Annotated in this window: 68 protein-coding genes, 1 tRNA gene and 2 pseudogenes (1 of these 71 only partly in view); 20 read left to right on the top strand and 51 right to left on the bottom strand. The window is 54.2% G+C overall.

Annotation, left to right across the window (positions count from 1 at the left end):
* Both F7Q90_RS26560 and rpoD read left to right on the top strand, forming a co-directional pair.
* Positions 1 to 128 carry the 3' portion of a hypothetical protein gene (locus tag F7Q90_RS26560; RefSeq protein WP_006118209.1) on the top strand. The gene continues 10 nt to the left of window position 1, outside the view, so 128 of the gene's 138 nt are visible here — the last part of the coding sequence; its start codon lies off the left edge, out of view; it ends in the stop codon at positions 126 to 128.
* Between the two features lie 306 nt (positions 129 to 434).
* A complete protein-coding gene (gene rpoD, locus F7Q90_RS01415; RefSeq protein ID WP_006118210.1) occupies positions 435 to 2,264 on the top strand; it encodes an RNA polymerase sigma factor RpoD in 1,830 nt (609 codons plus the stop codon).
* 72 nt (positions 2,265 to 2,336) lie between these two features.
* Here the strand turns inward: rpoD and mug are convergent, their stop codons facing one another.
* Positions 2,337 to 2,852 carry a G/U mismatch-specific DNA glycosylase gene (mug, locus tag F7Q90_RS01410; RefSeq protein WP_006118211.1) on the bottom strand — a complete coding sequence of 172 codons (516 nt, stop codon included), beginning with the start codon at positions 2,850 to 2,852 and terminating at the stop codon, positions 2,337 to 2,339.
* A gap of 302 nt (positions 2,853 to 3,154) precedes the next feature.
* Between mug and F7Q90_RS01405 the strand changes: the two genes are divergently transcribed.
* Together F7Q90_RS01405 and F7Q90_RS01400 are read left to right on the top strand one after the other, a co-directional pair.
* Positions 3,155 to 3,230 (top strand) — tRNA-Ile (locus F7Q90_RS01405).
* 126 nt (positions 3,231 to 3,356) lie between these two features.
* Positions 3,357 to 3,731, top strand: a complete 375-nt coding sequence (locus F7Q90_RS01400; RefSeq protein ID WP_151160772.1) for a hypothetical protein — start codon at positions 3,357 to 3,359, stop codon at positions 3,729 to 3,731.
* Positions 3,732 to 3,746: 15 nt separating this feature from the next.
* Here the strand turns inward: F7Q90_RS01400 and F7Q90_RS01395 are convergent, their stop codons facing one another.
* From F7Q90_RS01395 to F7Q90_RS01275, 26 genes are all read right to left on the bottom strand, one after another.
* Positions 3,747 to 3,965 carry an ogr/Delta-like zinc finger family protein gene (locus F7Q90_RS01395; protein WP_053216766.1) on the bottom strand — a complete coding sequence of 73 codons (219 nt, stop codon included), beginning with the start codon at positions 3,963 to 3,965 and terminating at the stop codon, positions 3,747 to 3,749.
* A 49-nt stretch (positions 3,966 to 4,014) separates the two neighbouring features.
* A complete protein-coding gene (locus tag F7Q90_RS01390) occupies positions 4,015 to 5,115 on the bottom strand; it encodes a phage late control D family protein (protein WP_151160770.1) in 1,101 nt (366 codons plus the stop codon).
* Positions 5,112 to 5,597: a phage tail protein gene (locus F7Q90_RS01385; RefSeq protein ID WP_151160768.1), complete on the bottom strand. Its 486-nt coding sequence runs from the start codon at positions 5,595 to 5,597 to the stop codon at positions 5,112 to 5,114. The genes F7Q90_RS01390 and F7Q90_RS01385 overlap by 4 nt, the downstream gene beginning before the upstream one ends.
* Positions 5,598 to 5,599: 2 nt before the next feature.
* A complete protein-coding gene (locus tag F7Q90_RS27025; RefSeq protein WP_249042804.1) occupies positions 5,600 to 8,467 on the bottom strand; it encodes a phage tail tape measure protein in 2,868 nt (955 codons plus the stop codon).
* On the bottom strand, positions 8,460 to 8,579 hold the full coding sequence (locus F7Q90_RS01375; protein ID WP_007848878.1) for a GpE family phage tail protein: 120 nt from the start codon (positions 8,577 to 8,579) through the stop codon (positions 8,460 to 8,462). Before F7Q90_RS01375 ends, F7Q90_RS27025 begins: the two co-directional genes overlap by 8 nt.
* Positions 8,580 to 8,593: 14 nt before the next feature.
* Complete coding sequence (locus F7Q90_RS01370; RefSeq protein WP_151160767.1) at positions 8,594 to 8,896, bottom strand: phage tail assembly protein; 303 nt, start codon at positions 8,894 to 8,896, stop codon at positions 8,594 to 8,596.
* A 54-nt stretch (positions 8,897 to 8,950) separates the two neighbouring features.
* Positions 8,951 to 9,466, bottom strand: a complete 516-nt coding sequence (locus F7Q90_RS01365) for a phage major tail tube protein (RefSeq protein WP_151160765.1) — start codon at positions 9,464 to 9,466, stop codon at positions 8,951 to 8,953.
* A 9-nt stretch (positions 9,467 to 9,475) separates the two neighbouring features.
* Complete coding sequence (locus F7Q90_RS01360; RefSeq protein WP_151160763.1) at positions 9,476 to 10,648, bottom strand: phage tail sheath protein; 1,173 nt, start codon at positions 10,646 to 10,648, stop codon at positions 9,476 to 9,478.
* Between the two features lie 133 nt (positions 10,649 to 10,781).
* Positions 10,782 to 11,216, bottom strand: coding sequence for a tail fiber assembly protein (locus F7Q90_RS01355; RefSeq protein ID WP_151160761.1), 435 nt, complete (start codon positions 11,214 to 11,216; stop codon positions 10,782 to 10,784).
* Between the two features lies 1 nt (position 11,217).
* On the bottom strand, positions 11,218 to 12,561 hold the full coding sequence (locus tag F7Q90_RS01350; protein WP_170283802.1) for a phage tail protein: 1,344 nt from the start codon (positions 12,559 to 12,561) through the stop codon (positions 11,218 to 11,220).
* On the bottom strand, positions 12,558 to 13,163 hold the full coding sequence (locus F7Q90_RS01345; RefSeq protein ID WP_151160759.1) for a phage tail protein I: 606 nt from the start codon (positions 13,161 to 13,163) through the stop codon (positions 12,558 to 12,560). Before F7Q90_RS01345 ends, F7Q90_RS01350 begins: the two co-directional genes overlap by 4 nt.
* Positions 13,156 to 14,064: a baseplate assembly protein gene (locus F7Q90_RS01340; RefSeq protein WP_151160757.1), complete on the bottom strand. Its 909-nt coding sequence runs from the start codon at positions 14,062 to 14,064 to the stop codon at positions 13,156 to 13,158. The genes F7Q90_RS01345 and F7Q90_RS01340 overlap by 8 nt, the downstream gene beginning before the upstream one ends.
* On the bottom strand, positions 14,051 to 14,410 hold the full coding sequence (locus tag F7Q90_RS01335; protein ID WP_151160755.1) for a GPW/gp25 family protein: 360 nt from the start codon (positions 14,408 to 14,410) through the stop codon (positions 14,051 to 14,053). Before F7Q90_RS01335 ends, F7Q90_RS01340 begins: the two co-directional genes overlap by 14 nt.
* Complete coding sequence (locus F7Q90_RS01330; protein ID WP_151160753.1) at positions 14,407 to 14,985, bottom strand: phage baseplate assembly protein V; 579 nt, start codon at positions 14,983 to 14,985, stop codon at positions 14,407 to 14,409. The genes F7Q90_RS01335 and F7Q90_RS01330 overlap by 4 nt, the downstream gene beginning before the upstream one ends.
* Positions 14,986 to 15,053: 68 nt before the next feature.
* The gene (locus F7Q90_RS01325) at positions 15,054 to 15,500 is read right to left on the bottom strand and encodes a phage virion morphogenesis protein (RefSeq protein WP_151160751.1); all 447 of its coding nucleotides are present in this window, start codon (positions 15,498 to 15,500) and stop codon (positions 15,054 to 15,056) included.
* The gene (locus F7Q90_RS01320) at positions 15,493 to 15,924 is read right to left on the bottom strand and encodes a phage tail protein (RefSeq protein WP_058111945.1); all 432 of its coding nucleotides are present in this window, start codon (positions 15,922 to 15,924) and stop codon (positions 15,493 to 15,495) included. The genes F7Q90_RS01325 and F7Q90_RS01320 overlap by 8 nt, the downstream gene beginning before the upstream one ends.
* A complete protein-coding gene (gene lysC / locus F7Q90_RS27020) occupies positions 15,887 to 16,132 on the bottom strand; it encodes an Rz1-like lysis system protein LysC (protein WP_249042805.1) in 246 nt (81 codons plus the stop codon). Before lysC ends, F7Q90_RS01320 begins: the two co-directional genes overlap by 38 nt.
* Positions 16,020 to 16,448 carry an Rz-like lysis system protein LysB gene (gene lysB / locus F7Q90_RS01315; RefSeq protein ID WP_164928070.1) on the bottom strand — a complete coding sequence of 143 codons (429 nt, stop codon included), beginning with the start codon at positions 16,446 to 16,448 and terminating at the stop codon, positions 16,020 to 16,022. Before lysB ends, lysC begins: the two co-directional genes overlap by 113 nt.
* Positions 16,445 to 16,822: a DNZ54_00345 family protein gene (locus F7Q90_RS01310; RefSeq protein ID WP_126287303.1), complete on the bottom strand. Its 378-nt coding sequence runs from the start codon at positions 16,820 to 16,822 to the stop codon at positions 16,445 to 16,447. The genes lysB and F7Q90_RS01310 overlap by 4 nt, the downstream gene beginning before the upstream one ends.
* A gap of 4 nt (positions 16,823 to 16,826) precedes the next feature.
* Positions 16,827 to 17,336 (bottom strand): lysozyme, encoded by a 510-nt coding sequence (locus tag F7Q90_RS01305; RefSeq protein WP_151160749.1) that lies wholly within the window; start codon positions 17,334 to 17,336, stop codon positions 16,827 to 16,829.
* A complete protein-coding gene (locus F7Q90_RS01300; RefSeq protein ID WP_000171565.1) occupies positions 17,317 to 17,532 on the bottom strand; it encodes an HP1 family phage holin in 216 nt (71 codons plus the stop codon). Before F7Q90_RS01300 ends, F7Q90_RS01305 begins: the two co-directional genes overlap by 20 nt.
* A gap of 3 nt (positions 17,533 to 17,535) precedes the next feature.
* Entirely contained in the window at positions 17,536 to 17,739 is a 204-nt protein-coding gene (locus F7Q90_RS01295) for a tail protein X (protein ID WP_000868184.1), read from the bottom strand.
* Positions 17,739 to 18,203 carry a head completion/stabilization protein gene (locus F7Q90_RS01290; RefSeq protein WP_063144838.1) on the bottom strand — a complete coding sequence of 155 codons (465 nt, stop codon included), beginning with the start codon at positions 18,201 to 18,203 and terminating at the stop codon, positions 17,739 to 17,741. Before F7Q90_RS01290 ends, F7Q90_RS01295 begins: the two co-directional genes overlap by 1 nt.
* 93 nt (positions 18,204 to 18,296) lie before the next feature.
* Entirely contained in the window at positions 18,297 to 18,947 is a 651-nt protein-coding gene (gene gpM / locus F7Q90_RS01285) for a phage terminase small subunit (RefSeq protein WP_151160747.1), read from the bottom strand.
* A 3-nt stretch (positions 18,948 to 18,950) separates the two neighbouring features.
* Positions 18,951 to 20,012, bottom strand: a complete 1,062-nt coding sequence (locus tag F7Q90_RS01280) for a phage major capsid protein, P2 family (protein ID WP_097362815.1) — start codon at positions 20,010 to 20,012, stop codon at positions 18,951 to 18,953.
* A 16-nt stretch (positions 20,013 to 20,028) separates the two neighbouring features.
* Positions 20,029 to 20,862, bottom strand: coding sequence for a GPO family capsid scaffolding protein (locus F7Q90_RS01275; protein ID WP_151160745.1), 834 nt, complete (start codon positions 20,860 to 20,862; stop codon positions 20,029 to 20,031).
* A gap of 142 nt (positions 20,863 to 21,004) precedes the next feature.
* Between F7Q90_RS01275 and F7Q90_RS01270 the strand changes: the two genes are divergently transcribed.
* Genes F7Q90_RS01270 through F7Q90_RS01260 form a run of 3 tightly spaced genes read left to right on the top strand, consistent with a single transcriptional unit; the run spans position 21,005 to position 24,548 of the window.
* The gene (locus F7Q90_RS01270) at positions 21,005 to 22,771 is read left to right on the top strand and encodes a terminase ATPase subunit family protein (RefSeq protein WP_024552865.1); all 1,767 of its coding nucleotides are present in this window, start codon (positions 21,005 to 21,007) and stop codon (positions 22,769 to 22,771) included.
* Positions 22,771 to 23,496 (top strand): terminase large subunit domain-containing protein, encoded by a 726-nt coding sequence (locus F7Q90_RS01265; RefSeq protein WP_151160743.1) that lies wholly within the window; start codon positions 22,771 to 22,773, stop codon positions 23,494 to 23,496. The genes F7Q90_RS01270 and F7Q90_RS01265 overlap by 1 nt, the downstream gene beginning before the upstream one ends.
* Positions 23,493 to 24,548, top strand: coding sequence for a phage portal protein (locus tag F7Q90_RS01260; RefSeq protein ID WP_151160741.1), 1,056 nt, complete (start codon positions 23,493 to 23,495; stop codon positions 24,546 to 24,548). The genes F7Q90_RS01265 and F7Q90_RS01260 overlap by 4 nt, the downstream gene beginning before the upstream one ends.
* Before the next feature lie 380 nt (positions 24,549 to 24,928).
* Here F7Q90_RS01260 and F7Q90_RS01255 read toward each other — a convergent pair whose 3' ends face one another.
* The 11 genes from F7Q90_RS01255 to F7Q90_RS01205 form a co-directional block, all read right to left on the bottom strand.
* On the bottom strand, positions 24,929 to 25,162 hold the full coding sequence (locus tag F7Q90_RS01255) for a DinI family protein (RefSeq protein WP_001217561.1): 234 nt from the start codon (positions 25,160 to 25,162) through the stop codon (positions 24,929 to 24,931).
* Between the two features lie 12 nt (positions 25,163 to 25,174).
* Positions 25,175 to 25,363 carry a hypothetical protein gene (locus F7Q90_RS01250; RefSeq protein ID WP_032610566.1) on the bottom strand — a complete coding sequence of 63 codons (189 nt, stop codon included), beginning with the start codon at positions 25,361 to 25,363 and terminating at the stop codon, positions 25,175 to 25,177.
* 161 nt (positions 25,364 to 25,524) lie between these two features.
* A complete protein-coding gene (locus F7Q90_RS01245) occupies positions 25,525 to 27,933 on the bottom strand; it encodes a replication endonuclease (protein ID WP_151160739.1) in 2,409 nt (802 codons plus the stop codon).
* Positions 27,924 to 28,784, bottom strand: coding sequence for a DNA adenine methylase (locus F7Q90_RS01240; protein WP_151160737.1), 861 nt, complete (start codon positions 28,782 to 28,784; stop codon positions 27,924 to 27,926). Before F7Q90_RS01240 ends, F7Q90_RS01245 begins: the two co-directional genes overlap by 10 nt.
* Positions 28,781 to 29,629, bottom strand: coding sequence for a DNA adenine methylase (locus F7Q90_RS01235; protein WP_249042803.1), 849 nt, complete (start codon positions 29,627 to 29,629; stop codon positions 28,781 to 28,783). The genes F7Q90_RS01240 and F7Q90_RS01235 overlap by 4 nt, the downstream gene beginning before the upstream one ends.
* On the bottom strand, positions 29,626 to 29,853 hold the full coding sequence (locus tag F7Q90_RS01230; protein WP_151160736.1) for a TraR/DksA family transcriptional regulator: 228 nt from the start codon (positions 29,851 to 29,853) through the stop codon (positions 29,626 to 29,628). The genes F7Q90_RS01235 and F7Q90_RS01230 overlap by 4 nt, the downstream gene beginning before the upstream one ends.
* A complete protein-coding gene (locus tag F7Q90_RS01225) occupies positions 29,853 to 30,086 on the bottom strand; it encodes a DUF2732 family protein (RefSeq protein ID WP_001744223.1) in 234 nt (77 codons plus the stop codon). The genes F7Q90_RS01230 and F7Q90_RS01225 overlap by 1 nt, the downstream gene beginning before the upstream one ends.
* 67 nt (positions 30,087 to 30,153) lie before the next feature.
* A complete protein-coding gene (locus tag F7Q90_RS01220; protein WP_151160734.1) occupies positions 30,154 to 30,495 on the bottom strand; it encodes a DUF5347 family protein in 342 nt (113 codons plus the stop codon).
* Positions 30,459 to 30,659, bottom strand: coding sequence for a phage filamentation protein Fil family protein (locus tag F7Q90_RS01215; protein WP_151160732.1), 201 nt, complete (start codon positions 30,657 to 30,659; stop codon positions 30,459 to 30,461). Before F7Q90_RS01215 ends, F7Q90_RS01220 begins: the two co-directional genes overlap by 37 nt.
* A gap of 7 nt (positions 30,660 to 30,666) precedes the next feature.
* A complete protein-coding gene (locus F7Q90_RS01210; protein ID WP_151160730.1) occupies positions 30,667 to 31,176 on the bottom strand; it encodes a phage regulatory CII family protein in 510 nt (169 codons plus the stop codon).
* Positions 31,177 to 31,206: 30 nt separating this feature from the next.
* The gene (locus tag F7Q90_RS01205; protein WP_151160728.1) at positions 31,207 to 31,470 is read right to left on the bottom strand and encodes a hypothetical protein; all 264 of its coding nucleotides are present in this window, start codon (positions 31,468 to 31,470) and stop codon (positions 31,207 to 31,209) included.
* Between the two features lie 129 nt (positions 31,471 to 31,599).
* On the opposite strand from F7Q90_RS01205, the gene F7Q90_RS01200 reads away from it, so the two are divergent.
* The 5 genes from F7Q90_RS01200 to F7Q90_RS01175 all read left to right on the top strand — a co-directional run bounded on the left by F7Q90_RS01200 (position 31,600) and on the right by F7Q90_RS01175 (position 35,001).
* Positions 31,600 to 32,178, top strand: coding sequence for a phage repressor protein CI (locus F7Q90_RS01200; RefSeq protein WP_151160726.1), 579 nt, complete (start codon positions 31,600 to 31,602; stop codon positions 32,176 to 32,178).
* Entirely contained in the window at positions 32,178 to 33,212 is a 1,035-nt protein-coding gene (locus F7Q90_RS01195) for a phage integrase (RefSeq protein WP_151160725.1), read from the top strand. Before F7Q90_RS01200 ends, F7Q90_RS01195 begins: the two co-directional genes overlap by 1 nt.
* A 608-nt stretch (positions 33,213 to 33,820) precedes the next feature.
* The gene (locus F7Q90_RS01185; protein WP_080577322.1) at positions 33,821 to 34,270 is read left to right on the top strand and encodes a DUF3828 domain-containing protein; all 450 of its coding nucleotides are present in this window, start codon (positions 33,821 to 33,823) and stop codon (positions 34,268 to 34,270) included.
* Positions 34,271 to 34,408: 138 nt separating this feature from the next.
* Positions 34,409 to 34,657: an AbrB/MazE/SpoVT family DNA-binding domain-containing protein gene (locus F7Q90_RS01180; protein ID WP_044241473.1), complete on the top strand. Its 249-nt coding sequence runs from the start codon at positions 34,409 to 34,411 to the stop codon at positions 34,655 to 34,657.
* Positions 34,657 to 35,001 carry a type II toxin-antitoxin system PemK/MazF family toxin gene (locus F7Q90_RS01175; RefSeq protein WP_044241475.1) on the top strand — a complete coding sequence of 115 codons (345 nt, stop codon included), beginning with the start codon at positions 34,657 to 34,659 and terminating at the stop codon, positions 34,999 to 35,001. The genes F7Q90_RS01180 and F7Q90_RS01175 overlap by 1 nt, the downstream gene beginning before the upstream one ends.
* Before the next feature lie 19 nt (positions 35,002 to 35,020).
* Here the strand turns inward: F7Q90_RS01175 and F7Q90_RS27780 are convergent, their stop codons facing one another.
* The 4 genes from F7Q90_RS27780 to F7Q90_RS01155 form a co-directional block, all read right to left on the bottom strand.
* Entirely contained in the window at positions 35,021 to 35,236 is a 216-nt protein-coding gene (locus F7Q90_RS27780; RefSeq protein WP_071988733.1) for an ogr/Delta-like zinc finger family protein, read from the bottom strand.
* 116 nt (positions 35,237 to 35,352) lie between these two features.
* On the bottom strand, positions 35,353 to 36,402 hold the full coding sequence (locus F7Q90_RS01165; protein ID WP_006118214.1) for a phage major capsid protein, P2 family: 1,050 nt from the start codon (positions 36,400 to 36,402) through the stop codon (positions 35,353 to 35,355).
* Between the two features lie 8 nt (positions 36,403 to 36,410).
* Positions 36,411 to 36,650 carry a hypothetical protein gene (locus F7Q90_RS01160; RefSeq protein ID WP_044241477.1) on the bottom strand — a complete coding sequence of 80 codons (240 nt, stop codon included), beginning with the start codon at positions 36,648 to 36,650 and terminating at the stop codon, positions 36,411 to 36,413.
* A gap of 25 nt (positions 36,651 to 36,675) precedes the next feature.
* Entirely contained in the window at positions 36,676 to 37,335 is a 660-nt protein-coding gene (locus F7Q90_RS01155; RefSeq protein ID WP_006118216.1) for a hypothetical protein, read from the bottom strand.
* Positions 37,336 to 37,500: 165 nt separating this feature from the next.
* Between F7Q90_RS01155 and F7Q90_RS26555 the strand changes: the two genes are divergently transcribed.
* Positions 37,501 to 37,674, top strand: coding sequence for a hypothetical protein (locus tag F7Q90_RS26555; RefSeq protein WP_156879145.1), 174 nt, complete (start codon positions 37,501 to 37,503; stop codon positions 37,672 to 37,674).
* A 322-nt stretch (positions 37,675 to 37,996) separates the two neighbouring features.
* On the opposite strand, the gene F7Q90_RS01150 is transcribed toward F7Q90_RS26555, so the two are convergent.
* From F7Q90_RS01150 to F7Q90_RS01125, 7 genes and pseudogenes are all read right to left on the bottom strand, one after another.
* Positions 37,997 to 38,299, bottom strand: a complete 303-nt coding sequence (locus F7Q90_RS01150; RefSeq protein ID WP_006118217.1) for a hypothetical protein — start codon at positions 38,297 to 38,299, stop codon at positions 37,997 to 37,999.
* Positions 38,296 to 39,276, bottom strand: coding sequence for a phage integrase (locus F7Q90_RS01145; RefSeq protein WP_006118218.1), 981 nt, complete (start codon positions 39,274 to 39,276; stop codon positions 38,296 to 38,298). Before F7Q90_RS01145 ends, F7Q90_RS01150 begins: the two co-directional genes overlap by 4 nt.
* 37 nt (positions 39,277 to 39,313) lie before the next feature.
* A complete protein-coding gene (locus tag F7Q90_RS26550) occupies positions 39,314 to 39,667 on the bottom strand; it encodes a hypothetical protein (RefSeq protein ID WP_006118219.1) in 354 nt (117 codons plus the stop codon).
* A 90-nt stretch (positions 39,668 to 39,757) separates the two neighbouring features.
* Positions 39,758 to 41,614: pseudogene (locus F7Q90_RS01140) on the bottom strand (replication endonuclease); the annotation flags it as partial.
* Complete coding sequence (locus F7Q90_RS01135) at positions 41,611 to 41,838, bottom strand: TraR/DksA C4-type zinc finger protein (RefSeq protein WP_006118222.1); 228 nt, start codon at positions 41,836 to 41,838, stop codon at positions 41,611 to 41,613. The pseudogene F7Q90_RS01140 and the gene F7Q90_RS01135, both read right to left, overlap by 4 nt.
* The gene (locus tag F7Q90_RS01130; protein ID WP_006118223.1) at positions 41,838 to 42,056 is read right to left on the bottom strand and encodes a DUF2732 family protein; all 219 of its coding nucleotides are present in this window, start codon (positions 42,054 to 42,056) and stop codon (positions 41,838 to 41,840) included. Before F7Q90_RS01130 ends, F7Q90_RS01135 begins: the two co-directional genes overlap by 1 nt.
* Positions 42,057 to 42,122: 66 nt before the next feature.
* A complete protein-coding gene (locus F7Q90_RS01125) occupies positions 42,123 to 42,491 on the bottom strand; it encodes a hypothetical protein (RefSeq protein ID WP_006118224.1) in 369 nt (122 codons plus the stop codon).
* A gap of 426 nt (positions 42,492 to 42,917) precedes the next feature.
* Between F7Q90_RS01125 and F7Q90_RS01120 the strand changes: the two genes are divergently transcribed.
* Positions 42,918 to 43,502, top strand: coding sequence for a phage repressor protein CI (locus tag F7Q90_RS01120; protein ID WP_006118225.1), 585 nt, complete (start codon positions 42,918 to 42,920; stop codon positions 43,500 to 43,502).
* A 90-nt stretch (positions 43,503 to 43,592) separates the two neighbouring features.
* On the opposite strand, the gene F7Q90_RS01115 is transcribed toward F7Q90_RS01120, so the two are convergent.
* Positions 43,593 to 45,137, bottom strand: coding sequence for a methyl-accepting chemotaxis protein (locus F7Q90_RS01115; RefSeq protein ID WP_006118226.1), 1,545 nt, complete (start codon positions 45,135 to 45,137; stop codon positions 43,593 to 43,595).
* A 311-nt stretch (positions 45,138 to 45,448) separates the two neighbouring features.
* On the opposite strand from F7Q90_RS01115, the gene F7Q90_RS01110 reads away from it, so the two are divergent.
* The 4 genes from F7Q90_RS01110 to F7Q90_RS01095 all read left to right on the top strand — a co-directional run bounded on the left by F7Q90_RS01110 (position 45,449) and on the right by F7Q90_RS01095 (position 50,628).
* Positions 45,449 to 46,258, top strand: coding sequence for a 5'-nucleotidase, lipoprotein e(P4) family (locus F7Q90_RS01110; protein WP_006118227.1), 810 nt, complete (start codon positions 45,449 to 45,451; stop codon positions 46,256 to 46,258).
* A 571-nt stretch (positions 46,259 to 46,829) separates the two neighbouring features.
* Entirely contained in the window at positions 46,830 to 47,462 is a 633-nt protein-coding gene (locus F7Q90_RS01105; RefSeq protein ID WP_006118228.1) for a carbonic anhydrase, read from the top strand.
* Entirely contained in the window at positions 47,459 to 48,934 is a 1,476-nt protein-coding gene (locus F7Q90_RS01100) for a SulP family inorganic anion transporter (protein ID WP_006118229.1), read from the top strand. The genes F7Q90_RS01105 and F7Q90_RS01100 overlap by 4 nt, the downstream gene beginning before the upstream one ends.
* A gap of 263 nt (positions 48,935 to 49,197) precedes the next feature.
* A complete protein-coding gene (locus F7Q90_RS01095; protein ID WP_006118230.1) occupies positions 49,198 to 50,628 on the top strand; it encodes a GGDEF domain-containing protein in 1,431 nt (476 codons plus the stop codon).
* Between the two features lie 19 nt (positions 50,629 to 50,647).
* On the opposite strand, the gene ddlA is transcribed toward F7Q90_RS01095, so the two are convergent.
* Positions 50,648 to 51,745, bottom strand: a complete 1,098-nt coding sequence (gene ddlA / locus F7Q90_RS01090; RefSeq protein ID WP_044241568.1) for a D-alanine--D-alanine ligase — start codon at positions 51,743 to 51,745, stop codon at positions 50,648 to 50,650.
* A gap of 523 nt (positions 51,746 to 52,268) precedes the next feature.
* Between ddlA and F7Q90_RS01085 the strand changes: the two are divergent.
* Both F7Q90_RS01085 and tnpA read left to right on the top strand, forming a co-directional pair.
* Positions 52,269 to 53,153, top strand: a pseudogene (locus F7Q90_RS01085) (cache domain-containing protein); the annotation flags it as partial.
* Positions 53,154 to 53,231: 78 nt separating this feature from the next.
* Positions 53,232 to 53,861 (top strand): IS66-like element accessory protein TnpA, encoded by a 630-nt coding sequence (gene tnpA / locus F7Q90_RS01080; RefSeq protein ID WP_044241253.1) that lies wholly within the window; start codon positions 53,232 to 53,234, stop codon positions 53,859 to 53,861.
* Positions 53,862 to 53,871: the final 10 nt, after the last annotated feature.

Raw genomic sequence — 53,871 nt, 5'->3', positions numbered from 1 at the left:
CCGCCAGTGGCAAAAATGTTGTGAAAGCCAGCTTCCGCCCTCGGGCTATTGGCGTCGAAGCAGGTTTTGTCGCTGAAAGCGCGCAGTCACCGGAGCGTACTGACGTACGTGAGGATGACGAGCACTGACAGAGGCAAAAATGGCGAGTAAGCCAGCTTCCGTCCTCGGGCTATTGGCGTCGAAGCAGGTTTTGTCGCTGAAAGCGCGCAGTCACCGGAGCGTACTGATGTACGTGAGGATGACGAGCACTGTCAGAGGCAAAAATGGCGAGTAAGCCAGGCCCGACATAAAATTTGCGGCTTAAGTGCCGATTACTAATGGGCAAAGCCCAGGCCGCGACGAAGGCAGCGGCGAGAACGAAATGCCTTCAATGTTATTGTTGGCTCGCTGCCGACCGACACCAATCTAATTAACAGAAGTGTGGATACCGTCTTATGGAGCAAAACCCGCAGTCACAGCTCAAGCTTCTTGTCACCCGTGGTAAGGAGCAAGGCTATCTGACCTATGCTGAGGTCAATGACCATCTGCCGGAAGATATCGTCGACTCCGATCAGATCGAAGACATCATCCAGATGATTAACGACATGGGCATCCAGGTGGTTGAAGAAGCCCCGGACGCCGACGATCTGATGCTGAATGAAAACAGCTCCGATACTGACGAAGATGCCGCGGAAGCTGCCGCTCAGGTATTATCCAGCGTTGAATCTGAAATTGGCCGCACCACCGACCCGGTTCGCATGTACATGCGTGAAATGGGTACCGTTGAACTGCTGACCCGCGAAGGCGAAATCGACATCGCGAAGCGTATTGAAGACGGTATCAACCAGGTTCAGTGTTCCGTTGCTGAATATCCGGAAGCCATTACCTACCTGCTGGATCAGTACGATCGTGTTGAAGCCGGTGAGTCGCGTCTGTCAGACCTTATCACTGGCTTTGTCGATCCTAACGCAGAAGAAGACCTGGCACCGACCGCCACCCACGTCGGTTCTGAGTTGTCCGAAGAAGATCGTAATGACGACGACGATGACGACGAAGAGAGCGACGACGACTGCTCTATCGACCCGGAACTGGCGCGCGAGAAGTTCTCTGACCTGCGTACGCAATACGAAACGACGCGCGATGTGATCAAGAGCAAAGGACGCAGCCATGCGGCCTCTGTCGCTGAGATCCAGAACCTGTCTGACGTCTTCAAACAGTTCCGCCTGGTACCGAAGCAGTTCGACTATCTGGTGAACAATATGCGCGAAATGATGGAACGTGTCCGTACCCAGGAGCGTTTGATCATGAAGCTCTGTATTGAAGTGTGCAAAATGCCGAAGAAAAACTTCATTACGCTGTTCACCGGTAACGAGACCAACGAGAGCTGGTTCAAAGCCGCACTGGCGATGAACAAGCCATGGTCTGAAAAACTGCTGGACGTGCAGGATGACGTGATGCGTTCGCTGCAGAAGCTGGCACAGATTGAAGAAGAAACCGGCCTGACCATCGAGCAGGTGAAAGACATCAACCGTCGGATGTCGATCGGTGAAGCGAAAGCCCGCCGCGCGAAGAAAGAGATGGTTGAAGCTAACCTGCGTCTGGTGATTTCCATCGCCAAGAAATACACCAACCGTGGTCTGCAGTTCCTGGATCTGATTCAGGAAGGTAACATCGGTCTGATGAAAGCGGTTGATAAGTTTGAATACCGTCGCGGCTACAAGTTCTCGACCTACGCCACATGGTGGATTCGTCAGGCGATTACCCGTTCTATCGCTGACCAGGCGCGTACCATCCGTATTCCGGTGCATATGATTGAGACCATCAACAAACTCAACCGTATTTCGCGCCAGATGCTGCAGGAGATGGGCCGTGAGCCGACGCCAGAAGAACTGGCTGAGCGTATGCTGATGCCAGAAGATAAGATCCGCAAAGTGCTGAAGATTGCCAAAGAGCCTATCTCTATGGAGACGCCGATTGGTGATGATGAAGATTCACATCTGGGTGATTTTATCGAAGACACCACGCTGGAGCTGCCGCTGGACTCTGCGACCTCTGAGAGCCTGCGTTCTGCGACCCACGACGTGCTGGCTGGCCTGACCGCGCGTGAAGCCAAAGTGCTGCGCATGCGTTTCGGTATCGATATGAACACCGACCACACGTTAGAAGAAGTGGGCAAACAGTTTGACGTTACCCGTGAGCGTATTCGTCAGATTGAAGCGAAAGCCCTGCGTAAACTGCGCCACCCGAGCCGCTCGGAAGTGCTGCGTAGCTTCCTCGACGACTAAGTCCCTTAAAACCCCGGTTCGCCGGGGTTTTTTATGTCTGCTGCTCTGCCCTTTTCCCGCAAACCGCCACCATTAACGCCGCAGCTGTAACGCCTCGTACATCTGGCGATATAGCGCCACCATCTCTTCCAGTGAGGCCCGGTTTAATCCGCTGGGATTCGGCAACACCCACACCTGGGTTTTCCCCATGTAGATCGGCTGCTCGCCCCATTCCACTTTGCTCTGACGAAACGCGCGTTTAAAGGCATCTTTGCCCAGGATAGCCAGCGCGGCAGGCTGATAGCATAGAACCTTGTCCATCAGCCGCTGACCGCCATCACGTAGCTCATCACTGGCCAGTTCATTTGCCTGAATGGTCGGACGCTCGACCAGCATTGTAATACCACAGCCGGTCTCCAGTAAGCGCTGCTCCTCTTCCGGCTTCAGTTGCTGCACCGTAAACCCTGCCAGGTGAATCACCTTCCAGAAGCGATTGCCGGGATGGGCAAAATGATAGCCGGTGTGCGCGGTCGACTGACCGGGATTAATGCCGCAGAAGAGGACGTTCAGGTCCGGTGCAATGATATCGGTGATGTTGTGTTCGCTCATGAGGCCTCCTGGCTTTGCGCTGCGTCCTGGCCGCTCACGCAAAGAATCCGTATTCGTCATAATCTTGCCAGTGGTTAACGCTTATTTGCGGAGCAATGTCGTGATCGCGGCTGTCTTTCCTACTGTTAAGCCCGATAAGACAATAGCGCTTCACCGCGCATGCGACGACGCTGCGTATCAGCGTAGCGTTTTTGGCGGTTTTATCATAGTTATCAGCAAGTAAAACATTGCTGCTTATTTCAGCAACCAGCCGAACAACGCTGGATTGCCCCGAACAGATACTTTATAATCCCCGCTCCATTGGCCCCTTAGCTCAGTGGTTAGAGCAGGCGACTCATAATCGCTTGGTCGCTGGTTCAAACCCAGCAGGGGCCACCAAATTTTAGCTTTAAAATCATATGATTAAGCCACTCGAAAGAGTGGCTTTTTTGTTGATTAATTTTTTAGTGGCGATGAAATGGCGGTAGTTTTTCACGTACTTTTACTTTTAAAGGGCGATCTCTCATGAAAAAACCTTTATTAGCTCTGTTACTAATCACATCTCAGAGCGCATTCGCGGACAAAATACCCAACTCTATCGACAATCTGATAGCAGGTTATGATACTAGGACTCATGTACTGGAAGATGGTGAGCTGACCGTCAGATACAACAAGCAAGCACTAATGATAGATGCTGCAAAATCCATGTTCAGTGCGATATGTGATGACTACTTTATGAACAAGTGGAATCCTGAGAAAATCAAAAAAATCACTCTATGGAATGTCACGTCCGATCAGGGTTATAAAATCGATGGCGGTGGGATTGAGTGTAAAAAAACTGGTTCCATGGACTTCAAGCAAGCTGAAGAATACAGAACCAGTTTAATCGAAAAAATGTAAACCTAATCAGTGGTTTTAAAAGTTCATATGGCCCTGCCCTCCCGTTGATGGGTGTGGTGGGGCATGATCAATTAGGTTGGGAGTAGTAATGTATCTCACAACGGTTTCATGAGTAACAAAAGTAGCACCACAGTTAATATTTTGGCACTGGCAATAACGTTCTTTTGTCTGGTCCGATACCCTAAAGCTGCTTCTTGTATGCGCTGCATGTCCACATTTAGGGCAATTCATCATAATCAGAACCTCATTTGACGTTTCTTAATTCACTTTGGTGAATTTACTACTATTCGAGTTCTAAATCATCAATTTTAACCTCAAGCTCCAGACTGGTAGTAAAACCATTATCCGGGCTGACCGTATGCGTCAACATTGTTATGGTCCATTCGGCATCGTCGATAGGCTGCTTAAAGCCGCTCATCTTTACCGGCATTTCGGTGTAGAGATCTGCCCGGCCCTCAGCGAGCTGCAGGGAAAATGACGCAACACCACGCTGCAGCCGTTCCCAGACAATTTTGGCCTGACGCTCTGCGTTCGCACGGTTAGCGTAGGTGTGGTTTAGCACCAGGACATTTTCATCTGTCCCCACCAGATAGTCCCCTTCCTTTGCTTCCGGCGTCTTTGTTGAGGTTTGTTTTTTTCTGCGCCGTCTGACTTGTGTGGCTTCTTTTTTCTTTGGCTCCCTTGTGTTTAACCAGTGCGCAGTCACTCCGGTATAAGCACCACGATCTGCCAGGGTAAAACTGTGACCATCGCCAGCCTTGCGCGTGATGATGATTACCGGCAACGGTTTTCCGCTTGCCGTTCTTCCCTGTCCCTGCCGGATAAACAGCAGGTGTCCATCCTTAACGGAAGCTATCGCCCCATACTGCCGCGCCAGCCTCATCAGGAAACTGGCATCGCTTTCATTTGTCTGGTCTATATGCTCCAGCACTCTGTCTGCCATACCCTTGTCCAGCGCTGACTTAAGATTTTGGCGGGTCGCTATTTCCTTTACCACCGCTCCCACGGTTGTCTGATGCCATGACTTTTCACGCCGGATATTGAGGGTTTCACGAAAATCAGCGCTACGGGCACGAATCGTCAGCTTATCAGGCGTACCGCTGTGCTCAATCTCATCTACGGTGAATGCTCCTTTTGGGAAAAGCGGCTGGCCCTTCCAGCCCAGCGCCAGCTGAATAACGGCACCACGTCGGGGCATGACGATTTGCCCGTCGGCGTCGTCCAACTCCAGATCAAGCTGGTCAGCCTCAAAACCCCGGTTATCCGTGAGCGTCAGACTCATCAGGCGCGCATCCAGCGCGGTAGTCACATCCTTACCTTCAATTGTGATATTGATAGCCGGGCTTTTGCTGTTCAAGTCAAAAAGATCAGAACTAAAATTCACTGCAGCCCCCCTCCAACCGTATTTTTAATATTACCTATCGCAGTCGCTGCAGAGTCCTGCAGATTGCTTAGCTGATCGCTGAGGCTGCCGAACATGTCAGACAGCGACTCATCAACCCGTTTCAGGGTCAGCGTAAATTCAATACGTCGAGGCATTCCGCTTTCAAAAAATTCCGTTTTTGTCTGGCTCAGGCTCTCGATCACAAACATGCCGTAAATGGTCCCGCTTCCCTCAATCAAAGGCCATGCCTTGCCCAGCTCTGCCATTTGCTCCAGCGCGAGTAATGACAGCCTGCCGCCGGTGACTTCCGGCAGCAGTACGCCAGATAGCGTCAGCGAGTCGCTATCCGGGCCAAGAAACTGCGTTGACGGGCGGCGGTTCACCCGGCTGTTAGCGGCGTGTCGCCAGCTGCGCTGGTACTGCAGCTCCTGATACGGCACTGTACGCAGCATAAAAACATATAAACCCAGCACCATCATCATGATTAATATCCCCCTTGATCGCTGAAATTACTGCGCGCTTTAGCTCTGGCTCTCCGCTCCCGCTCATCAAGCTGCCGCGCAACTTCGCGGGCAATATCCTGCGCACTCTGTCCTGGCTGGGCAGTGATCTGAATGGGCGCGTTAATCTCATAATGGATCACCGGTGGCACGCTGGCAGATTTCGCAGGCTGGCGTTGGTTATATGCCGTAGTCGGCAGACTGTACGGATGTAATGGCGCGGCCTCTGCTGGCGCTGCTGCTACACCCATGACGCCCGCAACGACAGAAGCCAGCGCGGCAGTACGCCGTCTGCTGGTCACATTTGCCGGACCGTTCACTATTTCTGGGCCGTTCTCCCCAACGATGCCAAACTGACCTCGCGGGATAGCGCCACCACTGTCATACATTCCGGCAAACGGGACTGCAGCCGCCGCAGCGCCACCAACCACCTGCACCTTAGCCTTGTATTGTGTTTTATTATTTCCGGTCATCCAGTCAGGCAGATAATCGGTGACAGAGGAAAGCTTGTTTTTCAATGCCTCCCATTTTGAATTAATCCCGTTGAGTATGCTGTCAATAATGGCACTGCCCATGTCCTGGAATTTCGCAGGAAGCGCGGCAACATCATCCAGAATAGAATTCCATTTATCACTAATAGATTGCCTGATACTCGCCCACGCCTCAGAAACGCCCGTTTTTATTGCATCCCAATTTTTAGCTATTAATCCCGGAAGAGTATAATTAAAGAACAGAGACTTAATCCCTTCCCATGCCGTACTTGCTGTGTTTTTAATCCACTCCCACGCTGCAGACGCTGCATTACATACAGCATCCCACATGGATTTAAACTTCGGCCCCAACGTATCCCAGTTTCGCCAGATATAAATAGCACCAGCGGCGATCAACCCTATAATCGCCAGTATGGGGTTTGCCAGCATTGCGCGCCCCAATATCAAAACCGCGTTACCCGCCATACGGAAAGCGGCAGCTAAAACACCTCCAAACTTCATCACCGCCGCGCCAATCCCCGGCAGTTTTACATTAAATACACCGAGAGACAGACGTAACAGCGCCATTGGCCCCATTACCGAAGTCGCCGCTAACGCCAGTGCGCCCACACCTGTAGTCAGCAATGCAAACCCGGTAAGACTCAGCGTAATTGCCTTTGCCGCACTGGCATGTTCACGCATGAAAGCCGTGACACGCGACAGTACCGAAGACACTTTCTCCAGCGCGGAAACGTACAGCGGCAGCACGTCCTGCCCCATCTGCAGATAGAGGTCCCGTTTTTTGGCCTCCAGATCAATCCCCTGCCCCTGAGCCGTGTTTTTCCCGGTGCTGACAAGCTGATCAACGCTGTAGGCTTCCTGACCCGCCTTAATCTGCTTACCAATATTGGCGCGCTCACGGAACATGGTGACAAACAAATCACCGGCGGTACGGTTTGAAAACAGTTTTGCAATGGCTGTTTCCATCCCGCGCTCATCAAGTTTTGGATGTTTTTTCTGAATACGTGGAACAATTTCCTGCATCAGATAACTAAACGGGTCATTTAAATAAAGCTCATTATTTGTCAGTGCCCCCGGCTTGATTTTTTTAATATGACCCGTTTTGCCGTATTCCACTGCACCTTTATCTAATAACCCTAAATCCATTAATTCAGTCGCAGCCCCCTGAGTTGTTCTCCCCATCATCAGGTTTTGATAAGCGCTGGATAACTGCGTACCCGCCCGATTACCGCCTATCTGCTGGATAATATGCGACATGCCAAAATAGAAAGATTTATTATCAAGCTGCTTGGCGGCAATTCCCCCGGTTTTCATCATCGCCAGATAATCCTCCGGCAGAACCATCCCGCCGCTGGCAGCCATCGCCTGGGCGGACATATTCACTGATTTTTTGAAATCTTCCGGGTTATTTATCTGGTTACGCAATTCAGCAATTTTCAGCACCGCCGGAGCCTGGTCCCGTAAATGCTCAGCGGCATCATCTGACACACCATGAGATGCCATAAAACGGGTAGCGTATTGCAGCCTCGCCAGTTCAGGGGCAACAATTTTTGCTTCATGGAAATCACGCAGAACGGCGTGAGCTTCTTTCAGAGTTTTAAGGTTATCTGTTGCGCTGTTGCCGATAATATTCATGCCACGGGCAAATTTATCCGCTTCTTTCAGCGTACTGTCACCAACGCCCAGGGCTTTAAATCCGGCTAACTCCATATCGTAGCGCGAGGCTTCATTAACCGTTGAACGGATACCCAGCAGCGCGGCCCCACCATGAGCCACCATTGATACACCAGCCCCTGCCATTCTGCCGCGCAAAGCCTGTGTTTTTTCATAGCGTGACCGGATAGCAGCCAGTTTTTGCTGACGCTCACCGAGCTTTCGCAACTCCGCCTGTTGACGCGCAATTGCCCCCGTCGCCGCCTGAGCATCCGTGCGCAGTCTGCGCTGTGCAGAGCTTAACTGCTTTGTATCAATACCGGCAGCATTCAGCGCCCCACGTTGACGCTGCACCGACTGCTGCAGACCGTTATAGGCATCTTTTAGCTGGCTGGCCTGTCGCTTAGCCTGCTCTAATTCTTTCGCCTGTTTTTTGGTGGGGTTGCTGGTCGCTGCAAATTCCTTCGCCAGCGCCGCAACTTTCTGGCGCGCGGAGGTAAGGTCGTTTTTTGTGCCCTCAAGCTGGGTTCGCAGTTTACGAAAACCATCAATGCGGGCTGATTGCTCGTTGAGATTTCTGAGATTGTCCTTGCTGGCTTTCAGTGCGCTTGCCAGCGCCTTAGAGCCAGCCTGTGCATTTTTGAACGGGCGGGTGAGTTTATCCACCGCCCCAAGAACCACCTGCAGACGCAGGTTATTATCACTCATCGCTGGCCCCGCTTCGCTGAATTGCTTTATGCCGCCACTCCAGCACCTCAGTCAGCGGCATAACGTCAGTGACGGACGGCGGCCAGTGAAAAATGGTGGCAATATCTGCCACCAGATCATCAACCGTCAGGCTGTCGGTAAACCGGCAAGCACCGACTTCGGTAACAAAAAAGTCACCACCTCCACTGAAAGCGAGGTGAGATCGGCAGGGTCCAGCTCTGCCATTTCCTGCGCGGTCAGCGTCGGGGTTGAGATACGCGGGATAACGGTCATCATCGCGCCCACGTCCATATCCATGATGGCCTGCAGGCGGGTGCCGCGCAGTGCGCCGGATTGAGGCTTACGCAGCACAATTTCGGTGATTTCGGTTTTACCACGCACAATTGGGGTATCCAGCGTCACGGTTTTTTCAGTTGGTTTGTCGCTCATGTTCTTTTCCTGTTAATGAATTACTGGCGCGGCTGCCCGCGCCGTTAAGGTTAATCAGAGGCCGAGGGCATTACGGTGCGCTTCCATCAGATCCACGCCGCCAACAATTTCAACCATGTTGACCACATCAACCTCATAGAGCACTTCGCCGTTAATGGTCAGCTTCGCGTAGCTGTTGGTGCTGCTGACTTTGGTTGTGCTGCTCTCGCCGGTTTTCCACTCGCCGGAATCCACTTCTTTATGACGCCCGCGCACAACCAGCTCTACGGCCTGCACTTCGCCGGTATCGTCACGCTGAATAGAGCCGGTGAAACGCAGCTGGATGCCGTCAACTGTGGCTTTGCCCATCTGCTTGAATAACAGCAGTTCGGTGCCGCCGATTGAAAACTCCGTATCCAGCGCGCCATCATCCAGCCCCATATCCACGTCCACCGCGCCAGCCATGCCGCCGCCGCGATACTTCTCAAACTTGCGGGTGAATTTCGGCAGGGTCAGAGATTCAACGATCCCCTGCCAGTTGTTCCCGTCGTTGAACAGGTTCAGGTGTTTTAACTTGCGTGGTAAAGCCATGGTGTCCCCTTACGCGCTGACCTGGCTGGAGAAATCCAGCAGATACTGATCGGTGATGCGCTGGCGCAGCATCAGGTTTTCAAGCGGCGGCACCGGCGTGTAGTCGTAGTCGATAGTGAGTTTCCCGGCTTTCAGGGAGTCTTTATCGTTCACCGACTCATCCAGCCAGCAGTCTGCGCCGATGATGTAGCCCTGCGTTTTCAGGCTGCGCAGCTTGGCGCGGATACCTTCGATAATGTCACGGGCCAGCGACGGGTTAAGCACGCCATCCACCGCCCACATGTGCGCTTCTGCGATGGTGTCAGCCAGCACCTGCGCCGTGCGGGTGTAGTTCTCAAAGGCAAACAGCGGATCGTCACTGAGGCAGCGGGAACCCCAGAAGCGAAAGCCGTCTTTGCGGATAAGCGTCGTAACGTCGTTCTGGTTGAGCAGTCCCGCATCGGTTGCCGGGTCCTGCAGATCCCAGAACACATCAGCGGAAATGCCGGTAACGCCGTTCACGCCCACGTTGGACAGGGTTTTGTGCCAGCCGGTCTGCTCGTCAATTTTGGCACGCAGGCCGAGCGCACGGGCAGAGGCGTAAGCCGTCGCATCTGCATTCAGCACGGTGTCAAAGTTGATGAAGTCAGGCCAGATCAGCATCCCCTCGCGCTGGCTGAAATTCGCGCGGTAGGCAATCGCTTCTGCCACCGTTTTACAGCCATAGGCGGACAGGTAGGCAAACCCGCGCAGACTCTGCGCCACGCTCAGCAGCTCAGTGGCAACCGCCTGCGTGTCATGTCCCGGCACGCCGAGAATACGCGGCTTGACGCCCAGCTGCGACTGCGCCGATAACAACGCTTTCATGCCCGTTTTTTTACCGTCAGCAGTCACGCCGCCGATAATGTTAGAGGTGGTTTCCGCTTCGGTTTCGCCCTGCGCCACGCGCACAACGACGGTCACGGGTTTAGCCTGGTCTGCAATCGCATCCAGTGAACGGGCCAGCGTGCCGGACTCGCCCGCTTTGCCGCTTGCGGTCAGCACGTCGGTCAGCAGGACCGGCTTATTGAGGGGAAACATGGACGCATCAGCATCATCGCCGGTGCAGACCATGCCCACGATGGCGGTGCTCACTGTGGTAATGGATCGGGTGCCCTCGTTGATTTCAACAACGCGCACCCCGTGGTGGTAATCCTGAGCCATAAGGCAGTCTCTCCGGTTTACAGGGGGTGTGCCTATGTTCTGGTTGATATGCGCGCGGCGCACGCGCCGGGCTATGTGTGGGGAATGGCACAATGGAAGGGATAAAAAAATCCCCGCAGGTGCGGGGGTGTGATTATGCGTCCGGGATTTCAGGCCAGATAATTTTCTGCGGTTCAGAGGTATTAATCGCCTCCAGAGCATCCAGATAATCAAGCCAGATATTGTACTGTGTCAGATCATCACCTTTTAATCGCCCAATAGCCGCTTTTCCAGGCCACTGGCGACTGTTGATATAGGCATTTGCCTCATCAATGAGCTGCTGTCTCATATTCTCTGCATTCGATGCCATTTCCTCTGTGGTGGGTGGAGGAATTTCAAGCCAGCAGGGCATACCTGCATCATCCACTCCACGATACTTACCTGCTGGCGGCTCATCGATAAACTCAAGATACAGAATTTCATCAACCACCGAGGCATCAGAAGGCCATGAGCCTGCAGCGATATAGCTTTCTTTAAGCTCCCCGGCATAAAACGCATTTTCAGATGGAGAGAAATATTTCAGATTCATTTCAGCACCCTATTGCTAAATATCGACCGTAGCACGCTGTATCGTCACTACTGCGTGTCACTGTAGCTCCCACTGAGCCAGCACTTAAGCATGTTGCCGTCGCAGTGATAGTGGTTCGGCTTGTTGTAGAAATTGCATACACCGTCGGGCGTGTGGATTGTGTCGCATTATCATGTGTTGCATATGCCTGCATCACAATAGTAGGAAACGCAATAGGCAGGTTAATATCTATGGTGCCGCCTGATTTCAAAGGAGACAGAGATCCCCATTGCATAATAAATGTCTTGCGTGCTCCGCCAATCATCATCGGAAATATGGCATATCCGGATCCGCCCAGACTACCTGTCGCAACACCCGCCGCGTTAACATCACTCAACCCCAGATAATCAAGCAATCCTGCCACTGACTTTCCTGACAAATTCGTAAGTGTGCTATCCAGCGGTTGCTTGCCTGCCAGTGCATTCGTCATGGTTGTGGCGAAATTAGGATCGTTACCCAACGCAGCCGCCAGTTTATTCAGCGTGTCCAGCGCCGCCGGGGATGATGCCACCAGTGCAGCAATAGCCGATTTCACAAATGCCGTGGTGGCAATCTGCGTATTGTTGACTGTCTGCGCAGCAGTGGGTGCCGTTGGCGTTCCGGTCAGGGCTGGGCTTGCCAGTGGGGCCTTAAGCGCCAGTGCGTTATTTAGCACAGTGACCACAGCCTGCACAAACGCGGTGCTGGCAATCTGCGTGGTATTAGTTCCTGCCGGTGCGGTTGGCGCTTTCGGCGTACCCGTCAGCACTGGACTTTCTTTTGGTGCATACTGAGGGTGTGGGTCTGCTGCAGCAAGGTGTTTAGCCATCATGTCATCCACATACACCTTTAGCTCCAGCACCTTGTCATCCACGTATTTGCGGGTTGCCAGCACCACTGCCGGGTCAATTTTCAGGGTGATATTGTCGGTGCTGCTGGTAATCATCACCATGCGCACGGTCTGCGTGCGTCCGCTCCCCTCAGCCAGCTGCGGCTTGTAGCTCTCCGGGCAGTTACCCACGGCAATCAGTGCGCCGGTTTCGTCGAACAAACCAACCTCACGAATCCACCAACCGCCCTCAGTTTCGGGGATCACCTGCTCAGCAATAATCTGACTGCTGTTCTGCGGATCGATGTACAACATATTGAGGGAAGCGCGGCGTTTTTCAGCAACCAGCGCTGTCTGCTGCGCGCTTGGAGTTGGTAGCACGCCGCCACCGTCACCCACCGCCATCTGGGTAATTTTCAACGGGGCACCGAGCGCGGCAGCGCTTGCCAGTTTAGCCGCGCCGATATCCGTCAGCAGGGTATAAAATTTTGCGCTCATGGATTCACTCTCATTGTGTCAATAACATTGACCGCCCCGCCCTCGTAAGCGGTGCCGCCGGAAATAATGGTTTCGTTGATATACGGGTAGATCGTGATTTCTTCGCCGGTGTAGGTAGCTGCGCCCACAAAATAGGGGCCGCTGGTCTGCAGGTTAATGGACATGCCGATCAGATGGCGGCTGCACGGCTTGGCGTCACCGATCAGGCGCTCCAGCTCCAGATAGGTTTCTTCCGTGATGCCCTGGTCCTGCACGCCAATGTCCAGGCGAAACGTGCCCGGCGTCTCGCCGGTCTGCCACCACTCAATGATGCGGATCAGGAAGCCGAACGGCTCCACCACGCGCCGCACGGCGCTGGTTGTTCCCTTGTGCTGATGGATATAGAAAGCATCCTGCACTACACGGCGCTTGACGCTCTCCGTCCAGCTTTCGTCCCAGCGGTCAACGGAAAACGCCCACGCCAGATACGGCAGGAAGCTGACCGGACACGTTGCCGGGTTCCACAAGTCGCGCAGCGGCACCTGCAGATCGGAAATCCCGCTGCAGGTCTGCGCCAGTCGGCGCTCAAGCGGCGATGAACCGGGCGGCAGCAGGCTATTCATCCGTGCCCCCGTTGGTTACGCTCCATTCCGTACAGGACGCCGCCTGCGTCTTATCCAGCACAACATCTGCAAGCGGGGAGGCCAGCTCCACACGCTGGACACCCTCTACATGCAGCGCGGCATAAATGGCGCTGCGGCGGATATCACGGCCCAGCCGCGTCTGACTGGCGATGTACTTCTGCAGGCTGGCTTTTGCTGCCGCCATCACCGGCTCAGCTTCCGGCCCCGGATAAAGAAAGATCGTCGCATCGACGCTGTACGGGATTATTTCGGCGCTGCGCACCGTCAGGCGGTCTGCCACCGGGCGCACGTTCTCGCTGTTAAGCGCCAGCTCCACCACCGCCAGCAAATCAGCCCCTGCCGTACCGTCACCCTCACGGCTCAGCACGGTAAGCACCACCTCCGCCGGTGCCGGGCTGGTTGCGCTGGCATCTGCCACGCGCCCGTCCGCGCTTTTGGCGTGAAACTCATAGGCCGCCGTCGGTCCTGCAACGGATAATCCTTCAAACGCAGCCGGAACACGCAGGCGCAGCGCCTCATCGCTTTCCATGACGGCAGCAACCGGCGTCACCGCGTCGTTGTCAGCAGGCGTTACCGTCAGGCGCTTCACGTTGTAGTTGGCTGCCAGTTGATCGAGATCGCCACCGAGGGCATACGCCACCATGACCGCCTGCGCGGCCTCATTGATACGTTGGCGCAAAAGAATTTCGCGGTAGGTGCTTTCCTGCAGCAGCTTGGTGACGGGTTCAGATTCCAGCGCCAGCGTGCGCCGCACCGCGTCCTGCTCATCAACCGGATAAAGAGCCACAAAAGCAGCCTTGCGCTCAGCAAGCAGCGTCTCAAAATCCGGCACGTCCACTATCTGCGGCGCGGGCAGCTGGGAAAGGTCAATCACTGCCATTGTCTGCTCCTGTAGTTACCGAAAGGGAAACCGGCGCGCCGTTGTTGCGCTGCCCGGTAAGCTCAACCACCATGGAGCCGTCAAAATTGCTGCTGATGGTGATGGAATCCAGCGTAAGTCGTGGCTCCCAGCGACTCAGCGCCACATACACTGCAGACATGACCTGCAGGCGTAGCGCCGGGTTCTGCGGCTGGTCAATCAGGGCGGACAGCAGGGAACCATATTCCCGGCGGGCAATCCTACTACCCTGCGGGGTCAGCAGAATATCCCGCACTGACTGGCGCAGATGATCCGTATCAGTAATGGTCTTGCCGTTGCCCTGGCCCATGCCGATATACAGCGTCATACCGGGCCTCCTGACGTATCGCCGCCGGACTTCACGCCGGTGTGACCGTGTTTATCCACCACGATCCCGTTGGAACTCATCGCGCCGCCGCCCTGGGTGACGCCGCCATTGATCACAACCTCACTGTTAATGCGCGTGGTGTCAGCCTCCACCACAAACTCACCGGTTTTGAGGGTGATATTGTCCGCCGCCTCGATCACCATGGATTTGATACCCCGGACATGCCACCGCCCGGTGGCGGGTTCATACTCAAACCAGCCCCCGTCCGGGTACTCCGTCACGCAGCCGTCCACGGAATCAGACGGCGGCGCAAACTGACTGGAATAGATGGCTGGCAACGCAAAAGCAGTTTCCAGATTGCCGCCCATGCTCAGCACCACCACCTGCTCATCCGGCGACGGGCACCACCATGTACGGGCACCACCGGCACGCAACGTCAGCCAGTTAATCCAGTTGGTTTCAAGCTCGCCCACTCTCACCCGGCACAGCCAGTTTTCCCGGTCCACTTCGGTCACGGTGCCGGTGCGGATCAGGTTGGTGATAAGGCGCATGATTTCGGTCAGTTGTGCATTCATAACGAAAGGTTGCCATCAGAGGGAAAAGGGTGGCAGCGCGGGCGCTTGTACCAGCGGTGACACAAAGATCACCCCGCCAGCCAGCGCAGCAGGGTGTCACGGGTGACGGTTTCCACCTCATCATTCACGCCCAGCAGGCGGCGCTCAGCGTAGCGGACCTCCGGGCCTTTTCGGCTGACGCGATCGCGCAGGCCGTAATGGTGAACACGGGCAATACGCTGCACCTTGCCATCAAACTGCACGCTGGCAGAGTCCGCACTGGCGGTGGTTTTCAGGTATTTTGCGGTGCGAAGCTTTGCAAACATCTGGCGTTTGATGCGCCCCTTCTTGCTGCGGGCTGTCACCCGGCGCGGCTCATAACCGCTGCCGTCAGGATTTCGCTGCAGCCTGATGTTCTGCTGCTGCGTCCGGCGCAGCTGTTGCGCCAGTTGCCGCATCATACGGCTGCGTGCAGCAGGCTCCAGATTTGCCAGCAGCGCCGTCAGCCAGTCGTCCACCCTCTGCAGCTCATCCACGTTTCACCGTCCACATTTCTTCGGGTTCGTCCGGCTCCGGCACCGCTTCAACGCTCGACACGCTGCCGTCAGTGCTGACCAGCACGCGCTCCGTCAGTTGCAGGTTCAGGCTGATATCGCACACATCGTTGCGCAGGATATCCACTTCAAAGGTAAACAGTTTTTCGCGCAGATCCGGGTTGTTGATGGCGTCCGGCTGGCTGGTACTGAGCCACAGCAGCACAGGAGCCATCAGCAGATTCTGGTCGCCGCTGAAATCCTCGATCACCACGTTCAGGGTGTAGCGGTATTCCCATGACATGGAGCTGGCTCCTGTTGCCACCAGTGAGCCGTTATCAACGAAAAGGTGCAGCTTGTCCGGGTTGTCGCGGACATAGGCAACCGCTTTATTCAGGGCGCTGCGTAAGGACTGCGGTTTGTTCACTGTCTCGCTCCTGACACGCAATAATCGTGTCCACTTTGTCAGCACAGACCGCCCAGGCGGCCTCGGTTTCATCCAGCACCGCATTCAGATCGCCGTTACTGCGCGGCGCTGACCTTTCCAGGCGGCACTGCGTCACTCTGGGACAGCCACTCACGGTAAGCTGCACCTCCGGCGAGAGCCGGACGCTCCCGCAGCCGGATAATGTCAGCAGGCAAAGGAGTATCAGCCCAGCGGCGCAAATCCTCATTTTCACGTTTCAGTTCCTCGATCCGGTGCTGGCGGCTGCGCAGCAGTGCGGTGGTCTGTTCCGCTGCTGCATAAAGCCGCGTCTGCTCCCGGCTGTTGGTTTCGGTCAGAATGGACAGGCCGATCAGCTGGCTGTTTTTCTTCGTCAGCTCCTGCGTTTTGCTTTTCAGCGCCGCGCCCTGCGTTTCGATGGTGTGGCTGGCATTGTTAAGCCGCCACGACTGCCAGCCCAGCGCCGCAAGTGCCAGCGCCAGCACTACCGCCAGCGCACGCATCAGGCCGCCATCGGCTCATGAAGCTGCGCGCGGGCAATCTGATACAAAACCAGCGTCAGCAGGTAAAACACCAGGGTGATCACCCATCCCGAAAACGCCAGGCACAGAACAATAAGCAGCCTGATTACCCATGTACGCACGGGTTTTACGGGGTGCGCCCTGAATTTCAGCAGTGCCGCCCTGACCTCATCGCGCACACGATCTCCGGCGAACCACCCGACAGCGCACAGCGCAGCGAGCAGCCAGGCGAGGAAGCATGACACCCAGACAGACGCACCAACCAGAACCGGCGCACCGCTGCGCGGATACAGCAGACTGATAACCAACAGCGCAGCCCATGCCAGCTGGAAAAAAACGCTCATGACTTTCTTTTTCATTCCGTTATGCTCCTTTTAAGCACCAGGCCATTTCCCGCGCGCGGCGGTTGTCCAGCCCCTGATTAAACACACCTTTGACATATACCCAGCGCGGCAGCTGATGGCAGGCATCCGCCCAGCGCCGCTGGTTCAGCAACTTAACCAGCGTGGAGCTGCAGGCGTTGCCGGTGCCCACGTTGAAAGCAAACGACACCACCGCGTCATAGACCTTTTGCGGCATCGGCTGCACCACACATTTATCCAGTGCCCGCTCCACGCGCAGCACGTTGGTGATAAGTCCCTGCGCCGCCTGCCGTTCTGTTATGGTTTTTCCCGGCACCACACCGGACGTATTACCGATCCCGTCAGTCCAAATGCCCGCGCTGCACTGATAAGGCTGCAGGCGGCATCCCTCGTAATCGGCGATCAGTTTCAGCCCCTCAACAGAGGTATGAAGCGACTGAAATCCGGGCAACGTGGCGGCGATAGCCAGCACCGCCCCGACAAGGCAGCGCTTAACGATTGAAGGATTCATATTCCCCCCGCGAAATCTTGCCACCACGTAACAATTTGAAAGACTGGTGTTTGTAGTACCAGTTGATAGCCAGCATCAGCACACCAATCAGTACGCCGCCAACCGTTGACGCATCCTTGAGCGACAGATCGCCCAGCCATGCCAGCAGCACGGCGATGCAGTAAGTGATAAAGGCGCTGATTCGTTCAAGCGTCATAATTCAGTCCCATAGCTGGACGGTCTGCGCCGTGGTTGACGCCGTAATGTCCGGCAGCTCCACCTGCAGCCCGTGCGGTAAAAATGGGCCGTACTCAGCCAGCCCCGGATTTGCCTGCAGAACCTGCTCAGTGACACCCTGCGTGCGCCCGTAATGACGCCAGCAAAGCGCGTCCACCGTGTCATACTGATGCGCACGCACTTTCATCAGATAAGCTCCACCGTACAGTGCGGTGCATCCTGCACCCGGCTGATAGCCCAGCGGGCATCACGCCACAGATCGCCGCTGGCCTCCGCCAGCTCCTCCCCTCGCTTCACGCCTGACGCTGTGGCGTCATAGTCCTGATAACGCTCATTGAGCACAGCGCGCGCCCAGCAAAAAACGGCGTTGTGGTAGTGCTGGATACGCTCGCTTTTGCCGTCCAGCATTTCCGCCGGTACATCTGCAAGTGTCCGCCAGCCCAGCATCTGCTGACGGTTGCGGAAGTCGTATAGCTCAGCGTTAACCTCAGAAATAGCCGTCAGCACAACCTGCTTTAAACGCGGCTGCGTCACCGTGCCGTCAGTGCGCATCACACTGCGAAATTCCGACAGGTCCACATCAGGCCAGAACGGCGTATTTTTGATGACCTCCGCCTGTTCCGGTGCCTGTTCGGGCGCAACAAACTTCATGCGGCTTTCTCCTGAATAAGTGGGCGGTGGACGGGGTTTTGATGTGGCAGTGCCTTTCGCCACCCCGTGCCGCCCGTGCGCGGGGCACGTTCTTTAGCGGCTGTCATTGCGCAGTCTGCGCTCCAGCTGCTGTTTTTCTTTTTTTACACCGCAGCGGGGATCGAGCTGCAGCGCATGGGTAAGGTGATTCAGGGCAGATGCCGGGTTGCTTTCGCTCAGTACAGCGCCGATGGCTTTATGCAGACGCGCCCGCGACTGGTCCGGCATATCCATATCGGTTGTCAGGTCCAGCGTCTGCAAAAGCAGATCGGCATCAAAACCGGCTGCGGCTAGCAGAGCGCTTTGCGCCGCGTCTGCCATTTCTTCTGCCAGCACGGTCTGCACGTTACGGTTGCCCAGCGGCATCACCCAGCCATGGCGCAGCGCATGACGCCCGATTTCGAGCGCACCGGCATAATCACCGGCGTCGATACGCCACAGCATCACGTACATCAGCACGTCATCCTGCTGCGCACCTCCAGCTGTCAGCACGCCCTCCGCCCAGGCGGAATATTTCGGCAGCAGCTCTACCTTGATTTCCGCCTTTTTCACCGTGGACTGTACGCCCTTGAGGCGGCGGCGGTCTTCTGCCAGCTGCAGCAGCATCAGGTCATAGCCCGACGCATGGCGAACACTGCCGCCCTCACGGGCGGCCTGTTCGGCCTGAATGCGCAGGCGGTGCTGCCGTGCGGGACTCAGGCTCATGCGTTATTCCCCACCTTCCGGTGCGGCAGGCGCGCTGAAATCACCGATTTCGATGTTTTCAACCAGCGCCGCGCAGCGGTAGTCCTCGACCACATACGCCTCGTTGACGGATTCAAAGTTTTCAATCCGGTCACGTTTCGGGTTGTCGATAACAGAACGGCGGCGGGTGTCTTCCTGCCAGTAGATGGACAGGTTATCCAGACGGGTGATCAGCAGGGCATTTGCCGGGAAGTAAGGCGCGCGCACTGCCTGCAGGCCACCCATACGTTTCTGGCTGATGATCAGATCGGCGGCGATTTTCTCGCTGTTGTCCTGCTCTTTGTTGACCAGCGGGAAATACTTGTCAGACAGCAGTTCACGTCCGCAGACGACAACCAGATCGTCATCATCCTGATAAACCGCGTCGATCAGCTCGTTGACGGCATCCATCACCACGGCGTCCAGGTTGGCATAGTCACCCCCCTTACCCACCTTGACCGCGCCTGCAGTTGTTGCGCCGTCTTTTGTTGTGCTGCCCATGACATGATCCGGCGCGTCTTCGCGGATTTTCTGCAGCCAGCCTTTATTGACGTCCTGCAGCAGCGGGTTTTCAGCACGATTGGAGGTTTTGGCGCGCTTCACGCCGTTAAAGCCGATCATGATGCGGTCCAGCGCCTGACGCTTGACGATGGCGTTGCGGATACGCACCTGGAAGTCCTGGAATTTCGCCCACAGGTCCAGTTTTGCGTAGGTCAGTACCGTATCAAAGTTGGTCTGCTCGCATTTGTATTCCACGTCTTCCATCAGCGTCGGATCGGTAGGCTCGCGCTCTTTGGTGGTGGTATCGGTGGTTCCGGCAATGGTGCTGCCAACACCCAGCCCCAGCAACTGCCCGGACTGCTCAGTGACCGGCGTGATGTTAACCAGTGTCAGGAAAGCGGCGGACTGCTGGATCTGGTCTTCCAGCGTCTGCTGCACGGACGGCTCTACAGTGAACTTACTGGAGAGTTCTTCCACCTCCACACCGTTCAGGCGCGCCAGCTGCTGCAGGTAAGCGTTAAAGGCAAAGCGGGTTTTCTTTTTCATCGGGTTTTATGCTCCATCAGCAATTGGTCAGGGTGCCTGCCGGTGCGTCACCGCCCGGCGCGCGCTGGCGGTAGTCTTTACGGCTGTCTTCGCTGCTCAGCTTCTGCTCAAGTTCGGCAAAGGCGGCCTGCTGTTCCTGCAGGGAGGACTCCAGCTCAGAAAGGCGCTTGTCCTGTCCGGTCAGGGATTTATCCGTGCGCTCGCTCAGGTTCTGCTGCTCGGTGGCGACCAGTTCCACGGCTTTATGCACGTCGGAGAAACGCGCCTCATCGGTCTGCTCTTTTTTGGTGAACAGCGCAGTGACGCGGGCAAAGAGGGACGGCTTTTCGTCCTGGGCTTCTTCCAGTTCGATCAGCGCTTCAACCGCTTCCGAAAACAGGTTTTCAGGGTTCTGCTTACGGTTCGCCAGCGGGTTATGCGCGGCGCTGGCGCTGAATGCCAGCATTTCGGTGCCAAGGCTCGCCGGATCGTCCGTCGCCCCCAGCCCCACAAGGTAGGCTTTGCCGGTGTCGGCAAACTTCGTGCTGACCTCCATGGAGGTGAAAAGCTTCTGGCCTTTCTTCACCAGCTCCACCAGGGCGTCCGTGGGTTCGATATCGGCATAAAGCGCCATCTTGCCCGCCAGCGGCCCGTCCTTGATTTCTTCTGCAACCAGCCCCGTCACCCTGCCGTAGCGGTTAAAGGTGCTGTCCGGCAGATAAGACTTGATGTGCTCAAGGTTAATCAGCGCGGTATAGACCGTCGGGTTGTAGCTGGCAGCCATCTGTACCAGCCATTCACGCTGGATTTCGCGCCCGTCAGTGGTGGCACCTTCCACCCCAATACGGAAACGCTTTGCTTTCACTGTCATGAGCCGTGCTCCGTTAGAAATAACTTACTGGAGCCTTATGTTTGCGGTGATGGGGGGAGTGAAACAACGCGCGGCACTTGTACGGTAAACCACACAAACCGCAGCCGGGGAAAGCCGTCAGGCAAGGCCGTATGTTTGGGCCATGAACACGACACTGACCCCCGCAGACCTCGATCCCCGTAGGCAGGCCATGCTGCTGTACTTTCAGGGATACCGCGTAGCCCGCATTGCTGAAATGCTGGGCGAGAAAGTTGCAACCGTTCACAGCTGGAAAAAGCGCGACAAGTGGGGCGACTATGGGCCGCTGGATCAGATGCAGCTCACCACCGCCGCACGTTACTGCCAGCTCATCATGAAGGAGCAGAAAGAAGGGAAAGACTTCAAGGAAATTGACCTGCTGGCGCGCCAGTCAGAGCGCCACGCCCGGATCGGTAAATTTAACGATGGCGGGAACGAAGCTGACTTAAACCCGAACGTCGCCAATCGTAACAAAGGGCCACGACGCCAGCCCGAAAAAAATGTTTTCACTGATGAGCAGACCGAAAAGCTGGAAGAAATCTTCCGTAACGGCATGTTTGAATATCAGCGCCACTGGTGGCAGGCAGGCGTAAAACACCGCATTCGCAACCTGCTTAAATCACGCCAGATCGGGGCAACATACTTTTTTGCCCGTGAGGCGCTGATTGACGCCATCACCACAGGGCGCAACCAGATTTTTCTCTCAGCCAGTAAGGCGCAGGCGCACGTCTTTAAGCAGTACATCATCGACTTTGCAAAAGAGGTGGATGTTGAGCTGAAAGGCGACCCGATGACGCTCAGCAACGGCGCGTGCCTGTACTTTCTCGGCACCAACGCCCGCACGGCGCAGAGCTACCATGGCAACCTGTACCTTGATGAATATTTCTGGATACCGAAATTCCAGGAGCTGCGCAAGGTTGCCTCCGGCATGGCCATTCACAAGAAATGGCGACAAACCTACTTCTCCACGCCGTCCAGCCTGACCCACAGCGCCTATCCGTTCTGGTCCGGTGCGCTGTTCAACCGGGGCCGCGCCAAAGCGGACAAGGTGGATATTGACCTGACCCACAGCAATCTTGCGCGCGGCGTGCTCTGCCCGGACGGGCAGTACCGCCAGATCGTCACCGTGGAGGATGCGGTGCGCGGCGGCTGTAATCTGTTCGACCTGGACCAGCTGCGCATGGAGTACAGCCCGGACGAATACCAGAACCTGCTGATGTGCGAATTTATTGACGATCTGGCGTCAGTGTTCCCGCTCAGCGAGCTGCAGGCGTGCATGGTGGACAGCTGGGAAGTCTGGTCCGATTTTCAGGCGCTGGCGCTGCGCCCTTTTGGCTGGCGCGAAGTCTGGATCGGATACGACCCGGCGAAAGGCACGCAGAACGGTGACAGCGCCGGGTGCGTGGTGGTGGCACCGCCAACCGTGCCGGGTGGCAAGTTCCGCATTCTTGAGCGGCACCAGTGGCGCGGGATGGATTTCCGCGCCCAGGCTGACGCCATTAAAAAACTGACGCAGCAGTACAACGTGACTTATATCGGCATCGACTCAACCGGCGTCGGTCACGGTGTCTACGAGAACGTGAAAGCGTTCTTTCCTGCCGTGCGGGAGTTTGTCTACAACCCTAACGTCAAAAACGCCCTGGTGCTCAAGGCATACGACATTATCAGCCACCGCCGTCTGGAGTTTGACGCAGGACACACTGACATTGCGCAGTCCTTTATGGCTATCCGCCGCGCCACTACCGCCAGCGGCAACCGCCCTACCTACGAAGCCAGCCGCAGCGAAGAAGCCAGCCACGCAGATTTGGCCTGGGCAACGATGCACGCACTGTTTAACGAACCGCTGCAGGGCGAAGCCGCCAATACCAGCAACATTGTGGAGATTTTCTGATGCACTCAACCCCAACTAACCTCATGACTACCGCCAGCCTGCCTGTAGATCGCCCTTTCTTTGCTTACCAGCATGAATGGAACAGTGGCGCACACGGCAGAAACCGCGTGCTAACAAAAATGCGTCAGGCTGGCGCGGATTTCTTTTTCGCCTACGAAGCCCTGAATGATGCACTGCATACCGGACGCAACCAGATTTTTCTGGGCTGCACCCCGGCATCAGCCCTGACAGTCAAAACCTATATGTCAGCCTTTTTAGATCAGGCCGCAGCCTGGACACACCTTGGAAAAATAAAATCAGGTAAAGCGCATCTGGAACTCCCAAACGGTGCGGTCATTTATTTTATCGGCCCGGAAAGCCTCGCCGCCGCGCTCCATGGAAACGTCTACGTGTCAGAGTACGCCTGGGCGGACTCCCCGAAAAATATGATTGCGCTCGCCAAAAGCCTGTCCATGCACGCGCGCTATCACGCCACCTATTACACCACCCCAAGCCCCAGCCCGGAAGCATGGCAGGAATACAAGAAGCTGATCGCCCGCAACAGCACAACCAGCATGACCTTCACCGCCGATGACGCTGCATCATCCGGGGCAACGCTCGCAACCGGAGCCGCGCTTTTTGATGATGGATGGCTGAATGACATGAAAAAAGAATTATCAGCAAAGGACTGGAAAATGCTGTTTATGTGCGAATGGCCCCAGGCTGATAAGGAGCAGGCGGCATGAGCAAACGTAAAAACAAGAATAACCGCGCAGCGGTAGATCACAACGCTAAATCAGGCGGCGCTGCGGCGGAAGTGTTCAGCTTTGGCGACCCGGTGCCGGTGTTAGACCGGCGCGAATTACTGGACTACGTGGAATGCGTGCAGATGGACCGCTGGTATGAGCCGCCGGTGAGTTTTGACGGACTGGCGCGGACCTATCGCGCCGCCGTACATCACAGCTCACCGATTGCCGTTAAGCGTGACATTCTCAGCAGCACCTACATCCCGCACCGTCTGCTCAGCCAGCAGGCTTTCGCCCGTTTCGTTCAGGACTATCTGGTGTTCGGTAACGCCTATCTGGAAAAGCGCACCAACCGGCTCGGCGGCGTTCTCTCACTTGAGCCAGCACTGGCGAAGTACACACGGCGAGGCGTGGACCTCGACACCTACTGGTTTGTGCAGTATGGCCTGACCACGCAGCCCTATGAATTTACGCAGGGCAACATCTTCCATCTGCTGGAGCCGGATATTAACCAGGAGATTTACGGGCTGCCCGGCTATCTCTCCGCCATTCCGTCAACCCTGCTCAACGAGTCCGCAACGCTGTTCCGCCGGAAGTATTACATCAACGGCAGCCACGCAGGTTTCATCATGTACATCACCGATGCAGCGCAGAATCAGGAGGACGTGAACAATATCCGCCAGGCAATGAAAAGCGCCAAAGGACCGGGCAACTTCCGCAACCTGTTTATGTATTCACCCAACGGCAAAAAGGACGGCATCCAGATCATCCCGTTATCGGAGGTTGCGGCGAAGGATGAGTTTCTGAACATCAAGAACGTGAGCCGCGATGACATGATGGCAGCACACCGCGTACCGCCGCAGATGATGGGCATTATTCCCAACAATACCGGCGGCTTTGGTGATGTGGAAAAGGCCAGCCGCGTCTTTGTCCGCAACGAGCTGATGCCGCTGCAGAAGCGACTGCAGGAGCTTAACGACTGGCTGGGCGAAGAAGTGATCCGCTTTGAGCCGTACACGCTGGGACTGACAGAAGACAAGCGCAACGACTGACCCACCGCACCACGACAACAAGACCGCCTCTCACAGCGCCCCGGCAGCATTCTGCGGGGCGCTTCTTTTTTGCTGCCGATCCCTCACCCTCACCGATTGAAGCCGCCAGCGTGCCGGAGGTTGCGCCGGATTTTCACCATTTCACCCCGTTGCGCGCGCTCGTATCCCCGCCACGCCTGCCCGCTTTGTGTAGTGGTTTTCATGCACCTGCATGACATAAGCAAAAGCCCGCCAGTTCTGGCGGGCCTCAGCAAAAACGATCCTCAAACGATCATGCGATTTCATGCGGCATAGTCATGCACAACAGCACTAACGCCTCGCGTGGCTCGTTGTTCAACCTTGCGGACGGTAAAAACCAGTTTTATCGCCCGCAACGTTTGCTAATGTAACCAGCTGTCGTCCTCCCAGACCTGCTGCATTATTTCCATCACTCGCTTTTTATCTTCATCCAGTTTTAACCCGCTCAGCTCAACGCCGTTGGCGCTGCCCTTGCGGATACGAATTGCTGTTTTGGGATACAGAGGGCGCAAATTACGGTAAAGCTCGGATTCAAGGGCGTCCAGTGTAGCCTGGCTAATCTTCTGCTCTTTATCGATCATTATTTCAATGCGCATATAGATTCCCCTCTAACTTGAAACGCCCATGGCTCGGCTGTACTCATGATTTCTGATTTTCTCCATCAGCTCATCGGTCAGCTCAGAAACCCACTGGATAGCCAGCCGCTTTTCTTCGTCGCTACACTCACTAGCCGCTACAAGCTTGATAAAAAAATCAATGCGCTGGAGTTTCAACGACTCCAAAAGATAATCCTGCATTTTCCCTCCTATCACTACTACGGACACACAATAACTGTATGTATATCCACTGGTTATAAACACAGTATAGTAGGATTTGATGAATGTAAAACGTTTTTTATCTGTCAATTAGATCGCTCTGATGCGGATCAATAAGAGCAAGAATTGTTAAAGCTGCGGCATCAGTACCACTGACGCCATTTGTCATCTTCCTGCAGACGGTGGTTGCGGTAAAAAATACGCAGCCCGGCACCTGACGGAATACTGCCACCGCGCAGAAGCAGGTCAATCTCTGACTCGCTACCATCGAACCCTCTGGAACTCAGTTCTGCCTCAAGCTGCAGGCGCTGCTGATCCGAAATAGTCTGTTTATATGCTTTTTTCCGCTTCGGTTTTACCAGCCTTAACCTGGCTGTCAGCTCCCGCCGTTCCTTCTGGCCCATGCTGTGGAGATATTCCTGCAGCTCCTTCTCATCCATGGTTTTTATATCGGGTAAATCACCCCCTGATTTGTTCAGATTTTCAACAGGGGGACAGTTATTGCCACGAGTCCAAGGGGCGCAAGCGCCCTGGTCGGCTGCCGCCTCCTGAACGTCAACGGCCTTGCGAACCTTTTTCCACTTCACCGCGTGCGTGCAAATCTTGCCCTCCACAATCGGGGACCAGATGCCATAGATACGGATACCGTGATCGCCGTAGGCGCTCGGCTCGTCGTTAAGCTCATATGCCGTGCGGACAAGGTGATGTTTGCGGGGAACCAGCACACCGCCCTGCTTCATGATGTAGGTGGCAAAGCAGCCCGCATCAGCCGCCGCCAGTACCGCATCCAGACGCGGGTTATCCAGTACCGGCGCACCCGCTTTGCGTTCGCCCTGCACTCTGGCCGCCTGACCAGCCAGCAAGCGCAGCTCGCGGTATGCCTGACGCCCCGGAATACCAAAGAAACGGAACTGTTGGACACGGTGCAGTGACGCCCAGGCGCTGACATGCTCGGCGCTGTCACGCAGTGATCTGCCTGTTTCTTTGCTGATTTCTTTAGCCAGCCCGCGCCCGTCGATGTTCTTGCTGATGTATTTGGCGATATAGCTGGTCGGCGTACCCTTGCGCGGGTTGATAAGCTCGGACTTGAAGCGCGGCCCGGTATTGGTGCCCAGCTCCTCGCGGTCTTCACGGATGGCAAACTTACGCAGCAGTGCGGTGATGGAACGGCGGTCTTTTTTGCGCATGAAGCACAACAGATGCCAGTGCACGGTGCCGTCATGGTGCGGCTCTGCAACGCGGACGCCATACCAGCGCAGCCCGGCTTTGTGCATTGCCTTGCGGAAAGCGGCGAAGGTATCAACCAGATAATCACTGCTCTGCCGGACAGTGGCGCTGGTCCATTTCGGATTAGGTCTGCCGTTGTTGAGGGTTGCGTGGAATCGTGACGGACAGGTGATGGTATAAAACACCGCGCAGTCGCCGCGCATTTCCGCTATCAGCTCCAGTCCCTTAACACAGGCCATCATTTCATTACGGCGGTGTGCCGGGTTGCTGTTGCTGGCGTTCACCACGTCTTCCATGTCCAGTGTGTCGCCGTCTTCGTTGACCAGCTCATGCGAGCGGAAGAACTCCAGCGATTTGCGGCGCTGCTCGCGTTTGTGGATCACGGCTTCATAGCTGACATACGGGGACGCTTTTTTGTTGACAAGGCAGACGGCGCGCAGTTGCTCCTCCCGCCACTCGCAGCGCATCTGCCACAGTTTGCGATACCACCAGTCCGCGCACAGCATACGCGCCAGCGACGCTGGGATCAGTTCATAAGGCACCGGCTTGCGGCGGCGCTTCTTGCGGCGCAGCTGCTCAAAGGCAGGCGGGATGACCTCAAGGCGCATGACTTCTGCGGCAACCCTTTCCCATGCCTGGCGGATTTCTTCTGGTTTAACATCGTCGCTGACAAACAGATCACCGCAAGCTGTATCAAGACACATGCTCATATGTGCCGCTACCAGCGTTGAAAGGCGCTTGACCTGATCCTGATTCATTTCAGGTAGTACCAGCAGCCCTTCCAGCCCGTCGTGGCTCGCCATGAACCGGAAAGACGCAGACACCTGACTGTCACGCACGCGCTCCAGCCGCTCAAGACAGGGCCTGATGGTTTCGCGCAGGTAGCGGGAATAGGCTTTTGTTCTGCCCAGACTATGGAAATATTTAATCCGCTCCAGCAGAGGCTTGCTGATATGGGACGGCATGGCGTTAACGTCAGCCAGAATGACCAGATCGGGATTAAAACACTGCTGCTCGCGCGCCATTTTGGCACGACTAATCAACCGGTCCTGCTCCATTTCGCGCTGGACAGGATCACGGGATTCATTGAAGAAATAGCGTTCCCAGACCTCATCGCTCAGCGCCTCACGGCGCAGCTGCTCCTGCTCGTTATCCGCAGCGTAAAGAGCGATCAGGTTTGAAAGCGCAGACTCCGGCGCAACTTCCGCCGGGTCCAGATATGGGTTAACCGCTTTTTTGGGGTTACTCCATGAAAAGGCCACGGCGGCCTCATTCGAGCCGCCGGTGGTTGGTGCATTATGTAATGTGAATTTACTCACTGCCACGCCCGCACCTCAGTTTCCACCGAGATATCTGGACCGGACGCCAAATCGACACCAAACCAGCCTGCTGATTTTGTGGCGATGATTTCTGCTGCAGATTTACTCTCACCGGCAGCCCCCCCCATGCTGCGCTTTGCAGTGATGCGATGGCGGGTAAAATTACGATAAAGCGAACGGGTCAGGGACGTGTCGCTGTTGGACACGATAACCGGATGACCTTCTGATGACCGGCGCTCAAGAATAGACGCCAGATGATACTGATCGTCTTCTGTAAAACCGGCAGTGTGATAACCGCTAAATGTGCCATCGTATGGCGGATCACAATAAACAACATCACCAGCCTGCAGCAGCGCCAGTGTTTCATCATAGCTGGCGCAGATAAACGTTGCGCGTTGAGCCTTTTCTGCAAAAGCGCGTATTTCACTTTCAGGAAAATACGGATTTTTATAATTACCGTAAGGGACATTAAAATGACCGCTCAGGTTATAGCGGCACAATCCACGATAACCATGGCGATTAAGATAAAGGAAAAATACAGCTTTCCAGAAATCGGTAGTTTCAGCAGAATGATTAAAATCCTGACGGATGTTGTAATAAGACTCTGCGCTATTTGTGCTGGCAAAGAATCCTTTTGCATTTGAAATGAATTTATCGCAGTCAAATGCAATATGCTTATAAAGATTTATCAGGTCTGGATTAATATCCGCGACAAGATAATGAGGATAGTCTGTCGCCATCATCACAGCGCACGAACCCGCGAAAGGTTCAACCAGTCGCGGACCAGCAGGAAGGTGCTTAATAAGTTCAGGCATGATGGCGGTTTTATTTCCCGCCCATTTAAGGATGGTGCTCATGCAACCCCCTTATTTTTCATACACAGATCATTTATCCACAGGCATTCGGTGCGAACCTTCGTGCCGCGTCCGGCACTAATACGGGAACCCTTCGTCTCTTTCTTCCATCCGCACAGCATGTCGTTATATAGCTCGCTTTCGTAGCCGCTAATCATCACCATTCCGCCGAGCGTCCTTGCGACGGACAACAGCTGTTCATGTCCTTCAATGGTCATTTCGTGGTTGTAGTAGCGGTTGCCCTGTACGCGGGTTTCCGGCACATATGGCGGATCGATGTAGTGCAAAGTGGTATCAGCATCGTGGGCGCGCATTATGGCCAGTGCGTCTTTGTTCTCAATGATGACGCCCTGCAGGCGCTGACACACCGCTGCCAGATTCCCTGGGTAACGCTCCCACAAATGCGCGGCGGTGGCGTATTTGCGTTTGCTGTCGCTGCGGAAGCCTGAGTTACCGCCAATGCCTGCCGCCGAACCGAACCCCATGCAGGCACGAACAACCATACGACGCGCACGTTCAATCGGATCGTCGGTTTGTTCTTGGGCCGCGCAAAACTCATCGCGTGAATACGGTGTGAGCGAGCAAGCATCTTGCAGTCGCTGATTCATTGCCGGGTCACGCAGCACACGGAAAAGGTTCACTACTTCGCCGTCCAAGTCGTTATAGACTTCTGAGTAGCTACGCGGCTTTTGCAGCAAAACGCCCGCTGCGCCCCCGAAAGGTTCGACGTAACAAACATGCCCCGGCATACGCTCGATAATCCATGACGCAAGGCGGAATTTACCGCCGTGATAACGGATAGCTGGATGCTTAACCGGCTGGCTAAGAGTTTCTAAGTCATTAATCACACCGCACCTCCGTTATAGTGTTTGCCTTTAAGCTCTGAAATTTCCTGACAAGTGACGCAGCACTGCACGCCCGGAATGGCGCGGCGGCTAGCTGGCGGGATCGGCGCATCGCAATCAATGCAGAGAACACGGGAAACGCCCGGCGCTTTATTGCGGGCGGTGTGGATGTGGCGCTGGCGTTCTTCTTCACCGCGCTGCTGTACGAGGTCCATTGAATCAGCCATCAGTGGATCTCCTGCGCTTCGTTCTGAATCTTCACAGCTTCCTGACGCAGCAGCTCAGCCGCTTCCGTGTGGTTAAGCTGACGTGACACGATACGAGCAGCTAAAGAATCCAGACGTGCAGCCATCACATCTGCGCGTCCCCGGCGTTCTTCTTTGCGTGCCTCAGTCAGCAACAGGTTGAGTCCAGCATCATCTGGTCCGGTTTTAGTGGTACGGGTTTCGATATTTCGCATAGTTGTTTCTCCTGAATTTGGGCAATAAGAAGCCCGGCGGGTTTACGCCATTAATTTCTGTTGTGGATTAATTCGGCATGGTTAGCCGTTTGGGAAATAAGCTCACCACTGCACGAAAATGATTCATTGCTTTCACCAGTTCCCGCTTTTCGTCAGTAGTCAGATCACTAATATTGACGCCGTGACGTTCTGCCGGAATTTTTGCCATATAAAAAATGGCTGCCAGTGCCCGCTCATTCTGTTTATTATTTACGTCGCGCGGATCGCGCATATCATTAATAAACCTTTCAAGCTCCGGCTCAATATTCAGACCAAACACTTTAGCCCTCAATTCCGCAATATGATTCAATGCTTCCAGTCTTTTACCGGGGCTTAATGGAACAGTCGCCGCAGCACCTTCAATAGCCATGATTTCCCCTGTTTGGTAGCGGACAGGTCGACCAGCAGTGCATCCTGAGAGTGGCACGGGTGCCAGCGCTTGCCATCCTTCCCCATGATCCAGCCGTGACCGTAGTGCATTGCCGGGCTTTGCTTTACGAGAAGTGACGCGAAAGAGGGTTCTTTAGTCAGCATAACCACCTCAGATCAGACCGAACGAAGCGCCGAGGCCCGTCACGGTATCCACCGCATTTGCCATCGCAGGGTTGGCCTGCAAACGCGCCTGCATGGAGATAGCAGCCAGTGACATAAGACGCATAACGGAGTTAATGCTGCTGATAACATCCCGGCGGCCTGCGGTGGTTTTCACATCACCCGATACGGCACCGGCAGCAACACGTCCGATTTCAGCAGTCGCGCTCATGACGTAGTGCGGCAGCTTCTCTTTTGCCACTTCGTTCATCGGTACGCATGGCAGGCAGTGAATCTGAGCCAGAAAGCCGTCAACCAGCGTGGAGTCCTCAGTAAGATCGGTAAGTAGCCAGATTTCCGACGGCGTGAGCTGATGCGGTTGCTCCGGGTTCAGTTTGTTACGCAGCGTCTGGACGTTCATTCCCGCACGTTCTGCCAGCTTCGCCATGTTGTGACGCAGCGCAAAAGCCCTACAGGCTTCGTCAAAGTGCGGATGTTTGGAAATACGATAATCAAACATGATTCATCCTTACCATTGCCATAAAGTGAATTACGAACCAATAACAAGTTGAAAACGTGAATGACCCAGGGCTTTACGCATTTGCTCTTCTTTCCAGCGAAAGTAGTAAATACGGATGGGACCACCGGCTTTTTTACAACCCTTTCGTATTGTGCGCGGTTCAATTGGCACGCAAGGATTATCACCAGTTGTCCAGCGATAAGCAGTACGCTCGGAGACACCTTCCAGCTCAGCAAACTGCTGCAGGGTAACGATGGGTGCAGGTACTTTGATGATTGCGATTTCAGAAGCCATGATGCATGATTCCCTATTTACTGTTTTAGACAATGTTGGCCTCTCATTCCCCAATGTTTGCCAACATACACACCTCACTGATGAGCAATGTAATTAACTTTTGAGCATTGGTCAACATGGAAAACACTAATGAGCATAAACAAAAACACTTTTGAGCCTCTAACTATCCTTGACAGGATCATCTCTGTTTATGGCTTCAGCCAAAAATTGCAGCTCGCAAATCACTTTGAAATGTCACCAAGTTCCCTGCAGAACCGATACACACGCGGAACTATCTCTTACGATCTAGCGGCGTTCTGTTCGCTTGAAACTGGTGCAAGTCTCAGATGGATTCTGACCGGAGAGGGGGAACGATTCGAGAACAGCCCTTCAATCACTGATTCTAAAAAAATGGACCTTTATATTCTCGATGATGGTGTTTTAGAAAAAAATTCCACATTGAGCATTGACCCTAATATTTTGAGTAAGCAGTTATCAAAAGGGATTGCTGTTCGAGCAGAAGGAAAGTTGCATTTCGTTGATCAAGATTCCCCGCATTCCGATGGCCTATGGTTGGTAGATATTGAAGGAGCAAACAGCATTCGCGAGTTAACCATTCTCCCCGGCAGGAAACTCCACGTTGCAGGTGGGAAAGTGCCCTTTGAATGCGGCTTTGATGAGATAAAACTGATTGGTCGTGTGGTGGGTATCTACAGCGAGGTTAACTGATGGCGATCCGTAAAAACCCTGCTGGCGGCTGGATTTGTGAGCTTTATCCGAACGGGGCAAAAGGCAAACGCATCAGAAAGAAATTCGCCACCAAGGGCGAGGCGCTGGCGTTCGAACAGTACACTGTTCAAAACCCGTGGCAGGAAGAAAAGGAAGACAGACGCACGTTAAAAGACCTAATTGACTCATGGTATAGCGCTCACGGTATTACCCTGAAAGACGGTCTCAAACGCCAGTTAGCGATGCATCATGCTTTTGAGTGTATGGGCGAACCGCTCGCACGCGATTTTGATGCGCAGATGTTTTCCCGCTACCGGGAAAAGAGGCTAAAGGGTGAATATGCACGTTCAAATAGGGTTAAAGAGGTATCGCCTCGGACGCTTAATCTTGAGCTGGCCTACTTTCGCGCAGTGTTCAATGAGCTTAATCGGCTTGGCGAATGGAAAGGAGAAAACCCGCTAAAAAATATGCGCCCTTTCCGCACGGAAGAAATGGAAATGGCCTGGCTAAATCAGGAACAGATCGCCGTGCTACTTGCTGAATGCCATCGCCATGAAAATCAGGATTTGGTCAATGTGGTCAAAATTTGCCTTGCGACTGGCGCACGTTGGTCTGAAGCCGAGCAATTGAAAAAAAGCCAGCTCACAAATTTCAAAATCACTTATATCAACACGAAGGGTAAAAAAAACCGCACCGTTCCTATTAGCAAGGAGCTATTTAACACGCTACCAGATGACCGAACAGGTCGGCTATTTAGTGATTGTTATGGCGCGTTTAGGTCTGCTCTTGAGAGAACAGGTATCGAATTACCGGCAGGGCAACTGACCCACGTTCTGCGCCACACATTCGCCAGTCACTTTATGATGAATGGTGGTAATATTCTGGTCCTGCAACGCGTTCTCGGCCATACCGATATTAAAATGACGATGCGATATGCCCACTTTGCCCCTGACCATTTAGAAGATGCTGTTAAGCTAAACCCATTGGCGGTGAGTGGCGATAAAGTGGCGGTAGAAATGGCGCATAATGGGTAATTGGTGGCAAACAATGACAACCTATGTCAATGATAAATAATGCAAACTATTGATTTTCGGTTGTTACCGTATGAACTCATAATCGCTTGGTCGCTGGTTCAAACCCAGCAGGGGCCACCAATCAAATCAATAACTTACATAAGACCCATCGCTTAAGCTGCTTCATCAAGGATACCTATAGGATACTTTCAGTAGCCTGTAGACGTGACTGAGTCATAGAAGGATTAGCTGATGTGGGATGTATCTAAAGCCGTGGCGCATTTGCGCAGCCACGCGTTCTCAGCCAGTACCGGTAATTGTGCAAGAGCTGTGCGTGAAGCAATTCAGGCAGGCGGAATACGTCTGACTCCTACGCATAGCGCAAAGGATTATGGTGCCCGCCTGGAATCTGCCGGTTTTCGCCCACTGCCTGACGGCATGTTCCCGCGGGCTGGTGACGTTGTGATTATTCAGCCGATACCTAATCACCCGCATGGTCATATGGCTATGTATGACGGGCACCTGTGGATATCGGATTTCAGGCAATATCACGGTTACTATCCCGGCCCCTCTTACAGAACCATTCAGCCCCCGTGTAAATTTTACCGGCACCCATAAGGCAGGCCATCATGAGATTCAGACTTGTATTAGCTCTGGGCGTCTCACTCATTTGCGCAATGCTCCCGACCACTTCATCGGCCACGCCACAAAATCCTGAAACTTTCGTCAGACAGTTCTATGAGTGGTACATCGGCGCAGACAAGAGCGCAACGCCTGCCGAAAACAGCCCGGGAATGTACCGGTTTGTTGCAAAAGGCACGGCTGACAGGATCAGGGAAGAAATCAGGCGAGGCAGCCTGCCGGATAATGTCGCTTACTTCACTAAAGTGCAGGATTACGATCCGGCAGAATGGCTTTCCAGCATGGATATTCATCGGGCATTATGGCTGAATAATGGCGTTTCAGTTGTTGCTGTCAGTTTCGGCAAAAAAGACAAAACTGATATTGTGCTTTTCCTTCATCAGTCAAAAGACGGCCTGAAAATAATCAAAGCCGATAACACGTTACCTTACCCCTGACCCTCCCCTTTGCCCGGTACTGAAATATTATCAACAGTGCCGGGCTGCCACAGTTACCGATGGCAGTTGCATCAGAAATAGACACCCTGTCACAGGGTGCGTATACTCATTGGATACTCAATAAACAGAGGTAATGTTATGCGCACTCAAGCTATTCTGCAGCGATGGGGAAACTGCATCGCTCTGCGTATCTCCGGCAATCTGAGGACTATTCCGGGCTTTAGCGCGGGTGAAACGGTTGCTGTTGAAGTCAGCGATAAGGGGCTGATTATCCAAAAGATGCCTAAAGCTCGCCCGACTGAGGCCAGCCTTCTTGAAGGCCTCAGCGCCTATACTGCGCATGCGGACGAAATGGCAGCGCCGGGCAACAGGGAGACGGAATACTGATGTATGTTCCTGAACGGGGTGATATTTGCTGGCTCGATTTTGAGCCGGTCAAAGGGAAGGAAATAGGGAAATACCGCCCAACCCTTATTCTGTCGCATGCCACCTACAACAGGTTAACAGGGCTGGTGATATGCATTCCAATTAGCACCAGCATCAGAGGCGCACCAACTGAGGTGCCGGTGACCAATCTCGACAAGCCCTGCGTCGTGGCGACAACGCTAATCCATACTCTCGACTGGCGCGAACGTAAAGCGAAGCTGTTAACACGATCTGAACCCGGGCTTTTCGATGAAGTACTGATGCGGGTTATTCCATTAATGGGCGGAGAGCATTTACTCGCCTGATGCTCACCCTGTACGGGCATCATGGCAGGCATGCAGGCGGACGATGCGCTTTCCGCTTCGTGGATAGAGCGTCGTTTTCCTGGCTGATAATGGCATCAATTTCTGTCCGGGTACGAAACGAAATCCCGCAGTAAAGGTTGTTGCACTGATGAAACGCGGTGCGGACGCAGTTTTCACCAATATCCGAGTAACGATCACGCGCTGAACAACCGCACTTTGGGCAACGGTAAGTCATAAATTACTGCCTCCGCATCTTTTCCGGCATAAAGGCCATTATGTGAGGATTATCTCACCGGCGCGTATTTTATGCCGGAAAAGAGCGGCCCGGCAACCCGGCCAGCCCGCTCTCAGTCAGGACGCTTTTCCGTCATTCCCCCATTTAATGCCCTCGACCAGACACGCACACCCGTAGTCTTCAACCACGTACGCTTCATTGCGCGAATCATAGATCGCCACCCGGTTATACGGCGATTCATCAGCAACGAGGCGGCGATCCGTGTTCCGCTGCCAGTACATTGACAGATTTTCAAACGTGGTAATCAGTGCTGCATCTGCCGGGAAGAACGGCACACCGAAAGCAGGAAGCCCGCCCAGCGTCTGGTTTTTATCCAGTACCATCCAGCTCAGTATCTCCCGGTTAGGTGCCGGAACGGTGCCGAGGCCATTAATCAGAGGAAAATATTTGCGGGTGAGCATGTCACGGCCACAGATCACTACAAGCTCTTCCGAGTCCACATACCAGGGATCGAGCAATGACCTGTACGCCTCCATCAGCAGAGAATCTATCGTACCGTAGTCGCCAGGGCTTACGATGCGGTTATCCGCGTCTCGCCGGGACACCGAGACGCCGCTGATAATCCGTTGTGAGGCGTTACTGCGCATATGCTGAAGCCAGCCCGTGTTGACGTCCTGAAGCAGCGGATTTTTATCAATGTCGGATTTGGCGGCATGTGTAACCCCATTGAACCCAGTCATGATGCGATGCAGCGCTTTTCGGATCGTAATCTGGCTTTCTATCCGCTCTTCAAAACCATCAAGGCAGGCCCAGCTGTCCAGCTGGCTGAAACTGATGAAAGTATCGGTATTGACCTGCTCGCATCGGTAATCATCAGAATCAAGGGTGACAACCGGACGCGGCTCGCGCCGCGCCTGGCTGGCCGTTCCTGTCGCCGCAAGGGGTGAACCCACACCCAGCCCCAGCTTTTCCGACTGCTGCTCATCAACGGCGACAATATTAATCCGGCCAAGCAGTGCCGAACTCTCCTGCATGCGGCTTACCGCACGCTGGCTGGCTGAAGGCTCAACGCTGAAATGCTGCGCGGGGCATGCGTCCGCTTCTTCACTGCCATTTTGCTGATGCAGCACCCAATTCTGAAACCGGTGCCGTGTCTGGTTTTTCATGCCGGGCCTCAGTAGTCAACATAAACGGTGTCCGGCTCGTTTTCGCCGCCGTCGCGCTGCCCTGAGAAAAAATGGCCGCCACGGTGACCCTGCGTCCGGTCAACAAACGAGGCTGCGTGCGCCGGCGTGCCAAAATGCATCAGACCGGCGTCACAGCAGGCCAGTACGTGCTGCTGTAGTTCAGCACAGGTCAGGGTGAAGCACTGCCCCTTTAAGTTAATCGTGACTGTTTTACTCAGAAATGACATTCCTGAATGGCTGTGTTTCATGGGTTCAAGGCCCAGCGCAAGGCGGCGTTTGAGTTCGGGGGTTTTTCTCCATCATGGACTGCTGAATCGGAGAGGGAACGTGGCGGATCGCCTTCGTGACTTCAAATGGCAGCCTGCCGGGAAAAGCGGCCAGCGCCGGGCTGGCGTCCGCGTTCTGCTCAACAGCTGCCAGCGCCAGCGCCTGATGATCGCCGCGTGCGAATGCGCTAAAAGTGCGGGTAAGCATATCCACCGCTTCACGCTCGGGCAGGCCCGCCAGCTGATAGAGTCCGACAAGCTGCCGGTGCGTATGGTGATGGGCGTGGGCGGCGCGGGAAGCCGACACCCGGTAATCCAGAACTTCCAGCGCCTGCGCCTCAATCATTGGTCCGAGGCGTTCGACCTGCCGTTCAGCCTGGGCAATAACGTTTTCAAGCGCTTCTGCTTCTTCCGTCACTATACCTTTACCGGCCGTCATTGCGGCCTCCCATTGGCGGCTGGCTTCTGCTGACTTTGATTTAGCCCTGTCCCGTGAGGCTTCAAAGTTATGCAGGGTCTTTTCTGCCTCAGTCAGAATCTGCCAGGCCTGTTCAAAAGCCTGGCGTGTCTCATCAAGCTGCCGGACGCCTGAAAGGTGAGGTTCATTTTGCGGCTGTGCATTATCGGCCAGAGTGCTTTTATCCACGGTTTACTCCTTCAGATGTAGTCTTTACGCCTGAAAGGGTGTCACAGCCGGAAGGCGAAGGCGCGGGCTTTACGGTGTCGCCGCTCTCCGACAACGAAAAAGTGACATTCACTTATGGGCGGGTTCTCTATGATGTGCGCTGGCAACCATCATTCAGGAGTCCTTATGTCCGCACCCCGCCGCACCCGGAAAACCATCATGAAATCGATACGCATCCCGCATGAAACTGACCAGATCATTACCCTTCTCAGTCAGCAGTCGGGGGAGTCGTGGGCAGCCTGCGCCAAAGTTCTGCTCAGGCGGGCTGCACGGGAAGCCCTGATGCGTAGTGAGCCATAACGCAGCAAAGAAGTAACGGCCGGCAGAGTGCATGACCCGCTGAAGTGCCCCGGCTGTTCGGTGCTCGCTACGCTGTGCTCCGCCTCACCCGTGACACTTAAGCGGTGCCGGTTAACTTCTCGCCGGGCTGGCTCCTGCACTGATGACCTGCCCGCCCGCCTCTGCTTCCGCACTAATCCTCCTCGCCCTCACACCGCCTGTAAGGCGCTGTGAGGGCTCCCCGCTCAGGCCATCCGCCATCACGAACACACCACTTCGAGGGCGACATAGCGCCGCCTGCATGGTAGAAGCGCGCATTCTGGCGCAAGCTAAAACCTGCCATTCAGCCCCCGTAACGGGCGCGTGTCCCCCACCACACCCGCACGCGGTTTATGCATGAAATTGTGCAGCTTTCAAATGTAGCGATACCGCGCCAGCTCTGGCGCGGCGGGCAACTCAGCAGATAAATTTTACTTGCGATTTTGTGCACTGACGTGCACCGGAAAAAGTGACGCGCCATCATGCCGCGCTGCGAAACATATGCGTCAGCCTTGCGGTCAAAGATTTTGCAGAACCGCTTACCGTTGCGGCCGCGCGGTCGCACATCAACCCGATAGCGACCATCTTCCAGCCAGGCAATGCTCACGGTCCCACCTCCTGTGCAACTGGGTTCAGTGTTATGGCTTCCTGTAAAAAGTCCGGCGCGAGGTGAGCGTAGGCCATCGTCTGCCGGACAGAGGCATGCCCCATGATGCGCTGTAGCGCCAGGATATTTCCGCCATTCATCATGAACCAGCTGGCGAACGTGTGCCGCAGCACATGCGTTGCCTGACCGCGCGGGAGATCCGGCTTCACTTCCCTGAGCTTCCTGCAAAAACGCTCATAGTCCACGCTAAATAGCGGGCCGCTTTCGCAGGTTTTGATCTCCCGCTCAACGGCTGGCGATACCGGCACCGTTCTCTTCTTCCCGTTTTTGGTTTTAAGAAACGTCACCCGGCCGTTAATAACCTGCCCGGCATGAAGTGTGCTCGCCTCACTCCAGCGCGCACCTGTGCTGAGACACAGCAGAGCCACCCGGCGATCGTCACCGTTCATCGTTTGAAGAAGTGCTGCTATTTCCTGCCTGGAAAGATAAGTCATCGCAGGCGGCCGCTCCTGCAAGGGGGTGAGGCCTTTACAGGGATTCCCGCACCGCAACTCACCCAGGCGAATCAGTGTACTGAACACCCCCGACAGGCGATATAAATCACGGTTGATGGTTGCAGCACTTATCCCGGCAGCAAGCCGATCACTGCGATGCGCGGCGAGCATTTTTCTGTTTAACCGGTTCACCGGCAGGTTGCCCAGATGCCGCACCGTTTTTTGCAGGTGGCGACGTTCAGTCGCGCCGTTCTCCATAGTCTGACCGTGCAGGAGCCACCATGCATCCAGCAGGCCAGACAGCAGGCGGCGGTCTGACGGGCCCCCTGCCCATTCCAGGCTTTCTGCGTGCGCCTGAACGTGACGCTGAAAAGCGACGGCCTCAGATTTGCGCTGAAAAATACGCCTTATTCGCCTGCCGCTTATGCCTTTTGGGCGAAGATCGACAAGATAGCGACCGTCTTCCTGCTTGATAATCCCCATAAAGTTCTCCTTTGATAAGACCGTCATCAGGGCGGCATCAAAGCCACTCATCATCTTCCGCCGCGGTGCAGCGGTAACATCCGCGCCCCTGAACTGGATTGCACGCATCAACAACAACTCCGCACCATGGGCAGCACCTTTCAGCTGGCACAATCACCAGTTCATTGCCGTTTCGTATCTTCATTTGCCGGTACGTGCCCAGGCGAATGCCTTCACCGCGAATCAGCAGCACGGCCAGCCTGTCGCTGTAGATCACTGCGTTAAGTTCACACATTTTCCTGATAGCGGAGCGCAGCATTGCCATCTGCGTCTCTGAAACGGGCAGTTCAGACGGCCTGTTACCCGGGCGTTCCGGGTCATCTTTTGGCCTGCCAAAATCTGGCGGCGGCATGCGGTGAAGTTTCTGCCTTAACTGCCTGCGCTGATGTGGCGACAGGGTGCTCCAGTCGGGCAGGCTGTGGGTTGTTTTTTCATCAGGCGGACAGTTATTGCCACGAGTCCAAGGGGCCGCAACGCCGGCTGCGGTTTTTGGCCGCCCTCTTCTTCAGCGCGTTTAGGCACAACTTTCCATGTTTTCAGCCGGGTCAACACGGGCGCACCGGGCCCTGTCGCCGTGGCATAAACGCCTTTAATCGACTGCGTTTCCTCGCCAAAGGCATTACAATTTTCATCGGGCTGATACCAGACACGCACGGTAAGTGCGTCACGTTTAACGAAGGGGCCGCCCTGGGCATCGGTGTACGCAGCCCATTGACCGGCATCAGCCGCAGCATGTACGGCAGCAAACGCCTCGCCCGCACCATGAGCGCTTTGCAGATCAGCCAGGCGGCGCAGTTCGCGATAAACCGTGACGGGTGCACCGCCAATAAACTGAAACTGGCGGATACGCCAGCGGGCCGCCCAGGCCGAGACGGCCATCGCCGTTTCCTTCAGCGGCTTTCCGCTTTCATGATCCCGCTCGCCTTCGAGCGCATAGCCATCAATGTTTTTTGCTACGTATTTAGCGATATAGCCTGTCGCGCTGCCTTTTGCTGGATCAATGGCTTCCGCATGAAAACGCGCTTTGCGTGCGCGGGCGCTGTTCAGCTCATCGCTGTCCTGCTGGCAGGCATAATCACGCAGGATCTCACTTACCCGACTGACGTCCTCAGGGCGCATAAACATCAGCATGTGCCAGTGCGGTGTACCATCGTGATGAGGCTCAGCAACGCGCAGACCAAAAATACTGATGTTATTTCGATGCAGTTTGGCACGGACTCGCTGCCAGAGCGTGCAAAGATAGCGCTGCGTGTCCGCCGGGCTGGCCCCGTTCCATTTCGCATTGCGGTGGCCCGTTTGCAAGGTGGCGTGATAGCGAGAGGGGGCGGTTAAAGTATAAAACTCCGCCCGGAAGCCCATATTTTGACAAAGGGTTTCAAAGCCACGAATGCGTGTCATGAGTTCCGCACGACGAATGGCTGGATTGGCCACACTGCCGTCATATTTTTCGATCAGGCTGATTCGGTTCCCCTCCTCATCTTCCAGATCCATACTCTGCAGGAAGTCACGAGTGCGTCGACGCTGTTCCCGCCATTCCGCGACCGCCATCGGACTGGCATAAGGTGACCGCTTTTTGCTGACGTTGGCTAAGGCAATATGCAGATGTTCTCGCCAGAAGGCGCTGAGACGACGCAACTGTCCTTTCCACCATTTCTCTGCCTGCATACGCAGGATGGCGGCGGTAACATCGTCGGGACAGAAGAAGCGAGTACTGACTGTTTCCCAGAGCGGTGGCGTTTGTCCCAGCTCACGGGTGATGATAGCCGCGGTTGTGTAAAGGTGATGGACATAACGGTAATCCGTCCTGTCACTGATGCTGGCATGCAACTGCACCAGTTCTGCATGAATAAAGCTGGCAATATCGCCCGCGAGTAAATCAACATCAGCACGGGACATATCCGGCAGGCGGTTAAACCGCTTCATCAGTTCCCACAATGTGCCGGCCGCTCTGGCTGCACCTTGCGGGCACGACAGCGTTCGGGATAGCTGCGCCACGATGCCGGGACGCATGGCATGCAACTGGTAGCGCTGGTTGACTGACTCAACACGCGGTAATGTACGCTCAATAAAGGTTTTTGCTAAGTACGCATTAGCCCGGGCTGTGCCCTGTTGCTTTTCAAGTAACGCCATGCGACGCCGGACGTCCAGTTGCACCATCCTGGCCTGGGCCATTAAGGGTTTTCTGCCCATGCAGCCACGCCGCAATCAGGCGATCGCGGTGTTGCTGCTGGTCATAAGTGGGATACGGGCTGGCAATCGCCAGCCGGGGGGCATTCCACGGGTAAGCAAAAATCATCATCGCGCCTGTCCGTGGTGAAGACGTGTGCGTAACTCGCAGACTTCCTGACAGGACAGGCAGCGGGTGACACCCTGAACGGCGCGACGGCGCGCCTCGGGAATCGGTGCATCACACTCTTCACAAAACGAAGCGCTGATTGCCACGGGCCGTTGCGTGACCTGGGCAATATTGTGCGCCAGGATTTCTTCGCTGCGCTGCTGCGCGACATCAATGGTATCGGCCATCAGCGCAGCGCTCCTGATTCGTTTTCATAACGTTCAGCTTCGTTGCGCAGCAGTTCCGCAGCCTCAATGCCGTTTAATGTCTGACGCGTAATATGCGCCGCCATAACATTCAGCCGTCTGGCGACCGCCAGTGCGCAGGCTTTTCTTTCGTTATCAAGCAGTTTGTTGAGGGTAAAGGTTGTGGCGTCATTCAGTGAATGGGTTTCGCTGTTCATCATTTCTCTCCAGATTTTGGGCAAAGTCATGCCCGACGGGTTTACGTCATTGCGTTACGATTAGGTGGTTTATTCAGGCAAAAAGCAGTCCGCCGTTGAGAACTGTCGCGGCAATATCTTTCCCCAGCGCGCCAGCTTGTTCATCGCCTTGATGATGCGTTCACGACGTAACTGATCGAAACACTCGAAAGGTTTGCCAATATCTTCCTGCCTGAAACTGCCGGGCCAGTCACGATTGACCAGCGTTAAAACACAGAATTTGAAATCGTCATTTTGGTGATTGAAGTACCGCAACGCAGGGTTACGGTTGCGGTCGCGCAGCAAGCGCCAGCGCTGACGAAATTCATCAAAGGTCATCTTTTCGCTGCTGCCGTTGTCAAAACGCGCTTCAGCATGCGAAGCGGATAGCGGGCTTTTTATCTGGACGGTGCGACTCATTGTTTTCCTCCGATAAAGTTTGCATCGGGTTTGACTGACCAGTCGCCACCGTCACTGACATCATGGTGTCTGTACCTGATGACGGATTCGCGCCTGTCTCATCGCTGGCTTTTGTTAAGCATTAAGCGAAACGGTAATAAAACTGGCCTCAGTGTCAGCACGACAAGGCGTTAAACCACTTTCACTCACATCTTGCGTGCAATCGCGGCGCTTACCGACACAATCGCCCTTGTTGCCTTATCTCACCGGTGCTGACCGTTACACGCAGACAGGTGAGCGACGCGATAAGGTTCCGGCATGACGATTGTAAAAATGGGCCTCATCAGGCAAAATCTTTCGTTATCTGATAAAGCCGCCTGCTGCTGCATCAACCAAAGGCTAACTAAAACCGGAGGATACTTAGACTAAATCTAAGTGCCAATGAAAATGAGCGTTTATACTAATTTCAAATTTCCGAACTCGAGCGCTGAAGCTCTGGATCGCGTTGTCGATGCCTATGGCTTTACCATGAAAATGCAGCTTGCAGATCACCTTGGAATTGCCGCAAGCAGCCTGTCTGCACGCTATAAACGTGATGTTTTTCCGTCAGATATCGTTTTGCAGTGCGTTATGGAAACGGGGGCGGACTTGCAATGGTTGATTACGGGTAAAGGAAGCAAGTTCTCAGAAAGCAAACCTGACACACCGACACTGATTAGAAAAAAACTAATCAGCGGAAAAATCGAAGATGCGGGTTATGTGATGCTGGATAAAGCCTTATATGCGCCCCTGAAGCAGGAACCGCGCAACGCTTTTTTACTGTTGGCCGAAACCACGCAATACATCATCGATACTGACTTCGAAGATATGCATGACGGCGTCTGGTTGGTCGAAATCGAAGGCACAGCCAGCGTCAGAACGCTGACGCGTATTCCGGTCAGGAAAGTCCACGTCAGCGGGATTGGCGTGGCCTTTGATTGTGGGATTGATGACATCAAACTGATTGGCCGGGTTGTACTGACCATTCAGTGACAGGCCTGATCGCGGGGATGTCCTGTCGTGAGGCTGGGGAAGCCAGACTCTGTGATATAAAAAAGGGGCGTTACCGCCCCTGCTAAGCGATCAAACCTGAAATGCTTCAACCATGCCGCGTAAGGCGTGCGCCTGCTCTGACAGGGAGTGCGAGGCGGATGAGGATTCTTCAACCAGCGCCGCGTTATTCTGGGTGACCCCATCCATCTGACTGACGGCAACGCTGACCTGCGAGATCCCCTGCATCTGCTCTGACGAAGCCATTGATATTTCATCCATCGCGCCCGCCAGTGCATTGACCATGCCAACGACCTTCAGAATACTTTCTCCGGTCCCGGCGGCGACATGAACGCCGCTATCCACCTGTTCCACCGCATGTTCAATCAGTTCCTTGATCTCTTTTGCGGCAGTGGCGCTACGCTGTGCCAGGATTCTGACCTCGCCAGCGACGACGGCAAAACCGCGCCCACCCTCGCCCGCCCGCGCTGCCTCAACCGCCGCATTTAACGCCAGGATATTGGTCTGAAATGCAATACTTTCAATCACGCCTGTGATGTCGCGTACTTTTGTCGCGCTCAGGGCGATGTCATTCATGGTATGAGACATCCGCTGCACTTCGGACTCGCCGCTGCGCGCCAGGGTTGCAGCCTCGCGGGCAACGGTAGCCGTGTGTTGTGCACTGGCCGTATTGCTCTTCACCGTGGCGGTGAGCTGTTCCATACTGGCCGCCGTTTCCTGTAGGGCGGCAGCCTGCTGTTCAGTACGTGATGACAGCTCAGTATTGCCCTGAGCGATTTCATCGGATGCCGAGGCGACCGATCCGGCGGTCTCTTTGATTTGGCTAACCAGACGACGCAAACTGGTCTGCATATTCGCCAGAGAGGCGAGCAGACTGGTTGAATCGTTGGCACGCAAGGTGACCGGTGCGGTTAAATTGCCGCCGGCAATCGCCGCAGATAATGCCTGCGCCTGAGCAGGTTCACCACCGAGCTGACGCATCAGCACGCGTATAATCATATACCCCGCTGCGACGGAAACGACCACCGACAGAGAGGCAAGAATCAACAGAATCAGCGTGGCCCGGCGCACATTTTGACTGGTGATTTCAACGGACTTTTCACTGTCTTCCATTTGCAGCCTGGTCATCTCTTTCAGCGACTCAAGTAATTGCCCTTGCAATGGCCGAACCGTTTTTATCAGATAAGACGTCGCGTCCTGCTGCTTGTTTTGTAAGCCAAGCTGGCCGGCATGTTCCAGCGCCGCCAGCACCGGGCCCTCGCTACTTACTATCTTATCAAAGGCCTCTCTGGCCTTTGGCGTTGAATCTCTGGCAACCATTGCAGCCAGACGCTCACGGTTCTCTATATAGCTCGCTTTTTGCGTGACAATACGTTGCCACTCTCGCTGCATTTGGTCGGGATCCGTAATCAGGGCAAGGTTACGCACAATGACGGCCATGTCACGTAACCCACCGTACATGTCCATCCCCACACGGTATTTCTTCATTTTGACATTTACGGCTTCATCCATGCCGTTACGGGCATTATTCATACCGGTATAGGCCACTGAGGTACAGATAATAAACAGCGTAATTAAAAGGCCAAAACTCATCGTCAGGCGCGTTGAAATTTTCATTATGGACTCCCTGCTTATGGTGAAAAACAGGTATCGGTTAAAAAAGTAAAATCCACAGTAAAAATTAATAAGCCCGCAATAAAAAAAATAACAACTCATTGATAATTATGAATTTTTAATAAAAATAATGGCTTTGTTGAATAATAGGTAATCATTCTGTTTTGTCTGCACTGTTTTGGTAGAAAACGCTGATGCCAGACAGAACACCGTCATACGCAAGCATGTAATGCATTGATTTTATGTTATCTGAAACAACCGTTTTCATAGTACCACAGCATAAAATCCATTTATTCAACAAAGCCGATAAAACGATGAAACATTCAGTGAATTTCGCGCTGTCGGCGGTGGTTGCGCTGGCACTGGCAGGTTGCGCGCAACCTGCCCGACAGCAGGCACAGCAGCAACTGGGGCAACAAACGGTCCTGGCCCTGAACTGGTTCCAGCAGTCCGGCGAATATCAGGCCCTCTGCTGGCAGGCATTCAACAGCGCCCGTCTGGCCTTTGATCAATCGGCTTCGCTGGCGGGCAAGCCTAAAGCGGTCATTGTCGATTTAGATGAAACTATGCTGGACAACAGTGCCTATAGCGCGTGGCAGGTGAAGAATGGCCAGCCTTTCAGCGACAAAACCTGGTCAGCCTGGACACAGGCGCGGCAGGCAAAAGCGGTTCCCGGCGCGGTGGAATTCGCCCGCTACGTCAACAGCCATGGCGGCACCGTTTTTTACGTTTCCAATCGCGATCAAAAAGACTATGCCGCCACGGTGGCCAACCTGCAGCAGCTTGGCTTCAGCGGAGTCAGTGAGAAAACGGTCAGCCTGAAAACCGACTCCTCAAACAAGCAGGCGCGTTTCGATGCCATTAAAAATGCGGGCTACAATGTCGTTTTATATATCGGTGACAACCTGAATGATTTTGGCGGCGCAACCTGGCATCAGGGTAACGCGCAGCGTCGGGCATTTGTCGACAATAATCACGCGCTTTTCGGTACGCAATTTATTGTTTTACCCAATCCATTGTATGGCGACTGGGAAAGCGGCATGGCGGAAAATTACAATAAGCTGACACCACAACAACAGCTTTCCGTTCGTGAGGCGCGCCTCAACGCCTGGAACGGTAAATAAAATGTCAATATGAAGCGCCTGCACTGGGCGGGCGCCTTCACGTTGGCTCAAATATTTACTTACATCCGTCACTATTTTCACGCAAATTAAATTAACTATCTCTCGCTTTAATTTACCCCTTCATTAAGACGGATTCACTGCCTGCATTAAATAAAGGCGGTTAATCGTGCTATTCATAAATTATGCATTTAAGACTAATCCTGGTCTGTGGCGTCGCTGTTATTTTAATTACTTAGTTCGCTATGAAAGTTTTGTATTTATTTGTCAATTTATAAATCATGACGTGAATTTTATGTGCCTGATTTTAAATGAATAAAATTAAAATAACTGCAAAATTTGGTGGTGTGACCTCTTAATCTTATTTACGTTTTGATGACGTTAGTTGAATAAAGTCTTACACAGGTAGGCAGTATTTTGGCGCGTGTAATATTCCGGGTGCATTGAAAATGATAAGCGGCTATAACCTTTTAATGTGATGGAGTTCAGGTTTCATTAGCCCCTCGGCCAAATAAGGTGAGCGGGTTCACTCCGTGGTTCGCCTGGAAATGATATTCCCGGTAGTTAAGAGAAGATGATTGTGACGACACTTAAACCCTTATTAGCGAAAAATCGCAGTTGGGCCTTACAGCGCCGCCAACGTAACCCCGCCTATTTTGAAAAATCGCTCTATCAGCAAAAACCGCATTCATTATGGATTGGCTGCTCAGACAGTCGGGTACCGGAGGAGGTGTTAACGGGTTCCCATCCTGGCGAGCTGTTTGTTCATCGTAATATCGCCAATATGGTCGTGGCGGAAGACGACAACCTGCTGAGTGTTCTGCAATATGCCGTCTTCTTTCTTGGCGTGAAGCGCATTGTATTAAGCGGTCATTATGGTTGCGGCGGCGTTCAGGCGGCTCTGAATCTGCCTGGCAGTCCGTTAGCGACGGAGGATTCTGCACTGGCGCGTCGTATTACCTGTTTGCGCGACGGCCTGGCAAGCCATCTTGGCGACCCGACGGCGCAGGAAACAGAGGGTGAGAAACTGAACCGTCTGGTAGAGGCAAACGTGCGGGTGCAGTTTGCCAGGCTGGTGGCTTCCGACCCTGTCCGTCAGGCCTGGCAATCTGGTCAGGAACTGGATGTGTTTGGCTGTGTTTACGACCTGCAATCGGGTCATCTTAAAGAGTTGATTCAGCAATCTGCAGAGGAGTCTTCACCATGAATCTGGATACGTTACGCCGCGATGTGCCGGCAGGGCTGGTTGTGTTTCTGGTCGCACTCCCGCTCTGCCTCGGTATTGCTCAGGCCAGCGGTTTACCGCCTTTTGCCGGCTTACTGACCGGTGTGATTGGCGGGATAATCGTGACATCACTCAGTCCGTCACGCTTCGCCGTCAGCGGTCCTGCGGCAGGACTGGTCACTATCGTGGTCGCCTCGATGGCCACGCTGGGAAGTTTTTCCGCGTTTCTCACTGCGCTGATCATCGCCGGGCTTTTACAGTGCCTGTTTGGTCTGCTGCGCGCTGGCCGTTTTATTGCACTCGTGCCCGGTAGCGTGATTAAAGGTATGCTGGCGGCGATTGGCCTGCTGCTGATCATGCAGCAAATACCGGTGGCGCTAGGAGCCGGCGGCAGCGTAAAACTGGTGTCGCTGGTAAACGGTGAAATGACCTTTTCGCTCTCGGCGCTGTTGGTGTCGTTGGTGGGCTTGTTCATTTTGTTTGCGTGGACAACCGGCCCCATCAAGCGCATCAAGGCGATAGCCTGGATCCCGGGTCCGCTCTTTGCGGTTCTGTTTGGCTGTGGGGTGACAGTATTGGGGGCGCGACTGTTCCCGTCACTCACCGACGCCTTACCGCGTATTTCACTGCCCGCTTTTGACAGCGTTTCGGCGATGATAGCCGAACTTGAAACGCCGGACTGGATGGCCTGGCAAAATCCGCAGGTGTGGGTTGTCGCGGTGACGCTGGCGCTGGTGGCCAGTCTGGAAACGCTCCTGAGCCAGGAAGCCCTGAAAAAGCTACGTCCGCAAAATCCTGCGCCATCGCCCAACAGAGAAATGTTTGCTCAGGGCATTGGTAACATAACGGCGGGCTTCTTGGGTGCAATGCCTATCACGGCGGTTATTGTTCGCAGCTCAGCAAACGTCAACGCAGGCGCACAAACCAAATTGTCCATTTTGCTTCATGGTGTGATGTTGCTGATTTGCGGTATGTGGTTTAGTGAGATGCTGAATGCCATTCCGCTTGCCAGTCTGGCTGCGGTCCTGCTCTATACCGGTTATAAGCTGGCTGCACCGCGACTGTTTATCGAACAGTTTCGTATGGGCGCACAGCAGTACGTCCCGTTCCTGGCGACGATTATCGGAATTATCACGTTGGGAATGCTGGTGGGAATCGGCATAGGTATTGCCACTCAAATTATCTACAGCATCTACAAGAGTCATCGCAACGCCTTGCAGCTTACGCGCTATGACGACCACTATGTGCTGCGTTTTCAGCAAAATTTGACGTTTTTACACAACCCTAAACTTCAGGGCCTGCTGGAAAAAATTCCCGAAAATAGCGTGGTAATTGTTGATAACGATAATGCAGAATACATCGATCCGGATGTAAAAGCCGTGTTGAAAGATTTTGGTGAAAATGCTGATAAACGAAACATACGTCTGAGTCAGTGGCCGGTGGCGGTGAAATAACCAGACATCGGTATTCTGGAATTTACAGCAGAAAAATCGGATATCTCGGATATCCGATTTTTTTATTTGTAAGAAATAATAGGCAGGGATGTCTGCCAGCCCATTCGTTACCGGTAACCTGTTTCAATACCCTGACGTTCGCCTGTTTACTGTTGTTTTTCTCTGAATGGCGCAGACACGAATCAGGCTTTAATGATGATGATAACGCCACATACTTTGTGGGCGGCGAGATAGTGAGCCTCTTTGTGACAAGGTCCGGACGTATGCGCGCTAAGCTGTTTGAAGAGCATAATGCTAAAAAGAGTGCCTTCTGGCTGTTTATGATTACGCTGATGTTTTGTTTCGTTGGCGGTCATCTGCGCATTCCCCACGATTTATCCCTGTTCTGGCCGGTAAACGTGTTTATTGCCGGTATGATGCTGCGTTATCCCTTCCTTCACCGAACCCGTTTTTATCTTATTTGCTTTTGTGCGATGGTATTTAACGATACGGTCTTTTCGGGCTGGACGTTACCGGCATTTACGCTCAATGTCGCCAATATTCTGTTTATCCTGATATGCGTACTAGTGATGGGAAAACAGTATCAGCATGATTCCAGCAGTGAACGCATCTCGAATGCCTTACGGATCTTCCCCGCCTGCCTGCTGGCGGCGTTCGGTTGCGCCACCTGGGGCGCACTGGCACAGGTAGGCAGTGTCAATGCCGTGTTCGCCGATGCCTGGATGAACTGGTTCAGCGAACAGTTTTCGACCGGCTTAATGCTGTTGCCGTTTCTGTTGACCCCAAACTGGCGCGTGATGTTCTCAGGGCTACGGGTAAAGGTGGGGACGATTCTGCCGCTTATCGCCGTGGGGCTGTCCTTAACGACGGGTGCCTTAATGGGCGGCGCAGGCAGCCTGACGCTGCCGGTGCCGGCGTTAATCTGGTGCGCCATTGTCTTGCCCATCCCGCTCACCAGCCTGGTGACACTGATAACCGGCATCAGCCAGATCATTTTGGTTTCCCATGGCGTCATGCATATCCAGGGCGATTCAAGCCTGCTGCCCATCAGTCATCTGACGTCAGCGCGACTGGGCGTGGCTACGCTTGCCATCAGTCCTCTGATTGTGGCGGTCAGCGTGGATGCTATCCGTCAGCTCAATGAGCGGCTGGCTCTGCGCGCCGATTACGATTTTCTTACCCAGTTATTATCACGCTCCGGCCTGTATGAAAGACTGCGTAACGAGCCCAGCTATGCGCAACGTCAGGTCGGCGTGATCCTGCTGGATGTGGATTACTTTAAATCAGTCAACGACAATTTCGGCCATGATGCGGGCGACAGCGTGCTGGAAGAGATTGCCCGCCGCATTTCGCCGCTGGTTGGCAGCAAAGGGCACATTTGCCGTTTTGGCGGAGAAGAATTTGTGGTGGTGCAGTTCGATCTGTCTCCAGAGAAAATCTATTCGCTGGCGGAGGGGATTCGGCAGAGCATTGTCCGCGAGAAATTTGTGCTGCAGGGCAATGCCGTCACGGTCACGGTCACGGTGAGCCTGGGCCTGGCAAACGGCGAAGCCCAACCGGGTACGGCCTGGGCTGAGACGATTAACAACCTGATCTCCGCAGCCGACAAAAATCTCTATATTTCCAAGCGAAATGGCCGCAATCAGACATCGCCGGGCAAAGCCCATAATGAAATGACCAGCGACGTTGCCTGAGCAGGTCGCTGGACGCACATTAATGAATACTGGTTTTCAGCAGGGCGCTCTGTTGATGGCGTGCGATAGTCAGTTCAATCAGTCGGGTAATCAGGTCCTGATAGCTCAGGCCCGCCGCCTGCCACAGTTTGGGATACATGCTGATATTGGTGAAACCGGGTAGTGTATTCACTTCGTTGATCACGATTTCGCCTTCCTCGGTATAAAACACGTCGACACGCGCCATGCCAAAGCATTCCAGTGTGGTAAATGCCTTAATCGCTACCTGGCGAATCGCCGCATCGACGTCCGGTGGGATGGCGGCAGGAATCACTGTTTGTGCGCCGGTTTCGCTGATGTACTTTGTGTCGTAGGAATAGAAGCCTTCTTTCACCACCACTTCGCCACACGGGCTGGCCTGTGGCTCTTCGTTACCCAGCACCGCACATTCGATCTCCCGGCCTTTAATGGCTTTTTCAATCAGGGCCTTACGATCGAACGTAAACGCCATTTCCAGCGCGGGCAGGAGCGCTGCGGCATGGGTCACTTTACTTACGCCTACCGAAGAGCCCTGATTGGCAGGCTTAACAAACAGCGGCAGGCCGAAGCGGGCGATGACGGCTTCGGTGTCCAGTTGGTTCAGTTGTGAAGACGTGACGCTCAGCCAGGGGGCAACCTGTAAGCCGGCATCGCGTAACAGGCGCTTGGTGAAATCCTTGTCCATGCTGACCGCCGACCCCAGCACATCCGACCCGACAAAGGGCAGCGACGCCATGCGCAGTAACCCCTGCAACGCGCCATCTTCGCCTTGCGTACCGTGAACCACCGGAAAAATGACATCCAGCTGTGACAGGGAATGCGCATCGTCACGGGCAATGAGTGGCTGCTCAGGTTCGCCGGGAATCAGGGCAATCTGTTTTGCCGTGCGATTGAGGGCAATCAGTGACGGATTTTCTGCATTCAGCAGGAAGCTGGAGGCGTCATTGAGGTGCCATTGCCCTTGTTTGTCGATACCCAATAGCACGACCTCAAACCGGGTCTTATCAATGGCATCAACGATATTTTTTGCTGACTGCAACGACACTTCATGTTCTGAAGATTTCCCGCCAAAGACGATGCCAACCCGCTGTTTTTTAATCAAAGGTATCCACATAAACGCAAATCACTACCATAGCATGCGCATTGTCATAAAAAACAGCCGGACGAACGTGAGCGCCTTCTGTTGTGCGTCGTGATCAGCACGCCGGGCAAGGTCGGAGAGAAAAGAGCAGACACGCGATTCAGACCGGTTGCGACGCTTCATTACCTCGCAAGGAGTAGCGCCTGAATTTCCTTCAGCGTACTCCTCAACACGGGGTTAACGAACTGACGTATATTCAAAAAAATCTGTCATCGAATAACTGGCTGATTTTGTTTAAGGCAAAATAATTAACTACTCTTATAGCGGTATTGCGTGCGGGGCCACTATGATTGATGCCGGTTCAGATGACGCCTCAACACGGTGAGAATCTGCACACAGGTAAAAAAGTGTCGCTTGTTGCCTGCGGATGAATTCCGCCACTCATTCAGTACTGTAGAGAACAAAAGTGACGTTTATTCTGCCCTTTGTCTGGCTGATTAGCGTTTACTATCTGCATAATTTATTCTCAGCACATCCCGTTATGTATCGCAGAAAAATCCATCTTCGAACGTTACTCACCGCGTTATCGATAGGAAGTGTCATTGTGACTTCCGGCTTGCTGCTGGGCGCGCTGTTTCTTTTTCAAAAAAGTAATATTGAAGAGTCGCTGCTGGACAGCAATATTGCCTATGCCCGTAAGCTGGCGGACACCACCGATCACTATCTTGCCATTGCCCAACGTGAACTGGCCTGGAGCGCCGATCAGATCGCTGACCTGAATAACGTTCAGCTGTTACATCGCGAAACTACGCGCCTGTTACAACAGTCAGGTTTTTTCAACTCGGTAGTCGTGCTGGATAACCATTCCATTATCGCCTCCCTCTCGCCTGAAAGCCTGTCTCTGCTGGGTGTTAAGGTGGACACCGCTGAAACGGAACAGGCGAATAAGCTACAAAAACCGTTTATTTCTTCGCCTTTTATCTCACCCTCGGGCAACTATGTGGTCTTTATCTCGCATCCCCTGTTTGCGCATGACGGTCATTATCTCGGCTTTATTGGGGGAACGATTTACCTGAAAAAACAGAGTATGTTGAGTGACATCCTGAGCCAGCATTATTACGGTGATGGCACATCGGTCAGTATTGTCAGTGATGATGGCACGATTATTTTCAGTCAGGATCCGACGCGTGTCGGGACGCGCATGGCGTTAAGTCAGCCGTTACAGAAACGCCTGGCGGCCACGATGAGCGGCCAGTTTATGGTTCAGGACGCGGGCAAAAAGTACCTTATCGGTTACGCCAGCCTGCAAAAAACGGACTGGAATATCTTTATGTCCGGTACATCAGAAACGGTAAATGGCCTGATGATGCATACGGCCAGAAATGCCTTCTGGTTTATTCTGATCATCATCGTCCTGACTGTAAGCGTCACATTTAAACCGTCTGTGCAGCGGGCTCCGGTTCCGGGAAAATAGTGTCCATCATTTTTTAATGGACACTATCGCGTGAAACACCGGACATGGCTCCTTGAGGCGCTTCGCCTCCATTTTGATGAAAAGCTGCCGCGTATTGAGGCCGGGCGCAGGCTGGGTATCCCCAAAACCACGGCCTGCGATCTCTTTGTTCGCTTCAGGAAGGCCGGTCTCTCCTGGCCTTTGCCGCCACGAATCAACGCCAAAATTCTGGATAAGCGCCTTTACCAACAGGCATCCCGAAAATCGTCCGTTCTTCCCGTCGTCCCTGCTCCCTGTGAAATCCCTGTCGCCCGCAAACGACCACGACGCCCCAACTTCCCCCGCGACTTCAAAATCGCCATGGTGGAGCAGTCGATGCAGCCCGGCGTCAGCGTGGCACAGCTTGCCCGCGAAAATAACATTAACGATAATCTCCTGTTCAACTGGCGGCGACTTTATCAGCAGGGGCTGCTGGCTGCGCGGACAGATGCGCCGGTCATGTTGCCCGTGACGCTCGCTGCTGAATCAGGCCCCGGACAGCCTCATCCACCGTCCGTTCAGAGCGACGATGCCCCCTGCTGTGAGCTGGTTCTGCCCGCCGGCACGCTTCGTATCAGCGGAAAGCTGACGCCAGAGCTGCTTCAGATGCTTATCCGGGAAATGCAGGGGAGTTCGCGGTGATATCACTTCC

Origin of the sequence: Pantoea stewartii subsp. stewartii, assembly GCF_008801695.1 — a bacterium.
Taxonomy (GTDB): Bacteria; Pseudomonadota; Gammaproteobacteria; order Enterobacterales; family Enterobacteriaceae; genus Pantoea; species Pantoea stewartii.
This window is presented reverse-complemented; position numbering and strand designations above follow the sequence as displayed.

Coding starts and splice junctions, on each gene's coding strand:
- rpoD (WP_006118210.1), top strand. CDS start 435: ATGGAGCAAAACCCGCAGTCACAGCTCAAGCTTCTTGTCACCCGTGGT.
- mug (WP_006118211.1), bottom strand. CDS start 2,852: ATGAGCGAACACAACATCACCGATATCATTGCACCGGACCTGAACGTC.
- F7Q90_RS01400 (WP_151160772.1), top strand. CDS start 3,357: ATGAAAAAACCTTTATTAGCTCTGTTACTAATCACATCTCAGAGCGCA.
- F7Q90_RS01395 (WP_053216766.1), bottom strand. CDS start 3,965: ATGATGAATTGCCCTAAATGTGGACATGCAGCGCATACAAGAAGCAGC.
- F7Q90_RS01385 (WP_151160768.1), bottom strand. CDS start 5,597: ATGATGATGGTGCTGGGTTTATATGTTTTTATGCTGCGTACAGTGCCG.
- F7Q90_RS27025 (WP_249042804.1), bottom strand. CDS start 8,467: ATGAGTGATAATAACCTGCGTCTGCAGGTGGTTCTTGGGGCGGTGGAT.
- F7Q90_RS01370 (WP_151160767.1), bottom strand. CDS start 8,896: ATGAGCGACAAACCAACTGAAAAAACCGTGACGCTGGATACCCCAATT.
- F7Q90_RS01365 (WP_151160765.1), bottom strand. CDS start 9,466: ATGGCTTTACCACGCAAGTTAAAACACCTGAACCTGTTCAACGACGGG.
- F7Q90_RS01360 (WP_151160763.1), bottom strand. CDS start 10,648: ATGGCTCAGGATTACCACCACGGGGTGCGCGTTGTTGAAATCAACGAG.
- F7Q90_RS01355 (WP_151160761.1), bottom strand. CDS start 11,216: ATGAATCTGAAATATTTCTCTCCATCTGAAAATGCGTTTTATGCCGGG.
- F7Q90_RS01350 (WP_170283802.1), bottom strand. CDS start 12,561: ATGAGCGCAAAATTTTATACCCTGCTGACGGATATCGGCGCGGCTAAA.
- F7Q90_RS01345 (WP_151160759.1), bottom strand. CDS start 13,163: ATGAATAGCCTGCTGCCGCCCGGTTCATCGCCGCTTGAGCGCCGACTG.
- F7Q90_RS01340 (WP_151160757.1), bottom strand. CDS start 14,064: ATGGCAGTGATTGACCTTTCCCAGCTGCCCGCGCCGCAGATAGTGGAC.
- F7Q90_RS01335 (WP_151160755.1), bottom strand. CDS start 14,410: ATGACGCTGTATATCGGCATGGGCCAGGGCAACGGCAAGACCATTACT.
- F7Q90_RS01330 (WP_151160753.1), bottom strand. CDS start 14,985: ATGAATGCACAACTGACCGAAATCATGCGCCTTATCACCAACCTGATC.
- F7Q90_RS01310 (WP_126287303.1), bottom strand. CDS start 16,822: ATGAAAAAGAAAGTCATGAGCGTTTTTTTCCAGCTGGCATGGGCTGCG.
- F7Q90_RS01305 (WP_151160749.1), bottom strand. CDS start 17,336: ATGAATCCTTCAATCGTTAAGCGCTGCCTTGTCGGGGCGGTGCTGGCT.
- F7Q90_RS01300 (WP_000171565.1), bottom strand. CDS start 17,532: ATGACGCTTGAACGAATCAGCGCCTTTATCACTTACTGCATCGCCGTG.
- F7Q90_RS01295 (WP_000868184.1), bottom strand. CDS start 17,739: ATGAAAGTGCGTGCGCATCAGTATGACACGGTGGACGCGCTTTGCTGG.
- F7Q90_RS01290 (WP_063144838.1), bottom strand. CDS start 18,203: ATGAAGTTTGTTGCGCCCGAACAGGCACCGGAACAGGCGGAGGTCATC.
- gpM (WP_151160747.1), bottom strand. CDS start 18,947: ATGAGCCTGAGTCCCGCACGGCAGCACCGCCTGCGCATTCAGGCCGAA.
- F7Q90_RS01280 (WP_097362815.1), bottom strand. CDS start 20,012: ATGAAAAAGAAAACCCGCTTTGCCTTTAACGCTTACCTGCAGCAGCTG.
- F7Q90_RS01275 (WP_151160745.1), bottom strand. CDS start 20,862: ATGACAGTGAAAGCAAAGCGTTTCCGTATTGGGGTGGAAGGTGCCACC.
- F7Q90_RS01270 (WP_024552865.1), top strand. CDS start 21,005: ATGAACACGACACTGACCCCCGCAGACCTCGATCCCCGTAGGCAGGCC.
- F7Q90_RS01265 (WP_151160743.1), top strand. CDS start 22,771: ATGCACTCAACCCCAACTAACCTCATGACTACCGCCAGCCTGCCTGTA.
- F7Q90_RS01260 (WP_151160741.1), top strand. CDS start 23,493: ATGAGCAAACGTAAAAACAAGAATAACCGCGCAGCGGTAGATCACAAC.
- F7Q90_RS01255 (WP_001217561.1), bottom strand. CDS start 25,162: ATGCGCATTGAAATAATGATCGATAAAGAGCAGAAGATTAGCCAGGCT.
- F7Q90_RS01250 (WP_032610566.1), bottom strand. CDS start 25,363: ATGCAGGATTATCTTTTGGAGTCGTTGAAACTCCAGCGCATTGATTTT.
- F7Q90_RS01240 (WP_151160737.1), bottom strand. CDS start 28,784: ATGAGCACCATCCTTAAATGGGCGGGAAATAAAACCGCCATCATGCCT.
- F7Q90_RS01230 (WP_151160736.1), bottom strand. CDS start 29,853: ATGGCTGATTCAATGGACCTCGTACAGCAGCGCGGTGAAGAAGAACGC.
- F7Q90_RS01225 (WP_001744223.1), bottom strand. CDS start 30,086: ATGCGAAATATCGAAACCCGTACCACTAAAACCGGACCAGATGATGCT.
- F7Q90_RS01220 (WP_151160734.1), bottom strand. CDS start 30,495: ATGGCTATTGAAGGTGCTGCGGCGACTGTTCCATTAAGCCCCGGTAAA.
- F7Q90_RS01215 (WP_151160732.1), bottom strand. CDS start 30,659: ATGCTGACTAAAGAACCCTCTTTCGCGTCACTTCTCGTAAAGCAAAGC.
- F7Q90_RS01210 (WP_151160730.1), bottom strand. CDS start 31,176: ATGTTTGATTATCGTATTTCCAAACATCCGCACTTTGACGAAGCCTGT.
- F7Q90_RS01205 (WP_151160728.1), bottom strand. CDS start 31,470: ATGGCTTCTGAAATCGCAATCATCAAAGTACCTGCACCCATCGTTACC.
- F7Q90_RS01200 (WP_151160726.1), top strand. CDS start 31,600: ATGAGCATAAACAAAAACACTTTTGAGCCTCTAACTATCCTTGACAGG.
- F7Q90_RS01195 (WP_151160725.1), top strand. CDS start 32,178: ATGGCGATCCGTAAAAACCCTGCTGGCGGCTGGATTTGTGAGCTTTAT.
- F7Q90_RS01185 (WP_080577322.1), top strand. CDS start 33,821: ATGAGATTCAGACTTGTATTAGCTCTGGGCGTCTCACTCATTTGCGCA.
- F7Q90_RS01180 (WP_044241473.1), top strand. CDS start 34,409: ATGCGCACTCAAGCTATTCTGCAGCGATGGGGAAACTGCATCGCTCTG.
- F7Q90_RS01175 (WP_044241475.1), top strand. CDS start 34,657: ATGTATGTTCCTGAACGGGGTGATATTTGCTGGCTCGATTTTGAGCCG.
- F7Q90_RS27780 (WP_071988733.1), bottom strand. CDS start 35,236: ATGACTTACCGTTGCCCAAAGTGCGGTTGTTCAGCGCGTGATCGTTAC.
- F7Q90_RS01165 (WP_006118214.1), bottom strand. CDS start 36,402: ATGAAAAACCAGACACGGCACCGGTTTCAGAATTGGGTGCTGCATCAG.
- F7Q90_RS01160 (WP_044241477.1), bottom strand. CDS start 36,650: ATGTCATTTCTGAGTAAAACAGTCACGATTAACTTAAAGGGGCAGTGC.
- F7Q90_RS26555 (WP_156879145.1), top strand. CDS start 37,501: ATGTCCGCACCCCGCCGCACCCGGAAAACCATCATGAAATCGATACGC.
- F7Q90_RS01145 (WP_006118218.1), bottom strand. CDS start 39,276: ATGGGGATTATCAAGCAGGAAGACGGTCGCTATCTTGTCGATCTTCGC.
- F7Q90_RS26550 (WP_006118219.1), bottom strand. CDS start 39,667: ATGCCGCCGCCAGATTTTGGCAGGCCAAAAGATGACCCGGAACGCCCG.
- F7Q90_RS01135 (WP_006118222.1), bottom strand. CDS start 41,838: ATGGCCGATACCATTGATGTCGCGCAGCAGCGCAGCGAAGAAATCCTG.
- F7Q90_RS01130 (WP_006118223.1), bottom strand. CDS start 42,056: ATGATGAACAGCGAAACCCATTCACTGAATGACGCCACAACCTTTACC.
- F7Q90_RS01125 (WP_006118224.1), bottom strand. CDS start 42,491: ATGAGTCGCACCGTCCAGATAAAAAGCCCGCTATCCGCTTCGCATGCT.
- F7Q90_RS01120 (WP_006118225.1), top strand. CDS start 42,918: ATGAGCGTTTATACTAATTTCAAATTTCCGAACTCGAGCGCTGAAGCT.
- F7Q90_RS01115 (WP_006118226.1), bottom strand. CDS start 45,137: ATGAAAATTTCAACGCGCCTGACGATGAGTTTTGGCCTTTTAATTACG.
- F7Q90_RS01110 (WP_006118227.1), top strand. CDS start 45,449: ATGAAACATTCAGTGAATTTCGCGCTGTCGGCGGTGGTTGCGCTGGCA.
- F7Q90_RS01105 (WP_006118228.1), top strand. CDS start 46,830: ATGATTGTGACGACACTTAAACCCTTATTAGCGAAAAATCGCAGTTGG.
- F7Q90_RS01100 (WP_006118229.1), top strand. CDS start 47,459: ATGAATCTGGATACGTTACGCCGCGATGTGCCGGCAGGGCTGGTTGTG.
- F7Q90_RS01095 (WP_006118230.1), top strand. CDS start 49,198: ATGCGCGCTAAGCTGTTTGAAGAGCATAATGCTAAAAAGAGTGCCTTC.